Here is a 55,582-nt window from a genome sequence, read left to right as displayed (position 1 = left end):
GATATCGCCGGACTGCACGCCCAGCGCGTTGATCACCGCACAGTCTCTGGCGTCGAAGCCGACTTCCATGGAGTTGTAACCGATGTCACGTACCGTAGCCCGCACCAGGCGGTCGATGTCCACCACGGCGTTTGATCGCACTTCACCGGCCACCACCACGATGCCGGTCTTGATCAGTGTCTCGCAGGCGACCCGGGACTCCGGATCCTGGGCCAGCATGGCGTCGAGCACCGCATCGGAGACCTGATCAGCGACCTTGTCCGGGTGGCCTTCAGAGACCGATTCCGAGGTGAAGACTTGATAATCTTTCATTTAGCGTTCCTGACTTTCCGGGTAGCAGCCGACTGATTGACTGGATTGAAGGGGCGGGCGTGTTGGCGGTGTCGGCACGTTCACCGCGGCATCGCGCGGCTTCCGCACCGCAACTTCTGTGTCGCAAGAGGCGCAGATTCTAACTGATGTGACCCGCCCGCTGCCTCGGCGATGTTCATGTGGATGTGAGCGGTTTTAATGCAGGGGGTGATGAGGAAGTGTGCCGCAGGACCGCTGTCCCGGCCCCGACCCCGGCAGCTGCGGACACCCGCCGGTCAATAATTGCGATCCGGTCGGCGAGCCGCGACAATAGCGCCGCGCAGACAACCGCACAGACCCTGTGCGGACACCCGCACGCAAAGGCGTGCGAGCCAATGCTGAAAGTCCGACCATACGGGCAAAGCGCCATCACGGGGGTGACATGTCATCGAGAACAGAACGGGCGAACGCCATCAGAGCGCTCGCCATGGACGCCGTGGAGGCGGCGAATTCGGGCCATCCGGGCGCGCCCATGGGCCTGGCGGATGTCGCCGAAGTGCTGTGGCGGGAGGTGCTCCGGCACAATCCGGCGGATCCCGGGTGGGCGAATCGGGACCGCTTCGTGCTCTCCAATGGCCATTCCTCCATGCTGCTCTATGCGGTACTGCACCTGACCGGCTATGACGTCACCATCGAAGATATCAGGGCATTCCGACAGCTGCATTCCCGCACGCCCGGGCACCCTGAACGGGGTGAGTGCCCCGGGGTGGAAACCACCACGGGTCCCCTGGGCCAGGGCCTGGCCAATGCGGTGGGCATGGCCCTGGCCGAACGTCAGCTCGCCGGCACCTTCAACCGCGAGGGTTTTCCGGTGGTCGACCATCGCACCTGGGTGATCGCCGGCGACGGCTGCCTGATGGAGGGGATCTCCCACGAGGCAGCCTCCCTGGCAGGTACGCTGAAACTCGGCAAACTCGTGTGCCTGTACGACGACAATGGCATTTCCATCGATGGCGCCGTCGATGCCTGGTTCGGTGAGGACGTTGGCGCCCGCTTCGAAGCCTACGGCTGGCGTGTGATCCGGGGTGTGGACGGCCACGACGGCGAGGAGCTGGCCACGGCGCTGACCACCGCGGCGGCGGACGACGGCAGGCCCACCCTGGTCTGCGTGCGCACGGTGATCGGCTATGGTGCGCCCACCATGCAGGGCAGCGCGGCCGTCCACGGGGCCGCACTTGGCGCGAAAGAGATTGCGGCGGCGCGGACCGCCCTCAACTGGGGGAGTGCACCCTTCGAGATTCCCGACCACCTTTATGAGAGCTGGGACTGCCGCGCTCGCGGCGGCGAACTGCAGGACAGCTGGCAGGACCTCTTCGACCGCTACCGCCGGATGCATCCGGATCTCGCCGCCGAATTCGATCGACGCATGGCCGGCGACCTGCCCCCGGGCTGGAATGAGGCGCTGCACAAAGTTGCCGCCGATGCCCAGGCGCAGCGGGAAGCCCTGGAAACCCGGAAGTCGTCCCAGCGCTGTATCGGCGCCATTGCCGGGGCACTGCCGGAGATATTCGGTGGTTCCGCGGACCTCACCGGCTCCAACGGCACCCGCTGGGAGGGTGCCGGAGACCGCTACCTGAGCTACGGCGTGCGGGAATTCGGGATGTCGGCCATCACCAACGGCATGGCTCTGCACGGTGGCCTGCGGCCGTTCTCCGGGACCTTCCTGGTCTTCATGGAATACGCACGCAATGCGGTGCGCCTCGCGGCACTGATGAAGCTGCCCAATATCTTCGTCTACACCCATGACTCGGTTGCGGTGGGCGAAGATGGCCCCACCCACCAGCCTGTCGAGCAGCTGACGAATCTGCGCACCACTCCGGGGCTGTCCACCTGGCGCCCCTGCGATACCGTGGAATCCGCCTTCGCCTGGGAGGCCGCCGTGACGGCCCGGGACCAGCCGACGGCACTGATCTTCACCCGGCAGAAAACCCCGGTACCCGAGCGGGATGCACAGGCATTTCAGGACATTGCCCGGGGCGGATATGTTCTGCGCAGGGAAACCGGCAGCCTCGATGCCATCCTGATTGCGACCGGTTCGGAAGTGGCACTGGCGCTGACGGCGGCCGAGCGGCTGTCCGCGACCGACGGACCGGCCGGGCAGAAGCCCGGCGTGCGGGTGGTATCGATGCCGAGTGTGGATGTTTTTCTGCAGCAGGACGCCGCCTACCGGGAAGCCGTGTTACCTGCCACCTGCCGGGCCCGGGTGGCGGTGGAGGCCGGCCATCCGGACTACTGGCATCGCTTCGTTGGTCTCGATGGTGCGGTGGTGGGCATACCGACCTTCGGTCTGTCCGCGCCGGGTCCCCAGGCCATGGCCGAACTCGGCATGACGCCGGAAAACGTGGTCGCCACGGTCGAACGGGTCCTGGGGGGGCTGCGATGACAACCGCGAAACCACCGGGGAGCCGGAAATTGCCCAGGAAGGAGATGGCGGGCCTGGACATCCAGGGGCGCCGGCTGCTGATCCGGGAGGATCTCAACGTCCCCATCAAAAACGGCAAAGTCACCAGCGATGCCCGGATCCGGGCCGCTCTGCCCACCATCGAACAGGCACTGGCGGCGGGCGCCGGGGTGATCCTGATGTCCCACCTGGGTCGCCCGGAGGAAGGCCGCTTCGACCCGGAAGCCTCCCTGGCGCCGGTGGCCGAGACCCTTGGGGAGCTGCTGGGTCGCCCGGTTCCCCTGCTGGACGATCTCGCTGCCGCAGGACGGGTGGCACCCGGTGAGCTGGTGCTGCTAGAAAATGTCCGCTTTCTGGTCGGCGAGACCGGGAATTCCGACGAGCTGTCCCGCCGCCTGGCCGGGATCTGCGACATCTTCGTGATGGACGCCTTCGCAACCGCCCACCGGGCCCAGGCCTCCACCCACGGGGTGGCGCGGTTTGCTCCGGTGGCCTGTGCAGGCCCGCTGCTGTGCGCGGAACTCGAAGCGCTCGAGCAGGCCCTCAGTGAGCCCGCCCGCCCGCTCATCGCCATCGTCGGCGGTGCCAAAGTCTCCACCAAGCTCGAAGTGCTGGGCAGTCTTGCCGGACTCGCCGACCAGGTGATCGTCGGCGGCGGCATTGCCAATACCTTTATAGCTGCCGCGGGTTACAACATCGGCCGCTCCCTGGTGGAAGCGGATCTGGTCGACGCCGCCCGGGAGATCGCGACCCGGGTGGATGTACCCCTGCCGGTGGATGTCATGGTCGGTAAACGGATCGACGAGGCTGAGACCGCCGTTGTGCGTGCGGTGGATGCGGTCGAAGACGACGAAATGATCCTCGATATCGGGCCGGAGACCGCCCGTCGCTTTGCCGAGCGGCTGGCCGCCGCCGGGACAATTCTCTGGAACGGCCCGGTCGGCGTCTTCGAGATCGACCAGTTCGGCGAAGGCACCCGGGTACTGGCCGAGGCCATCGCCACAAGTTCGGCATTTTCCATTGCGGGTGGAGGGGATACTCTGGCTGCCATCGACAAGTACGGTGTGCGCGAAGGGCTGTCCTACATATCGACGGGGGGCGGCGCCTTCCTCGAGTTTGTGGAAGGAAAAACGCTGCCGGCGGTTGCCATACTTGCGGAGCGCGCGGCGCAGTAACGCCTGGGCAGGGAACTCCCGATCACCCCAGGCGGGCCGGGTCCGACCGATGCCGGGTCCGATCAACGCCGGGTCTGATCAACGCCGGGTCCGATCAACAAAGGAATACAGGAGAACGTTCATGCCACTCATCAGTATGCGTCAGCTGCTCGATCATGCCGCAGAGCACGATTACGGGGTGCCTGCTTTTAACGTCAACAATCTGGAACAGATGCGCGCCATCATGGAAGGCGCGGATGAAACCGATTCGCCGGTGATCGTGCAGGCCTCGGCGGGAGCGCGCAAATATGCCGGGCCGAATTTCCTCCGGCATCTGATTCTGGCGGCGATGGAAGAATTTCCCCACATTCCGGTGGTCATGCACCAGGACCACGGGGCCTCACCGGCGGTCTGTCAGCGTTCGATTCAGCTCGGCTTCTCGTCCGTGATGATGGACGGCTCCCTGCTGGAAGATCAGAAGACGCCGGCGAGCTATGAGTACAACGTCGAAGTGACCCGCCGGACGGTAGACATGGCCCATGCCTGCGGGGTTTCGGTAGAAGGCGAGCTCGGCTGTCTCGGTTCACTGGAAACGGGTGAGGCTGGTGAAGAAGATGGTGTCGGCGCCGCAGGCACCCTCACCCACGACATGCTCCTTACGGATCCGGAGCAGGCGGCAGACTTTGTGAAGCAGACGGCCGTGGACGCGCTGGCGATCGCGATCGGCACTTCCCATGGCGCCTACAAGTTCTCCCGGCCGCCGACAGGCGACATTCTCGACATCGACCGCATTAAAGAGATCCATCGGCGTATCCCGAACACCCATCTGGTGATGCACGGCTCGTCGTCGGTCCCCCAGGTGCTGCTCAAGCTGATCAACGATTACGGTGGCGAGATACCCGAGACCTACGGGGTGCCGCTGGAAGAAATTCAGGAAGGCATCCGCCACGGGGTGCGCAAAGTGAACATCGACACGGATCTGCGACTGGCGTCCACCGCAGCCATCCGGCGCTATCTGGCGGAAAACAAATCCGAATTCGATCCGCGCAAGTATCTGGGTGAGAGCCAGAAGGCCATGAAGGCCGTGGTGCTGGATCGCTATGCGGCTTTCGGTACTGCGGGTAATGCAGCGAAGATCCAGGTGCTGTCACTGGAGCGGATGTTCATGGACTACGCAGCCGGCAGGCTTGACCCGGTGGTGAACTGAGCGCCGGATAACGGGAGGACGGGTGACCTACCGGCGTGGTGCTGTCTCCTTCGAGCCCGAAACGCTCGCAGCCGGACTGTCGTCCTTCGCTCCCGCGGCCGCGATTACAGGCGACCCGGCGGCGGGCTACCGCCGTTACTATCATCTCGATTTTCTCAGCAACGGCCAGCCGGTACGTCATCACATCGGCGTAGTCCGCAGTGGCGCCCACCGGATTGTCGCCCAGCTTTTCTCCCAGACAGCAGCCCGGGGCACAGTGGTGGTCTGTCACGGCTACTACGACCACGTCGGACTCTATGGCCACCTGATCGGGTTTCTACTCGATGCCGGCTACGACGTGCTGACTTTCGATCAGCCAGGCCACGGGCTGTCGAGCGGCCCCCGCGCCACCATCGGCAGCTTCGACGAGTACGTGGCCGCACTCGCAGATACTCTGGCGGCGGCTGGTGATCGTCTCGTGCGGCCCTGGCACATCGTCGGCCAGAGCATGGGCGGAGCGGTCACGATGGAGTACCTGGTGCAGCACGGCACCCGGGACTTCGGGCGGGTCGCGCTGCTGGCCCCGCTGATCCGCCCGGCCAACTGGGGCAGATCCCGCATCGTCTACGAAATCGCCCGGCGCACCATCACCGAGCGTCCGCGGGTGCTCACACCCAATGCGGAAAACCCGGAATTTCTCGAGCTGCTCGCCGTCGATCCGCTGTCGCCCCGCACGCTGCCTGTTGCCTGGGTGACCGCGATGGTGGCCTGGATGACGCGCTTCGAGCGCTACGGCGAGTTGCCATTCCGGCCCCTGGTGGTACAGGGACATGCGGATCAGACCGTGGGCTGGAAGCGCAATCTGCGCACGCTGCGGCGGATGACCGAACCGGAAGTCCTGGAGATTCCAGCCGCCCGTCATCATCTGGTCAACGAATCCGAAGACATCCGGCGCCAGATGTTCGAGTGGCTGGCACCAAGATTCCTCGACTAACAGCGCGTCCGCAAGCCTCGAAGTCGCTCCGACACAGGACCGCGGGCACTCCCCGACGGCCAGCCAGACGAGCCATCACGAAGCTCGGAATGATTCATCAAGCGCGGGCGAGGACCTGCAATCTCGGGCCGTGTAGTGAGGCCGAGTGTGTCGATTTGACTCGTGTTCCTGCACGAGGCAAATCGGCATACGAGGGCACAGCGGAGCTGCCGAACGAGGCCCGGGATTGCAGGTCCTCGCCCGCGCCCTGATCAACCATTATCCGAACTTCCTGAACTCGGTGTCAGACAGGCTAGAACAGCACTCGCGTACGAATCGTTCCGGGCACCGTCTGAAGAACGGCGCGCACATCGGTGGAATAGTCCGCGTCGATATCGATCACCACGTAGCCGATTTCCGCATTGGTCTGCAGGTACTGGCCGGCGATGTTGGCATTGGCATCCGACAGTGCCTGGTTGATGGCGGAAAGCACACCGGGCACGTTGCGGTGAATGTGCAGCAGGCGGTGCTGACCGGGATGCTCCGGCAGTGCGACCTCCGGAAAATTCACCGCAGACACAGTGGTGCCGTTGTCGCTGTAGCGGATGAGCTTTTCGGCCACTTCCGTGCCGATGTTCTCCTGGGCCTCGAGCGTGCTGCCACCGACATGGGGGGTGAGGATCACGTTGCCCAGTCCGCGCAATGGCGATGCGAACGTCGGCCCGTTGGTCTTCGGCTCCTCGGGAAACACGTCCACCGCCGCACCAAGCAGCTGCCCCTCGCGCAACCGGCTGGCCAGTGCATCGAGATCCAGCACATTGCCCCGGGAGGCGTTGATCAGTACCGCGGTGCTTTTCAGCAACGTCAGCTCTTTCGCTCCAATCATATTGCGGGTGGCAGGTGTGGCCGGCACGTGCAGGGTCACCACATCAGCCTGGCGCAACAGGTCCTTGAGTGTGTCGACCTGGGTGGCGTTGCCGAGATTGAGCTTCTTCACCACGTCGTGGAAAACCACCCGCATGCCGAGGCCCTCTGCCAGCACGCCGAGCTGGGAACCGATGTTGCCGTAGCCGATCACACCCAGCGTCTTGCCCCGGGTTTCGAATGATGCGCGCGCCGACTTCTGCCAGTTGCCCTCGTGCATCTGGGCGCTTTTCTCAGGCACGCCGCGCAGCAGCAGGATGGCTTCGGCGAGCACCAGCTCCGCCACACTGCGGGTATTCGAATAGGGTGCGTTGAATACCGGAATCCCGGCACGTGTTGCTGCCGCCAGCGCTACCTGATTGGTGCCGATGCAGAAGCAGCCCACGGCCATCAGGCGTTCGGCCGCAGCGATGATCTCTTCGGTGAGCTGGGTGCGGGAGCGGATGCCGAGGATGTGTACATCCTTCAGTGCGGCGTCCAGTTCAGCACCCTGCAGTGCATGATCCAGTCTGGTCACGTTGTCGTAGCCGCCCGCGCTCAGGCTGTGCAGTGCGGAGGTGTGCACACCCTCCAGAAGCAGCACCCGGATTCTGGCTTTGTCGAAGGAAGTCTGTGCCACGGAATGAACTCTCCAGGGGGCGTGGGTGGGCGGTCAGGGCGTCGAAGGGCGCATATACTAGCGTCCCTTGCGACCGATGAAAGCGAAAATGACCGACGCGCTCGATGAATTGTTCTCAGACAGGCAGCTGAAACGGGATCCCGACACCCTCGCTCAGTGGGGGCGGGACTGGACCCGCAGTTTTACGGTCGCCCCTGCTGCGGTCGTGTTCGTCGAGTCCGTGGCAGACGTGCAGAACCTGGTGAAGCTGGCCCGGCAGGAAGGTTTTGCGCTGGTGCCCTCGGGTGGTCGAACCGGGCTGTCCGGTGGGGCGGTGGCGGGCAATGGCGAGGTGGTGGTGTCTTTCGACCGGATGAATCGCGTCCTCGAATTTGATGCGGCGGACCGTCTGGTGACTTGTCAGGCCGGTGTAGTCACCCAGGCTCTGCAGGAATTTGCCGACTCGCAAGGGCTCAGCTATCCGGTCGATTTCGCCTCCTCCGGTTCCAGTCAGATCGGTGGCAACATCGCGACCAACGCCGGCGGTATCAAGGTCATCCGCTACGGCCTCACCCGGGACTGGGTGGCGGGACTGAAGGTCGTGACCGGCAGTGGCGAAGTCCTCGAACTCAATCACGGACTGGTGAAGAATGCCACCGGCTACGACCTGCGCCACCTCTTTATCGGCTCCGAAGGTACCCTGGGCTTTATTGTCGAAGCGCAGATCCGCCTGGCACCCGCACCGGCTCCGCAGCGGGTGATGGTGCTGGGTGTGCCTGTGTTCGCGGATATTCTGAAGGTGCTGGCTGAATTCAACGCGGCACTGCGTCCATCCGCTTTCGAATTTTTTTCCGAGATGGCGCTGACCAAGGTGCGCGCGCATCGGGATCTGCCGCGACCGCTCAGTGAAGCAGTTCCGTTCTACGCACTGATCGAATTCGACGAAACCGAGCTTGCCGCTGCGGAGCAGGTATTTGAAAGAACGGTGGCGGCGGGCTGGGTGGTGGACGGCGTGCTCAGTCAGTCCGTTGCCCAGGCCGAGGCCCTGTGGCAGCTGCGGGAGGGTATCTCAGAAAGTATTTCGGGATACACACCGTACAAGAACGATCTTTCCGTGCGGGTCTCGCTGATGCCGCAGTTCATTGACGACATCGACGCGCTGGTGCGGGACAGCTATCCGGATTTCGAAGTGTGCTGGTACGGCCACATTGGCGATGGCAACCTGCACCTGAATATTCTCAAACCCGATCAACTCTCCGGTGCGGAGTTTTATGAGCGCTGTCATACCATCAGTCCGAAAATCTTCGAGCAGGTGCTGGCAAGGGATGGCTCGATCTCAGCCGAGCATGGCGTAGGGCTGCTGAAGAAAGACTTTCTCTCCTATAGCCGCAGCACACCGGAGATCGATCTGATGCACCAGCTCAAGGGTGTCTTTGATCCGGACGGGATCATGAATCCGGGGAAGCTTCTGCCGTGAACGTCTGATGCCAGCATGCGGCATTGCGCGTCCGTCACCATTGCGAGGCAGGGTGTCCCGCCAGGAAGCGGGGTGTCCCGCCAGGAAGCGGGGTGTCCCGCCAGGAAGCGGGGTGTCCGCTAGAAGGACACCACACCCTCCGGCCCCGCCATCAGCACCCGTGTTGCTGCCTGGGCTGCGAAGATGCCGCAGCAGACCACGCCGACGATGTTGTTTATGCGGTATTCGAGCGCGGGAGGATCGACGATCTGCAGACCGTGTACGTCGAGGATCAGGTTGCCATTGTCGGTCACATAGCCCTGACGCCACTCGGGCGAACCGCCGAGATCGCGCAACGCACGGGCGACCAGTCCCCGGGCCATGGGTATGACTTCGACAGGCAGGGGAAAGCGCCCCAGCACGTCGACCCGTTTGCTCTGATCGATGATGCAGACGAACTCCAGCGCCGCAGCTGCCACTATCTTTTCCCGGGTCAGTGCGCCCCCGGCACCCTTGATGAGCTGACGTTCGCTGTTGGCCTCGTCGGCGCCGTCCACATACACGGTCACCTCGTCCACGGAATTGAGATCGAGCACCTGGATGCCGTGTGCTTCGAGGCGCTTCGTACTGGCCTCGGAACTGGACACACAGGCATCGAACTTGCCGCGGATCGCGGCGAGTTCGTCGATGAACAGATTCGTGGTGGAACCGGTACCCACACCCACGATGCTGTGGCGGTTCAGCCGCGGTTCGATATGGGCGATGGCGGCCTGTGCGGCACTGCGTTTCTGGGCGTCTTGGTTCATACTCGCCGCCGACAGTAACCGATCGATGCCAAGTGGAAAAGTACGTAAAGAAGATTCTTTCTTCCCGGGTCTATGACGTCGCCGTGGAAACCCCCCTGCTGCCTGCCCGTCTGCTGACCCAGCGTCTTGGTAATCAGGTGTCGCTGAAGCGTGAAGACATGCAGCCCGTGTTCTCGTTCAAACTGCGGGGTGCCTACAACAAGATCGCCCAGTTGAGTGACGCGCAGAAGGCCCGGGGTGTGATTGCGGCCTCTGCCGGCAATCACGCCCAGGGCGTTGCCTATGCGGCCCGTGAGCTGGGTCTGAAGTCGATCATCGTGATGGGACACAACGCACCCAGCATCAAAGTCGACGCGGTGCGCGCACTGGGTGCAAAGGTGGTGCTGCACGGCGATACCTACGATGACGCAGCCGGTCATGCCCGCACGCTGGTGGCGGAAGAAGGCTACGTGTACGTGCACCCCTTCGACGATGTCGACGTGATCGCGGGCCAGGGCACCGTGGGCATGGAGATCCTCAATCAGCACCATGGTGCGCCGGATGTGATCTTTGTTCCGGTCGGCGGCGGTGGGCTGATTGCCGGCATAGCCGCCTATGTGAAGTACCTGTCTCCGGCTACCCGGGTGATCGGTGTCGAGGCAGAAGGCTCAGCCTGCATGTCGGCCGCACTCGCCGCCGGACGCCGGGTAACGCTGCCCTATGAGACCCTCGACCTCTTTGCCGATGGTGCCTCCGTCGCCCAGGTCGGAAAGGAGACTTTCCGCATCGCCAGAAAGTGCGTGGACAGTGTGATCACCGTGAACACGGATCAGATCTGTGCCGCGATCAAGGATCTCTTTGATGACACGAGGTCCATTGCTGAACCGGCGGGCGCGCTCGCCGTCGCCGGAATGAAAAAATACTGCGCTGCCCGATCGATTGAGAACAGGAAACTGGTAGCCGTCGTCAGTGGTGCCAACGTGAACTTTGATCGCCTGCGCCACATCTCAGAGCGTGCGGAGATCGGCGAGCAGCGCGAAGCGCTGCTTGGTGTCACCATCCCGGAGAAGAAAGGCAGTTTCAGAACGTTCTGTCGGGCCCTGGGCAAGAATACGGTTACGGAGTTCAACTACCGCTACGCGGGCGGTGACGATGCTCATGTCTATGTGGGTCTTCAGGTAGGCGCAAAGGATGCACGCAGGCGTCTGGTCAGCCAGCTGAAGGAAAGCGGCTACGCCGTGACCGACATGACCGACAACGAGACCGCCAAGCTCCACGTGCGCCACATGGTGGGCGGGCGTACGGGCACTTCCCGGAAAGAACTGCTGTATCGCTTCGAATTTCCGGAACGACCCGGCGCGCTGCTGCGCTTTCTGTCGGTGCTCGGCACGGAATGGAACATCACCATGTTTCATTATCGGAATCATGGCGCGGCCTGGGGTCGGGTGCTGGTGGGCTTCGAATCTTCCGGAGTAAAAGTCACCCAGGAGCGCAAACGTCTGTCTGCCAATCTCGAAGCCATCGGTTACCGGTACTGGGAAGAGACCGGGAATCCGGCCTATGAGCTTTTTCTGCGCTAGCGTGAAATGGCTTGCGAGCCTGCCCTGGTACGACCTGCCACCAGCCCGACAGCACCTCGATAGCTTCTGGTCGCACTTGCGACAGGCCCTGGTGGAACGCGGTATCGCCGGACTGCCGCAATCGCTCGACCGTACCCGTGCACCGTCCGACTTGTGGCGCCTGTCCGAATTGCTGCTGAGCCAATGTTGCGGATTGGATCTGTTCGCCGAGCACGGCCGTGATCTGAAGCCTTTCGCGACACCCGTATTTGCCGATCTCGATTGCCCGCCAGGCACCTACTTCAGTCACATCGTGCAGCGTTCGAATTTCCGGGGAAAACCCGAACGTGCGGCGGTCAACGCTCCGAGCTCACGCTCGGGTTGCGATGCGCTGCTCGAATGGTGTGAGACTCATGATCTGCCGGACGTCGACCTGATGATCAGCGGCTCCCATGCACACAGCCTCACCCTCCTTCGGCGCGGAGTCGTCGATCTGGCCGCAATAGATGCTCACAGCTATCCCCTGCTCGATACCCGTGGTGTGCGGATCATTGGGTCCAGCGCGCCATCTGCTGCGCCACCCTTTGTGATGCACACCGATTGCACAGCGCCGGTGGAACTTCTGCGCACTGCATTGGGCGAGACCATCAGGCATGCCGGTATGGGAATTGGTATTGGCGGGCTTCTGCCCGCCGATCGGACGACCTACGCCGCACAACAGGCCACCGCTGGCAGCCGCAACACCTCGGCACGCTGGTGCATGGCGCAGGGCGGCGAAGTGCGCTTCCTCGAGCAGAGCCCGCTGAAACTAGAGGTCATCCGATAGCTCGGTCTCGGAGAGGATGTAGCGCTCGAACTCCTCCTCGAACACCAGTTTGCGGGTATCCGTGATGTGATCGATGTAGAGGCGGCCGTCCAGATGGTCGAACTCGTGTTGAAACACCGTGGCTGGAAATCCGCGCAGCTCCAGCTGCTGTCGTTTCCCGTCGATGTCCAGGGCGTTGACGCGGATGTGCTGCGGTCGCTCCACGAAACCGCGCAGACCCGGCACCGACAGACAACCTTCCCAGTAGCCGGCAGTCGCCGGATCGATCAATTCGATGGTGGGATTCACGAACACCGTCAGTGGCAGCGCGGCGATTTCACCATAGCGGGAAGGGCCGCCGGACATCTCCACGATGGCGAGCCGCAGCGGCTCGTCGATCTGGGGCGCTGCCAGACCGATACCGCCATAGTCGTGCAGTGTGTCGATCATGTCTGCGACCAGGCGCTGCAGTTCCTCGGTGCCGAACTCATCCGGCGCGAGGGGCAGGGCAGCACGACGCAATGTCGGATGTCCCATGCGGATGATTTTTCTTACTGCCATTCTTCGGACCTCATAGCTTCAGACCTCAGAGTGCTGCAGCCTGGCGCGTCATATCACAGTTGTGAATGACTGCCAGCCCGCTTCGGTGATCACGCCATCCAGCGGTATGTCCCAGGGCTTGTGCTCGAGACGTGCCGGACTGCGCTGAACTTCATGGGCCAGACCGATAAGCCGTGGGCGCAGGGTCGCGGGCAGGCGACCGAGAAAGCGATCGTAAAACCCCAGCCCCATTCCGACCCGGTTGCCCTGGTCATCGAATGCAACCAGCGGCATGAAGAGCAGCGACAGACCCAGGGGGTGCATGAAAGGGGATCCCATCGGTGGTTCGCCGATACCGAACCGGTTACGCAGGAGACGGGCATCCGGCGTCAGCCGGTAAAAGTTCATGTGCGCCTGCCGGGCGGCGACCACGGGCACCGCCACCACTTTCGACATCGACCAGAGTCTCTGCAGCAGTGGCAGGGTGTCGAGTTCGCCATCTGCTGCGTTCGAAAGATAAGCACCCACTGCACCGCTGCCCAGCAGCAGTGTGGAACAGGCTGCAGCGCGACTCACCGCGAGGGCGTGTTCACTCTGTTCGAATCGATCGAGGTTGCGTCGTGCTGTGCGGAAACGTTGCCGGACATTCATCGCGGTTGGTTCTCATGCCCGCTGTCGTTTCAGGGCGCGTCCGCCGCTCATTGCGGGATACTCCTGATTCAGCGCAGCAGTGAAAGGTTGTCTCCCGAAATGCCGCTGTCCGGTTAGCCCTGAACCGTCTCGGCTCAAGGCGGAGGCCGAGTGTTGCATCTAAGGCTTCCCGGGTCACACACGAGGTGTGACGACGGACGTGCACACTGACACAAAACCAGGACTCCTTGGGTATCTATAACGGCTCAAGGACAACACCAGCTGGCGCACATCCCAGGAGACAGGATGGAGTATAGCGAAAACGACGCGGCTGACACCGCTTGACATGAGAAGTGGGTTACAGGTTCAGCTGTTTGTGATCTGCAAGTACTCGACCGAGACGCTCGGAAAGCCGGCTGACCTTGGAATCCACCAGTTGCTCTGTGGTATCCACCGCGCGCTTGTTGGACAGATACTCGTTGGTGATGTTGAGTGCCGCCATCACCGCAATGCGATCCATGCCGAACACTTTGCCGGACTGACGGATCGCTGCCATCTGCGCATCGAGATGGCGGGCGGCCGCGTTCAGCGCATCGACCTCTTCCCGCGGACAGGCAACCTGATATTCCTTACCCAGGATCTTCACACTGACGGTGGTGCTATCGCTCATGACTCCTGCTCCAGCGACTTCAGCCGCACAATCATCGATTCGACCCGGCTCTTCGCCAGCTCGTTCTTTTCGATCAGCTTGGCCCGCTCGGTAGTCCAGTTCTGCTGCTGGGCGCGCAGTGCCCGGTTTTCCCGGGACAGCACACCGCACAGCTCGATCAGCTCTTCGACCCGATTTTCCAGCGCAGCCCAGTCGTCGCCAGCCATGCCAATTACTTCTACAAAACGCAAGGGACGATAGTTTGCGGGGAAAATCACAGCATGTGAAGCCACTGAATCGACCGGCGACAGCGCTCGCATCAGGCACTGTTCCGATTGGATCTGCTGGGGTTGTCGGCGTCACAGGGGGTTGCCTGTGCCTCGCGCAGCCGCTCCGCGGTGCCCGCCCTCTGCGGACTTGCCGCCTGTTACCGGCGCCAGGCCGCCGGCAACAGGCGTCAATCCGCTGCCGGTTGGCTGCGCTACACGGCCCAGGTAACCCCCTGTGACGCCGACGCCTCCAGCTGTTTCAGTCGGGCCAGGTGCGCGGGCGAGCGCTGTCGCCGGCCGGTGATCTGGTAGCATGGGCGCCTTCCTTTAATTGGTTTTGTGCATCTTGTCTGATCTGACTGCGCTGGCGATGAATGCCATTGACGGGCCGGTGGCGTCGCTGTCGGTCAGTGAGCTGCATGGGGCCGTGATCGGCATTGCCGTGGGAGATCCGCAGGTGTTTCTGGTGCAGTCTCTGGTCGATCTGCTGGGTGCAGAGGCGCTTGCGGATCAGGAGACGGTGCAGGCGTTTGTCAATGAAGCGGTGGAGGCACTGCACCAGCAGGATTTCAGCTTTACGCCAATGCTGCCCGAGGATGAAGTGCCGCTGGTCGAGCGCCTCGAAGCGCTGGGTGAGTGGACGCAGAGCTTCCTGGCCGGGCTCAGCGCCGGCCTGGAAGGCCGGGACGATGTGTCCTTCGACAGCATGAACGAGCAGGCGAAGGAAATTGTCGCAGACTTCGCGGCGATTGCCGCTGTGGAGGTCGAAGACGATGCCGCCAGCGAGGACGCCGAGGCGGACTTCGTGGAGCTCGAAGAATTCGTAAAGGTTGGCGCGCTGCTGCTGATCAGTCTGCTGAACGATGTCGAACAGAATCCCGAAGAGTGAGTTCAAGCGCCGTCGCACGGCGCTGATGGGCCTGATGGAGCCGGATTCCATTGCGGTGATTCCGGGTGCCGGCCGCAAGCTGCGCAACCGGGACACGGAGTACCTGTTCCGCCAGGACAGCGATTTCCACTATCTGACCGGCTTCGGCGAGCCGGACGCCCTGCTCGTGCTGGCCCCGGGTCGCGCCCATGGGGAGGTGATCCTGTTCTGTCGTGAACGCCATCCCCGGGCAGAACTCTACGACGGCGAGCGCATGGGGCCCGAGCGCGCCGGAGACTGGCTGGAAGTAGACGACGGCTTTCCCATCAGCGATCTCGATGAAATTCTGCCGGGCATGCTCGAAGGCCGGGAGCGCATCTATATCACCCTGGGCGAATATCCGGACTTCGATGAGCGGCTCATGCGCTGGGTGAGCAGCATCCGGGCGCGGGAGTCTGGCGGTGCGATCCCGCCGGGCGAGTTCGTGGCCCTGAAGCATCTGCTGCACGAGCAGCGCCTGTACAAGTCCGCCGCTGAAATCCGGGTGATGCGGGAGGCGGCGCGGATCACCTGTCTGGCCCACGAGCGCGCCATGCGTAACTGCCGGCCGGGCATGAACGAAACCCAGCTGCAGGCCGAACTCATCTACGAGTTCATGCGCCACGGTGCACGCTCCGAGGCCTATCCCAGCATCGTTGGGGGCGGGGAAAACGGCTGTGTATTGCATTACGTGCGCAACGATGCGGTGCTGCGCAAGCCCGATCTGGTGCTGATCGATGCCGGCTGTGAGTTCGAGCATTACGCCGCCGATGTCACCCGCACCTTCCCGGTGAGCGGTCGCTACAGTCGCGCCCAGGCGGCCCTGTACGACATCGTCCTGGAAGCCAACCAGCAGGCCATCGCCGCCTGTCGACCGGGAGTACCCTTCAACGAACCCCACCAGGTGGCCACCCGGGTGATGGTCGACGGTCTGCTCGAACTCGGACTGCTGACCGGCGATGCGGCGCAGATTCTCGAATCCGAAGCCTATCGGCCGCTGTGTCCACACAACACCTCCCACTGGCTCGGCAGTGACGTCCACGATGTCGGCGACTATCGGGTCGACGGTGCCTGGCGGGAACTGGAACCCGGCATGGTGCTGACCATCGAGCCGGGCATCTACATACCCCGCAGCGAGGCGACCGCCCACCTCGCCAGCCGCTGGCAGGGCATCGGCATCCGCATCGAAGACAATGTGCTGATCACCTCCGCAGGCGCCGAGGTCCTCACGGCGGCCGCGCCGAAGGCCAGATCCGATATTGAAGATCTGATGGCAGCATCGGGATGAGTGTGGACCCCGAATACCAGGCGGCCATCGTCGGCGGCGGTCTGGTGGGCGCGGTGGCGGCCCTTTCGCTTGCGCGTCGCGGCTGGTCGGTTCTGCTGCTGGAGCGGTCCCGGCCGGTTCCGGCCGACGGCCGCTTTCTTATGGATGTGCGCAACGTCGCCCTGGCCCCGGCCTCCCAGGCCCTGCTGGCGGCGGTGGGTGTCTGGGCCGAGCTGCAGCCCGCCCCCTATGTACGCATGGAGGTCTGGGAAGAACGGGGCACCGAGGCCATGTCTTTCAGCGCCGCGGAAGTCGGACGCCGGGAACTGGGCTGGATAGTGGAGAACGGCCGCGCGCTGGCCGCCCTGTGGCGGGCACTCGATGTCGAACCCGGCATCCGGCTGGTACTCGGCGAGCGGCTCGAAGCGATCGAGGAGACCGCCGCCGGGATCCGGCTCTGTACCGACGGCGGAACCTACGACGCCCGCCTGCTCATCGGCGTGGATGGTGCCCGATCCACCGTGCGGGAACTCAGCGGTACCCGGCTGGCGACCTTCCCGACCGGCCACGAAGCGCTGGCGACCCTGGTGCGCACCGAGTCACCCCATGAGGGTGTGGCGCTGCAGCGTTTCCTCCTCGATGGCCCCCTCGCCCTGCTGCCCAGCCGCGAGCCAAGTATCAGCTCGGTGGTCTGGTCCCAGTCACCGGACCAGGCAGGGCGCCGTCTCGCCCTGCCGGAGCCGGACTTCTGCACTGAGATCGGCCGCGCCATCGAACATCGTCTGGGCGCCATCGAAGCGGTGGCCGAGCGCCACACCTTCCCCCTCGCCCAGCAGCTGGTCGACGATTTCAACCCGACTCCCCGGGTTCTGCTGCTGGGAGATGCCGCCCGGGTCGTGCACCCCCTGGCCGGCCTGGGCGCGAATATCGGCTTCGAGGATGTCCGCGAGCTGCTGGACGGGGTCGACACCCTGCCCCGGGGCACTGACCCGGGGGCTGCCGGACTCTGGCGCGCCTTCGCCCGGCAGCGGCGCGCCCGCGCCCGGTTCATGCTGAGGCTGATGAGCGGCTTCAAACAGGTCTACGCCGCCGACAGCCCCGCGGCACAGCTGCTGCGCAATGTCGGTGTCGGCTGGCTGAATCGGGCGGCACCCCTGAAACAGCAGTTCATCCGCGAGGCGCTGGGGAGACTCTGATTTAATAGCCAGGCCCCGGCGCTCCCCCGGTCCGCCGGGTCGAAGCTTCCTGAATCTCCACGACAGGCAAACATGAAAAATCGCACAGCCCTCTATGACTCCCACGTCGCCGCCGGCGGCAGGATGGTGGATTTCGCCGGCTGGGAAATGCCCCTGCACTACGGTTCCCAGATCGCCGAGCACCAGGCGGTGCGGGAGCGCTCGGGAATGTTCGACGTCTCCCACATGACGGTGATCGATGTGCAGGGTGCGCGCGCGCTGGATTTCCTGCGCCGGCTGGTTGCCAATGATGTCGGTCGTCTGGAAAGCCCGGGTCGGGCGCTCTATGGCGCCCTGCTCAATCCGGGTGGCGGAGTGGTCGACGATCTCATCGTCTATCGGCGCGCGACCGACTACCGGCTGGTGGTGAATGCGGGTACCCGGGACAAGGTGCTGAAGTGGCTCAATGATCACAACGACGAAGGGGTGGGCTTGTTCGAACGGGATCTTGCCATGGTCGCCCTGCAGGGGCCGGACGCGGTGGGGTTGAGCGGTGAACTCACGGGTGCGGGCGGCATCGATGCGCTGAAGCCCTTCACCTTCCTCGAAGCCGGCGAGCAGATGATTGCGCGCACCGGCTACACGGGTGAGGACGGTGTGGAGGTCATCCTGCCTGGCGCTGCCGCGAAGGCGCTGTGGCAGGCGGCTCTGGCTGCGGGTGTCACACCGGCGGGACTTGCCTGCAGAGACACCCTGCGTCTGGAAGCGGGCCTGAATCTCTATGGTCAGGACATGGATGAGACCACTTCAGCGCTGATTTCCAACCTGGGCTGGACCATTGCCTGGCAGCCGGAGGAGCGGGAATTCATTGGCCGCGCAGCGCTGGCGGCGGAAAAAGCGGCGGGTGTTGCGCAGAAACTCACCGGTCTGGTGATGGAGGGCAAAGGCGTTCTCCGTCACGGCCAGCAGGCCTTCACGAGCGCGGGGGAAGGCACGGTCACCAGTGGTATATTTTCGCCGACGTTGGGGTACAGTATCGCGCTGGCACGCCTGCCCGCAGCCGCGACAGGCAGCGCCGAGGTCGACATCCGCGGGCGTCGGCAGCCGGTGCGCATCGTCAGGCCACCGTTCGTCCGCCACGGCAAACGCGTCTACAAGTAGCCGGTAAATACTTTTGTCAAAGCAGCCGCAGGCAATAGCGGTTAGAAAACCTGCCGGTCCATCCGACCGGTAACAGTGATCATCGAGGGGAAGGTGAAAACATGAGTGAGATTCCAGCAGAGCTGAAATATGCCACCAGCCACGAATGGGCCCGTCTCGAAGACGACGGCACGGTGACCATCGGCATTTCAGATCATGCCCAGGAAGCACTCGGCGACATCGTCTATGTGGAACTGCCCGAGGTGGGCCAGCAGATCTCCGTGCAGTCCGAAGCCGGGGTGGTCGAATCCGTGAAGGCCGCCTCCGACATCTATGCGCCGATCACCGGCACCGTCGTCGCCATCAACGAAGCCCTCGAGGACACCCCGGAGATGGTCAACCAGGATCCCTACGGAGACGGCTGGTTCTTCCGCATGGAACCGGACGATGTCACCGAGCTGGAAGAACTGCTCGACAGTGAAGGCTACAGCGAGGTCTGCGAAGCGGACGAACACTGATGCCCTTCATTCCCCACACGGCGGAAGAAGTTGAATCCATGCTCTCGACCATAGGGGTTGAGAGCATCGACCAGCTCTTCGATGAAATCCCTGCCGGTCTCCGGTCCGGCCGGCTCGCGCGCGTGCCCGCCGGCATCAGTGAGATGGCCATGCTGCGCAAGCTGGGCGAGCGGGCGGCGGCAGATCGTCCTGGACTGTGCTTTCTCGGCGCCGGCAGCTACGACCACCACATCCCGGCCGCGGTCTGGGATCTGACCAGCCGGGGCGAGTTCATGACCGCCTACACGCCCTATCAGGCGGAGGCGAGCCAGGGCACCCTGCAGCTCATCTACGAATTCCAGTCCATGATGACGGCGCTCACCGGGCTCGATGTCTCCAACGCCTCGGTCTACGACGGCGCTTCGGGACTCGCCGAGGCGGTGCTGATGGCCATCCGGGCCAACCGCAAGTCGCCGTCCCGCAGGGTGCTGGTGGCGGCCACCGTGCACCCCCACTACCGCGCGACCCTGGCGAGCATCGTGGCGAGTCAGGGCATCGAGCTCGTGGAAGTGCCGATGACGGCGGCGGGTGTGATCGATCCTGCCGCCCTGGCTGCCCAGGGCGATGCCGCCGCCGTGGTGGTGCAGCAGCCGAACTTCTTCGGTCTGCTCGAGGATGTGGATGCCCTCACCGACGCCGCAGCCGCCCTCGGTGCACTGACCATCGGGGTGGTGAATCCCTTAAGCCTGGCGCTGCTGCAGCCGCCGGGTCAGTGGGGTGCGCAAGGTGCAGACATCGCCTGCGGCGACGGCCAGCCTTTCGGCATTCCCATGGCATCCGGGGGACCCTCCTTCGGCTTCATATGCGCGAAGCAGGCCCTGGTGCGGCAGATGCCGGGGCGCATCATCGGCCGGACGAGCGATCTCGAAGGACGCACCGGGTTTACCCTGACCCTGCAGGCCCGGGAGCAGCACATACGCCGGGGCAAGGCCACGTCGAACATCTGCACCAACCAGGGGCTGCTGGTGACCGCTGCCACCATTCATATGAGCCTGATGGGCAGTGCCGGACTGCTGGCCGTGGCCGAAGCCTGCCATGCCAACACCCGCGCCCTGATCGCAGCACTCACCCGGATTCCCGGGGTGAACGAGCCGTTCACCGGACCTTACTTCCACGAACGGGTATTGCAGCTGCCGGTAGAGGCTGCGGGTGTGGTGGAAAAACTGTTGTCCCGGGGTGTGCTCGGCGGTCTGGCGCTCGGCCCCTGTTACCCCGGGATGGAGAACGCGCTGCTCATCTGCGCCACCGAGCAGCGCACGGCGGACGACATCGAGGTCTATGCGGGTGCCCTGGCGGAGTGTCTGTCATGAGCGGTATCAAACCACCACCGGTGAAGACCATATTCGATCTGGGTGTCACGGGGCGTACGGCGCGGGCGCAGCAGATAGCGTCTGCAGGAGCAGACGTCGCTGCAGGAACATCCACCGCCGCAGAATCCACCGGCGACATCCCGGCCGCCCTGCGCCGCAAAACCCCGCCGCGCCTGCCGGAAGTCTCCGAACTGCAGGCGGTGCGCCATTACACCAATCTTTCGCGCAAGAACTTTTCCATCGACACCCAGTTCTACCCCCTCGGCTCCTGCACCATGAAGTACAACCCGAGAGGCGCGCACAAAGCGGCGAGCCTGCCGGGCTTCCTCGGCAGGCATCCGCTGGCGCCGGAATCGGTGAGCCAGGGCTTCCTCGCCTGCATGTTCGAGCTGCAGGAAATTCTCGGGGATGTCACCGGTATGAAGGGTGTGTCGCTGACTCCGATGGCGGGCGCCCAGGGTGAATTCGCCGGGGTCGCCATGATCCGCGCCTATCACCAGGCCCGGGGCGATCTGGCACGCAACGAGATCATCGTGCCGAACGCGGCCCACGGCACCAATCCGGCCACGGCGGTGATGTGCGGCTACAAGGTTACCGAGGTGCCGGTGGATCGCTCCGGCGACGTGGACCTGGAGGCGCTGAAAGCCGCCGTCGGTCCCCAGACCGCCGGCCTCATGATGACCAACCCCTCTACCTGCGGAGTGTTCGAACGCCGGGTGGAGGCCATTGCGAAGACCGTTCACGATGCGGGCGGTCTGCTCTATTACGATGGTGCAAACCTCAATGCCATTCTCGGCAAGGTGAAGCCGGGTGACATGGGCTTCGATGTGCTGCACATGAATCTGCACAAGACCTTCGCCACCCCCCATGGTGGCGGCGGTCCGGGCGCGGGCCCGGTGGGTGTCGGCTCGCGCCTGCTGCCCTTCCTGCCGCTGCCCATCGTGGGTAAAGAAGGGGAGCGTTTCCGCTGGCTCGGCGCAGCCGACCTGCCCCAGAGCATCGGCCGACTCTCCGGCTTCATGGGCAACACGGGTATCCTGCTGCGGGCGCTGGCTTACGCGCTGATGCTCGGTCGCGATGGCATGCATCGGGTGGGTGAGTACTCCACCCTCAATGCCAACTATCTCGCCCGTCGGCTTGCCGCCGCCGGCTTTGAGCTGGCTTATCCGGACCGGCGTGCGACCCACGAGTTCATCCTGACCTTCAAGAAGGAAGCGAAGACGCTGAATGTCTCCGCGATGGACATCGCCAAACGTCTGCTCGACTACGGTTACCACAGCCCCACCACCTATTTTCCGCTGCTGGTGCCCGAGTGTTTCCTGATCGAGCCGACGGAAACCGAGACCAAGGCGGAACTCGACGGCTTCGCGGATGCGCTGATTGCCATTCTCGAAGAAGCGCGTACTGCACCCGAACTGGTGACCGGCGCACCCCACAGTCTGCCGGTGCGGCGGCTCGATGATGTGAAGGCGGCGCGGGAGCTGGATCTGGCCTGGCAGCCGGGCTGAGGCCGGTATCGGTCGCGCTGCCCCTACCTGATCTGCGGCCCTGCGAACTGCACCTTGATGCCGTCGGGATCGAAGAAAAACACGATGCCGATCTCAGAGCTGCCGCCGATCGGTCCCAGCTGTCTGAAACCCAGCGCATTCATCGTCGCGACCGTCGCGGTCAGATCCTTCACATAGAAATTGATCCGGTCGATACCCAGGTGATTGACCGGTGGCGCGTAGGGTGGTGCGTCATCAAAGGGACGCAGCCACCGCCGCAACTGGATCGTCGCACCGTCCGTACCTGCACCGAGGCTGATGTCTTCGCCTTCGAATTCGATTGATCCCTCAAAACCGTGTGCGGCGGCGAAGGCGCCGGAACCTGCCTGGGAGCGGGGCTTCGTTTCGGTAAATCCGAGCAGCCGATAAAACTCCCGCGAGCGTTCGAGATCCGTCACGTTCATGTTGGTGTTGGCGAGCCGCACGAGATTGGCGCCAGGCGTCCGCTTCCCGGCCCCGGGCGCCTCCATCAGTTTGAGAAAAGCGCCGTCCTGGTCTTTGAAAAAAACAAACCGCTCACCGTCGGGTGCGGTAGTCGGCGGTGAAACAAACGCCACATGCTTCGACCTGAGAGAGTCGAATGCGTCATCGAGGTCGGTGGTCGAATAGGTGGCATAGGCCATGCCGATGTGATTCAGCCTGTCGTAGGGAGGCTCGCTGCGATAGGAATCGCCGCGGAACTGTACCGTGTCGACGAAGGGCGGCGTGGGCGGGTTTGTCAGGCTGTGCAGTGACACATGGATCAGGTAGTTGTCCTCGAAGCCCAGAGAGCGTGCGAAGGTCGTGCTCGTCTCCGGTCCGGCCGGATAGATCTCACCGATGAAGCCGAGCGTTGCGTAGAAGGCGCGCTGGCGTTCCATGTCACTGGTGTTGAGCCCGAAATAGCCCTGACGCAGAAGTCCCAGATCGGCCCGGGTGAGTTGGGTGATGCGCACGCCGAGTGAGGCGTCGGACTCGCCGGAAACGCTTATTGCGATGCGGTTCTCCTGCGCCAGGGTCAGCGGTATGACGACCTCTCCATCGCCCTGGAGCTGCTGCGGTGCGCCGATGTTCTGGTCGTTGATGCTGATCCGCGCGTTATCGATGCCGCGCATCTGAAGTACCAGCCTGGCGTTACCGTCGATGGCCTTGAATGTAGCAGAGTGGTTTGTCGGCTTGCCGCGTGCGCAGGTGTAGGTACTCGGTCCGAAACGCGTGAGGTTGGCTTCATGCATAAGAGGGTTTTTCTCGCGCTCTCTTACAGCGAAGTTGATGAAAGCAGACTTAATCAGTTCGTCTGCCGAGATGGGTGAATACTCCTCAACCGCAGACCTTCTTCAACTCCTCCACAGACTCGATCGGCAGCGAGCAGGACATCCCTTCACACCGATAGGCCACCGTCCGGTTGCGCAGATCGGCGCTGGTCAGGCGCGGCAGGTAGGCGGGCAGGGTGCGGTTGTCTTCGTAGGCGATGGCGAAACTCGAACGCCAGGGTTTGTAGCCGCTGCGGGTTACCGCGAGCCAGGGAGCGAGCTGGTCGGCGGGCCCGCGGATGATGATCTGCTCCGGTCCGCGCAGTTCCAGTTCCAGTGCCGAGATCAGTGAGCAGTGCCCGGCGGGAAACTGGGTCATCTTGCCCTTGGCCCAGTCCAGGGTCGCCGCCGCCGTCTCCAGATAACGGGTCTCGCCGAACAGATGCCCGAGCTCCATCAGCACCTGGGCCATGACGCCGTTGCCGGGTGGCTGGGCGTCGTCCAGGGTCGGCTTGGGCCGGTAGATGAGGCGTTCGTGCGTGTGTGCGGTAAAGAAGAAGCCGCCCTGTTCGGTGTCGTAGAACTGCTCGATCACCGCATCCGCCAGGGCACGGGCGAAGGCGGCGTCCGTCTCCCGCCAGCGGGCGCCGAGCAGGGTGAGCAGACCGTTGAGCAGGTTGGCGTAATCGTCCAGATAACCGGGATGACGCGCCCGGCCCTGCTGCCAGGTGGCGGACAGGCGCTGGCCGTCCCACAGGCTGGTGCGGATGAAGTCCGCGCACTCGCAGGCCCGATCGATCCACGAAGGCTCATCGAGCACCATCCCAGCCCGGGCGAGACCGCGGATGGTCAGACCGTTCCAGCTGGTGAGGATCTTGTCGTCGAGGCCCGGTCGCGGTCGCAGATCCCGCTCGGCCAGCATCTTGCTCCGGGCGCTGGCGAGCGCGGCGTCGGCTTCGGCCCTGGGGAGTGACAGTCGCTCGACCACCGAGCGCCAGGCATCGTGGCGATGCAGGTTCCAGCGCCCTTCGAAGTTGGCCGGTTTGTCGACTCCGTAGAGGGTCTCCACGATCAGATACTCGGTCTCATCGAGCAGCCGTTTCAGCTGGTCGCGCCGCCAGAGATAGAAGAGCCCCTCTCCCCCTTCCGAATCCGCATCGAGTGCCGCGTAGAAACCACCGCCGGTGTGCCGCATCTCTCGCAGCAGCCACTCGGTGGTTTCCCGCACGGCCTGGCTGAACAGCTCATCGGGACCGATGCGCAGCGCATCGGCATAGAGCGCGAGCAGCTGGGCATTGTCGTAGAGCATTTTTTCGAAGTGGGGAATCATCCATTTGCGATCGGTGGCGTAGCGGAAGAAACCGCCGCCGACGTGATCGTAGATACCACCCCGGGCCATACGGGTCAGGGACGTCATCACCATGTCCAGACATTCCCGGTTGCGGTCGGCAAACGCCCAGTGGCGCAGCAGCCGGTCCACCGTGCTCGGCATCGGAAACTTGGGCGCGGTGCCGAAGCCGCCTTCGGCGCTGTCGTACTGCTGTTTGAGACTTTCCAGCGCAGCGTCGATCAGCACCCGGTCCGCCTTGCTGCGTTCGTCGCTGGTCAGGGATTCGTAGCCTTCGATTGCGGCACTGCCACCGCTGTGTTCGATCTCGTCCAGCACCTTTTTCAGGCGCTCGCTCTGTTCGTTGAGCTCCTCGCGCCGGGTCGTGTAGGTCTCGCTGATGCGCATGAGCAGATCCACGAAACCGGGCAGCTGGTGGCGCGGCGTCTTCGGAAAATAGGTGCCGCCGAAGAAGGGCATCAGGGTTTCCGGGTCGAGGAACATGGTCAGCGGCCAGCCGCCCGTCTGCTGGGTGAGCACCTGGTGGGCGAGCTGGTAGACCTTGTCCAGGTCCGGTCGCTCTTCCCGATCGACCTTGATGTTCACGAAGTGCTCGTTCATCACCCGTGCCGTGGCCGCATCCTCGAAGGATTCGTGGGCCATCACATGGCACCAGTGGCAGCTCGAGTAGCCGACGGACAGGAGAATGGGTTTACCGCTGTGCCGGGCCAGCGCCAGGGCGGCTGCGTCCCAGGGCTGCCAGTCCACCGGGTTATCGGCGTGCTGGCGCAGGTAGGGGCTGGTTTCTCCGCCAAGTCGGTTGCTCACCGGCCGTGCGTCCGCTGCGCGGGTGTCCACAGGGCGGGTGTCCACAGGGCGGGTGTCCACAGGGTGTGTGTCCGCAAGGCGGGTGCCCGCAAGGCGGGTGCCTTTAAGGTGCGGGTCCTCAGGCTGTTGACCACGAAAAATCCCTCAAGACTTCTGATCGATGAAGTCGCTATCCTGCCATCGAGGGGCGCTGGTTGGTAATTTTTCCCCCATTAGGGTTCAATCATCGCGATTCAATCTAATCGGGAACCCTGTTGTCGTGGTCGATGCAGACGGCTTTCGTCCCAATGTCGGCATAGTTCTGACCAATGATCAGGGCCGAGTGCTGTGGGCGCGCCGGGTAGGCGGCCACGATGCCTGGCAGTTTCCCCAGGGCGGTATCAAAGCGAAGGAATCCGTCGAAGATGCGCTGTACCGGGAGCTGTTCGAAGAGGTCGGGCTGGAGCGCGACCACGTCGAAGTACTGGCCTGTACCAGCGGCTGGCTGCGCTACCGCATTCCGCAGCACATGCGCAGATACAACTCCACCCCCGGTTTTCAGGGCCAGAAGCAGAAGTGGTTTCTGCTGCGCATTCTTGGCGAGGATCGACTGGTGGACGTGGAAAGAGCAGACAAGCCGGAATTCGATCACTGGTGCTGGGTCAGTTACTGGTATCCGGTCAGCCAGGTGGTGGATTTCAAGCGCGACGTCTACCGGCGGGCGCTGAAGGAACTTGCCCCCCATCTACCGGCGGGTGATGAGCTGCCCGCATTGCAACACCGCCAGTATTGACCGGCTCCGGTTAACAGGATGCTCAGCATTTTGCGCAGAATCGTGGAAGACGTCGCCAGAGCGTCGACGTTCAACGAAGCGCTGAGCCTGCTCGTACACGACATCCGCAAGGCGCTCGGCACGGAGGTCTGCTCGGTCTACCTGATGGAACCCCAGGGCGAGCAGCTGATGTGCGCGGCTAATGAAGGTTTCAACAAAGTGTCTGCCGGTCAACTCCGGCTCGGCCGCAAGTCGAGCCTGGTGGGGCTCGTGGCGGAACGGTCAGAACCCATCAACCTCGACAACGCCACCCTGCACCCTCGCTTTCATCTGGTGCCTGAACTCGGTGAGGAATCCTTCAATGCCTTTCTCGGTGTGCCGGTCGTGCATCACCGGCGCGTGCTCGGTGTGCTGGTGGTACAGCAGCGCGAACGCCGCAAATTCGATGAAAGCGAAGAGGCGTTCCTGGTCACCCTGTCCGCACAGCTCGCCACCATCATCGCCCACGCGGAAGCCACCGGTGACATGGCCAAGCTCTTCCATGGCAGCATCGAACCGGCCCTGGAGCGGGCGGATGCGATGTTCCGGGGCGTGGGCGGTACTCCGGGTGTCTGTCTGGGTACCGCGGTAGTCGTGCACCCCGAGGCAAGCCTGGAGTCGGTGGGCGAGAAGATGGTCGAGGATGTGACCCTCGAACTGCAGATTTTCGATCGGGCGGTGGAATCGGTCCGCAACGACATGACGCGGATCATGGAGCAGTTTTCTGCCAGCCTGCCGCCGGAAGAACTGGCGCTGTTCGACGTTTATCTGCACATGCTCGACGATAATGCGCTTTCCGGTGATATCCGCAACCGGATCCGCAAAGGTTCCTGGGCCCAGGGCGCGCTCAAACAGGTGATCCACGAACACCTGCGCCGTTTCGAAGAGATGGAAGACGCCTACCTGCGCGAGCGGGGGGCGGACGTGAAGGATCTGGGCCTGCGGGTGCTGGCCTATCTGCAGGACATCCGCTCGAAGAAGACCTACTTTCCCGACGACACCGTGCTGGTGGGAGATGAGGTCACCCCCGGCATGCTGGCCAACATCCCGGCGGGTAAGCTCAAAGGTATAGTGTCCGTGCGCGGCAGTGTGAATTCTCACGTTGCCATTCTGGCCCAGGCCCTCGACATACCCGCGGTCATGGGTGCGGTCGACCTGCCGATCCTCCACATCGACAGCCAGCGGATGATCGTGGATGGCTTCTACGGCGAGGTGTACTGCAACCCGTCACCGGGTCTCATCGAGCACTACCGGACCTTTGCCGATGGCGAACGCGCATTCGCCACCGAGCTGGAAGATCTCAAGGACCTGCACGGGGTCACCCTGGATGGTGCGCGCATCGGGCTCTGGGTGAATATCGGACTGACCGGCGACATTTCCCGCTCGCTGGATCGGGGCGCGGAAGGCATAGGCCTGTTCCGCACCGAGATACCCTTCATGACCAAGGAGCGCTTCCCGAGTGAGGAAGAGCAGCGGGTCATCTACCGGGAGCACATGGTGGCCTTCGAACCGCGACCGGTGACCATGCGCACTCTGGACATCGGCGGTGACAAGGCGCTTTCCTACTTCCCGATTGTCGAAGACAATCCCTTTCTCGGCTGGCGCGGCATCCGCATCACCCTCGATCATCCGGAGATTTTCATGGTGCAGGCGCGCGCCATGATCAAGGCCAACGCAGGGCTCAAGGGCGAGTTGCGCATCATGCTGCCCATGATCTCGAGCATCAGCGAGGTGAGTGAAGCCAGAGGACTGATCGAGCGCGCCTACGCAGAAGTCATCGAAGAAGGCATTGATGTGAAGCCGCCCCTGGTGGGTGTGATGGTGGAGGTGCCCGCCGCCGTCTACCAGGCGAATCGGCTGGCCAGCATGGTGGATTTTCTCGCGGTGGGCTCCAATGATCTCACCCAGTACATGCTCGCCGTCGACCGCAACAACCCGAGAGTGGCGAGCCTCTATCAGGACACGCACCCTGCCGTGCTGCACGCACTGCGCGAGGTGGCCCGTGCTGCGCACAAGGAACAGAAATATGTGGGCATCTGCGGGGAGCTGGCCGGCACGCCGGTAGGCGCTGTGCTGCTGCTGGCCATGGGCTATCACGTGCTGTCGATGAACGCGACCAACCTGCCGAAGGTGAAGTGGGTGATCCGCAACATCCGCCGCTCGGACGCGCGGCGCATGCTCGCCCGGGTACTGAAAATGGATACGGCCCAGGAAATTCAGTATTTCATGCGCAAGCAGCTCGCCGAAGCCGGACTGGCCCGGGTGATGCCTGGCCATCACCGTTAGCAGCCTGCCAGCGTACCTCTGCACAAGTAGCAACGGCGCGGCGACGTGCCCTGAATGCCTTGACTCACTCCCGCTCAGCGGCCGGCCGGCCAGTCTGCAAACGGTATGAGGTGCGCGCTCCCGGCACGCCCCGGGCAGCGTAGCTCTGCTCGGTAAAACGGATTTCATCCCCTTCGAAGATCACCGCGGTACTCGCCCGGGTGCCATAGTCATCACCGCGGATAAAGCAGGGCGCGACACGCCTTTCGAGTTCGATGGGTCTGCCCCGGTGCGGCAGTTCGCTGTCGGGTGGCTGGCTTTCGTCGCCCAGCAGCCGGATGAGCGCATCGTCGCAGGCGTCCGCCTCGAGGAGGCGGGTCAGGGCAGCCGTGCCCCCGACCACTTTCGGCCAGGTGGCACCGAGTTCTGCATTGGTGAGGCCATACACACCGGCACCGAGGTCCTCGGTGAATCCCCTGTTGCAGGTGTAGACGAGACTGCGGCCATCGAACAGCAGCAGATTGAATCCCCGGTAATCGTGTCCGTGTACCTGACGGGCAAAATCGTGCGCACTGTCGCTGCCTTTCAGAAAGGCTTCCACCAGCTCCCCTCTTGACCTCAACTCCCGGTCCGCTGCGGTACCTGCGGGTCCTTCCTCGGCGAAGTTGGTGACGGTGGCGAAACGGCCCTGGCGGGTAACACCCAGCCAGGTGCCGCCGGCGGTCAGATCCCGGCCGGCGAGCAGATGAGGCGAATCTTCCCAGTGGTGTGCGCCAAGGGCGGGTCGGGCGTAGAATTCATCGCGGTTCGCTGCAACGACCAGGGGCCGGTGAGAACCCGGCTGATAAGCGAACAGAACGAGACACATAGAATCACACCACAGGCCGGTGGTCGAAGCCGCCGTACTGGCGGACCGCGTCGGCGGGCGAGTGTAGCAAATCCGTCCCGAGGCAGGGTATCAGCGATGCTGGCAGCCTGAGCGACAACCAGCCGATGGACAGCAGGGGATTCGCAACAGACGCCACCCAACAACGAGTAAGGGATCTGAATGCATTATCCGTCCATCGACCCGGTGATTTTCTCTTTCGGGCCCCTGTCTGTGCGCTGGTATGGCGTGGCCTACCTCTGCGCCTTTGCCGCCTGCTGGTACCTGGGCAACCGCCGGGCTGCGCAACCCGGCAGCGGCTGGACGGCTCAGGCGGTTTCCGACGTGGTGTTCTATGGCGCCGTGGGTGCGGTACTCGGCGGACGGGTGGGCTATGTGTTCTTTTACGGATTTGATCAGTTTCTGCGGGATCCGCTGTGGCTGCTGCGCATCTGGGATGGCGGCATGTCGTTCCACGGCGGTCTCATCGGCGGCATGCTGGCACTGTGGTGGTTTGGCCGTCACACCCGGCGCAGTTTTCTGCAGGTGAGCGACTTTGTGGTACCCCTGGTGCCGCTGGGGCTGGGGCTGGGCCGGCTCGGTAATTTCGCCAATACCGAACTGCCCGGACGGATGACCGACTCGATCTTCGGCGTGATCTATCCCTGTGCGGCCGATGCCATCCGCAACATCAACCCGCTCTGCACAGGTGCCTGGGAATCCTTTGCCCGCCATCCCTCGCCCCTCTATCAGGCGTTTGCGGAAGGCCTGGTGCTGTTCGCGGTGGTCTGGCTGTATTCCCGGCAGAAACGTCCGCTGGGGGCGGTGTCCGGTGTATTTCTTGCGAGCTACGGCGTGCTGCGGCTCTGCACCGAGTACTTCCGGCAGCCGGACAGCCATCTGGGTTTCATTGCCCTGGATTTTCTGACGATGGGGCAGCTGCTCTCGATCCCGATGATCATCGTTGGTATTCTGCTGTTCCTCTACGGCAGGCGCCTGCAAACGGCTGCTGCCTGAGGATTCCGGCACCAGCAGCAAGCCTCTTCAACCGGCCGACAGCATGAAACAGTACCTCGATCTGATGCGCCATGTGCGCAGCAGCGGCACCTACAAATCCGACCGCACGGGAACCGGGACGTACAGCGTATTCGGCCATCAGATGCGCTTCGATCTGCAGGCGGGGTTCCCGCTGGTCACGACCAAGAAAGTGGCAATGCGCCTGATCATTCACGAACTGCTGTGGTTCCTGCAGGGTGCAACCAACATCCGCTATCTGCTCGACAATAACGTGCATATCTGGGATGAGTGGGCGGACGAAAACGGCGATCTCGGCCCGGTGTACGGGTCCCAGTGGCGCAGCTGGCCGACGCCGGAAGGTGGCACCATCGACCAGATCGCGAAAGTCGTGCACTCGATCCGTACCAATCCGGATTCCCGTCGCCACATTGTGAGTGCCTGGAACGTTGCGGAGGTGGACTCCATGGCGCTGCCACCCTGCCACACGCTGTTCCAGTTCTATGTTGCGGACGGTCGCCTGTCCTGCCAGCTCTATCAGCGCAGCGCGGACATCTTCCTGGGCGTGCCCTTCAACATCGCCTCCTACGCCCTGCTCACCCAGATGGTGGCCCAGGTCTGTGACCTCGAGCCGGGCGACTTTGTGCACACCTTCGGCGATGCCCATCTGTACTCGAATCATCTGCAGCAGGCGGACGAACAGCTCACCCGCCTGCCCATGCCGCTGCCCCGGGTGCGTCTGAATCCGCAGGTCAAAGACATCTTTGCTTTCAGTATCGACGACATCGAACTCATCGACTACCGCAGCCACGGTGCTATCAAGGCGCCCATTGCGGTATAGGGAGATTCTGATCCGGTACCCCGGTACTTCCTGTCGATGAAGATTTCCCTGATCTGGGCGATGGCGGCCAACGGCGTAATCGGCGCAGGCGGCAAGCTGCCCTGGCGGCTGCCGAAGGATCTGCAGTTCTTCATGGCGGTGACCCTGGGGAAACCCGTGATCATGGGCCGCAGGACCTTCGAGACACTCAGAGCCCCGCTGCCCGGGCGAACCAACATCGTTCTCACCCGGGCGGCCGATTACAGACCGGCGGGCGCGCCGGACCAGGTCAAGGTCGTGACAAACTTCGCCCAGGCGCTGCGAATCGCCGATGCCCAGTGCCGCCTCGATGGCAGCAGCGAGATCATGGTGGCGGGTGGCGCGGACGTGTATCGCCTCGGACTCGCGGTGGCCACCCGTCTCTACGTTACCCGGGTGGACGCGAGCCCCGCAGGTGACACAGTCTTTCCCGAAGTGGACTGGTCGCGCTGGCGCGAAACCAGTACCGAGAAATTTCCGGCAGACGAGCGCCACAGCGCATCTTTCACGATCTCCATCTACGACCGGGCAGACGTCAGTTCTGCGCCAGCAGCTGACTGATGCGCCTGCCATCACAAGGCAGTTCACGCCAGCTCGAGCGGGGCAGTGGTTGTGCGCCGGCCGGTTTCAGCGCGAGGATCTCCGGCACGCCGCTGTCCAGCAGCAGCAGCGCGTCGATGCGCGCGTGCATCTGCTGGAACTGAGCGATCTGGGCACCTGCGCGATCGAGATCACAGCTGCCGCGATCGAGATCCCGGAGCAGCTGTGCGACGAAGTCTGCTGCGAGGGCGCTGACACGGAACAGGCGCAGACGGCCCTGCCAGTCGAGCATTTCCAGCATCAGGGCCGAACCGCATTCATGGCAGTGTGCGATGGCGTCGGTAAAGCCGAGGTGATCATCGAGGACCCGATCTATGACCAGCGGATACCGTCCGGGTTGAAGATGCTGACAGACATTCATAATTTCAAAGGTGCACTGGATGCGCCGGCTGATTGAGCTTGATACTTAATCAGAGGTTCCCTAGTGTCCAGCCGGACCTGAGGTCAGACTGATTCTGTCCGGTACGGGTTGATGAGCATACGCGAACCGGGCAGCAGGAGTCCGGTCAGCGCTGGTGGGAGAATGAATCCGATGCACAATTGCCGAAACCTGGGCGGCGGGCTGCTGCTGATCCTGCTGACGGTCGGTCTGCCCGGCTGTAAGAGCGGACCGACCGTAACTTCCGTGCCGGGAGATGGGGCAGGGCTCCGGCAGTCCGGAAATCTGGTGATCGACGGTGTTCCGGAAATTCCCCAGACCCTGGTGACGCGTCTGCAGCAGTATCAGAATACACGCGCCGCCTACCTGAGCGGCTGGGTGGACGATGAACTGCTGATCACCACCCGCTTCGGAGACACTTATCAGCTCCATCAGGTTGCCAGCCCCCAGGGTGCCCGCAGTCAGATCACCTTCTTCGACGAGCCGGTATCCCAGGCGTTCCTGCCAACCGGAAGTTCCCACGGGTTCGTGTATGCGCGCGACGTTGGCGGCAGCGAGTTCTACCAGCTGTTCTACCACGACTGGAAGAATGCCGAGTCGCGGCTGCTCACCGATGGCAGAAGCCGTTACAGCGCGGTCGTGTGGTCGAATGCCGCAGACCGGTTTGCCTACAGCACCACCGAGCGTAATGGCGAAAACTGGGACATCCACATACAGGACCTGGAAGGCAATCGCTCAGTGCTGCTGGAAACGGATTCTGGTGCCTGGTCGGCGGCGGATTTCGCCCCGGACGATGATCGGATGCTGGTTGTGCAGTACCTTTCGATCAACGAGTCGCGTGCCTATGAACTGAACATGGACACCGGCGCGTTGCGCCCGCTGCTCGACCCTTCGATTCGGGCGGCGATTGGTGAGCTGCGTTACAGCGGTGATGGCAGAGGCGTTTACTTCACGTCCGATGTCGGCGCGGAATTCATGCGACTGCACTATCTGGATCTGGATAGCGGTGCGCTGAGCGTGCTGACTTCCGACACGCCCTGGGACGTGGAAGGCCTGGATATCTCTGCGGACGGTCGCTATCTGGCTTTCAGTCTCAATGAGGCGGGAGCCTCACGGCTGCGCATCCTGCGGCTGCCCGGGCGTACGCCGGTGGCGCTGCCATCACTGCCGGTAGGGGTGCTGAGCGGGATGCTGTTTTCCCCGGACAGTAAGCGGCTGGCGCTGGCAATAGACCAGGCCCGGGCACCCTCTGATCTGTTTACCATCGACATCGCGCAGCGCCGCCTGACTCGCTGGACAGAAAGCGAAGTCGGCGGGCTGGATCGGACCTCCTTCATCGAACCCGAACTGATCGAGTACCCAACTTTCGATCGCGACGGCGCACAGCCGCGCAGCATTCCCGCTTTCGTGTACCGGCCGCCAGGTTCCGGCCCGCACCCGGTGCTGATCAGCATCCATGGTGGACCCGAAGGACAGTATCGACCGGGATTCTCGTCCTTCAGCCAGTACCTGGCTTCCGAGCTGGGTGTGGCTGTGATCGCGCCGAACGTACGGGGCTCTGCGGGCTACGGCAAGTCCTACCTGCAACTCGACAACGGGCGACTGCGCGAGGACCCGGTAAAGGACATCGGCGCCCTGCTCGACTGGATTGCCGCCGAGCCGACATTCGATGCGGATCGCGTGGCGGTGACGGGTGGCTCCTATGGGGGCTACATGGTGCTGGCATCGCTGGTGCATTACGGCGATCGGCTCGCAGCGGGGGTGGAGTCCGTGGGCATCAGCAACTTCGTCACTTTCCTCACCAACACCCAGGACTACCGTCGCGACCTGCGCCGGGCCGAGTACGGCGATGAGCGGGATCCGGATATGCGGGCATTCCTCGAGTCGATCTCGCCGCTGAATCAGGTCGCTTCGATCACCCGTCCTCTGCTGATCTTTCAGGGTGCGAATGACCCGCGGGTGCCGGCGAGCGAGAGCGAGCAGATTGCTGCGGCGCTCAAATCGGAAGGCACACCGGTCTGGTATGTGGTGGCCCTCGACGAGGGGCATGGTTTCCGGCGCAAGATCAATCGGGATTACCAGAATGCGGCCACTGTGCAGTTTCTCGAGCGGTATCTGATCCGATGAATACATCTGCCGATCAGAAGCGCGTGCGTGTCGCCATTCTTGTCAACCCGATGTCAGGGCGGGACGTCCGCAGGCTTGCCGCGCGCGCCACCAACATGACCCACGAGGCGAAGCGTGACATCGTCGCCCGTATCGCCGCAGGTGCTCACGCCATGGGTGCAACCGATCTGTACGTCGCGAAGGAACCGTTCAATATTGCGGCGGCGGCGCTGGAATATCTCGGTCTGTCGGTGCGCTGTCATGTACTGGATAACAGAGTCACCAACACGGCAGCGGATACCGAGGCGAATCTGCTGGGCTTTCTGCGGGCCGGCTGCCGTGTGATCGTTTCGCTCGGTGGTGACGGCACCAATCGGGCGATCGTGCGCGGTCTGCGCAAGGCGGCCGGGGATCCGGAACTTGCCCGGGCAGCGGAGGATGTACATCTCATTGCCCTGTCTACGGGCACCAACAATGTCTTTCCGGTACTCGCCGAGCCGACCATCGCCGGCATGGTGGCCGGACTGCAGGCTTCAGGCGCTCTCGATGCAGCGGATGTGCGGCGGCGCTGCAAGGTGCTGCATGTCAGCGGCAGGCGCGCATCGGATACGGCACATGAGTTACCCGATGTGGGTCTCATCGATGCGGTGCTGCTGCGCCGGGATCATGTGGGCAATCTGCTGCCGTTCGACGCGGATCGGATCGAGCGCATTCTGCTGACCAGAGCGCTGCCCACAGCCATCGGCATGTCGCCCATCGGTGGCCTTCTGCACCCTGTCCGGGAGGCCGACGACGGTGGACTGCTGGTGGAACTGGATCACCGCAACCCGCCGGGTGCCGATTCGGCCGTTTTTCCAGCGCCACTTTCTCCGGGATTGTTCCGCAATGTCTGTGTCCGCAGTGTCACGCCCATTGCTTTCAACGTTGCGGTGCCATTTGCGGGGCCCGGTGTACTGGCACTGGATGGAGACCGGGATCACAAGCTGACCGACGGACACGCACTGCGCGTGGAAATCCGCCGCGACGGACCCTGGATGATCGATGTGGATGCCGCGATGCACTGGGCGGTGGGCCAAGGTATGATCGCCACACTTTCAGTCGATGCGGGCCACGCATGATCATCAAACCGAAAATCCGCGGGTTCATCTGCACCACTGCACATCCGGACGGCTGTGCTGCCAGTGTCAATGAGCAGATCGCCCGGGTGCAGAGCCTCGGTCCTGTGAAGGCCACGATGCCCAATGTGCTCGTGCTCGGTGCCTCAGGAGGCTACGGTCTTGCTTCGAGAATTACCGCCGCATTCGGCTGTGGTGCTGCGACCCTCGGCGTGTCCTTCGAAAAACCACCGATTGAAGACAAGACCGCCTCCGCAGGCTGGTACAACAATATCGCCTTCGACGCGGCGGCGCGCCAGGCCGGCCTCTACGCCAGCTCCCTGGACGGAGATGCGTTTTCCGACGACATGAAGGCACGGGTGATCGAACGCATCCGGGCAGACATGGGCAGTATCGACCTGCTCGTCTACTCACTCGCCTCGCCAGTGCGTCAGCATCCCCGAACCGGCGTGCTGCATCGTTCGGCGATCAAACCGCTGGGTGAACCGGTACACATCAAGACCCTCAATGTGGAGAGGGGCGTGGTCCATGAAGTGGATCTGGAGCCGGCAGATGAGGAAGAGGCCGCCAACACCGTGGCGGTGATGGGTGGCGAAGACTGGGAGTTCTGGGTCGAAGCACTGCAGAGCGCCGGAGTGCTCAGCCAGGGATTCCGTACCGTTGCTTTCACCTACATCGGCAGTGATCTGACCTGGCCCATCTACTGGGATGGCACTCTGGGCAAAGCGAAAGAAGATCTCGACCGGGCCGCCCGGGCCATCACGAAGAAACTCGCTGCTTTGCAGGGTTCAGGCCGGGTGGCGACCCTCAAGGCGATCGTCTCCCAGGCCTCCGCGGCGATTCCGGCCGTGCCGCTGTATGCCTCACTGCTGTTCCGGGTGATGAAGGATGCAGGCCGACACGAGAGCATCATCGAGCACGTCTACCGGCTGTTCGCCACCCAGCTCGCTGACGGGGCGTCGTTGAATCTGGACGAAGCAGGCCGCATTCGTCTGGACGACTGGGAACTGGCGCCGGAAATTCAGGATGAAGTACGCAGCCGGTGGTCCCGGGTCAGCACGGAAAACCTCAGCGAGCTCGCCGATCTGGAAGGATTCCGCAGTGATTTTCTGAAAATCTTCGGCTTCGGTATCGACGGGGTGGACTACGAGGCCGATCAGGATCCGACCATGGGACGTTCGGTCTGACCCCAGGGCACTCCGGCCGCTGCCCGATGACTGAGTGGTTGGCCTGCGGTTGCCGGTTTTTTTCTCTTTCCATGCAACCGTTCCTGGCCGCGCGGCTATCTGCTGGATAACCGTCAGAGTCAGGAGTACATCTTGGAAGAACTCGTACCCATCGTCGCGCTGCTCAGTGTCGCCCTCGTGCTGTGCTGTGTCTTCTTCTTCCGCTACCGCTCCCGCGCGGACGTGCAGCAGACTGTGCGCGCGGCCATCGAGCAGGGACAACCCCTTTCGCCCGAGATGCTCGAAGCGCTGGGTACCGATTTCGGTGGCCAGAGAGATCTGCGGAAAGGGGTGGTGCTGATCGCCGTTGCCCTGGGTATTTCAGGGATGGCCCTGGGTCTTGCGGAGGCCGACCTGCTCGGCATCGCGGCGATCCCGGCGTTCATCGGTCTGGGTTATCTGCTGCTGTGGCGCCTGACGTCGGCGCAGAAGCGCTGAAAGACTTCCAGGCCGGCGCGACGCCCGGCGATGAGTCGCTGGTGGCCGCGGTGCTGGCGCTGGGGGATGGCGCGGCTTTCGCTGTCCTGATGCGCCGTCATCAGCGCCAGATCTATCACCTGCTGTTGCGTCTGTGCCGTAATCACGCAGCTGCGGAAGACCTCTGCCAGGAGACGTTCCTGCGGGCCTGGTCGAAACTCGAGCACTACGAAGGCCGGGGATCCTTTGCCGGGTGGTTGAGCCGCATTGCCTACAACCTGTTTCTCCAGCACCTGAGGCGGTGGCCGCCGGAGAAGGCCATGGAGTCTCTGGATGTATCCGCTGCGTCATCCCAGGCCGCCGGCGCACTCACCACACCGGATCATGGCGACCTGCTGCCCGAACTGGATCGCCTGCTGGGCGCGGTATCAGACGAGGAGCGCACCCTGCTGGTGTTGAGTTATGCGGGGGGATTGAGCGCCACGGAAATCGCGGCCATGCTCGACAGGGCGCCCGGAACGGTGAAATCCCAGATACACAGGGCCAAAGAAAAGATACGCGAGAAGTTCGCGATAGAGGTTGGGGTATGAAACACGACGATCCCCTGGATGACCTGCTGCAGCGTGCATTTGCCACCGAGCGGGCGGCCTTGGATATGCCGGATGTGGCCGGCACAGTGCTGCAGCGCATGCGCCGCCGGGCGCGGCTGCGGGCACTGGTGCTGGGCAGCGTGGGTCTGATCTGTGTTGCGGTGCTGGAAATGAGCAATCTGTCTCTGGGGTCGATCCTGACATTCTGGGGCCGGGAATTGACCGTGCTGCTGCACGGCGACGCCATCCTGAGTGTGACCCTGGTACTGCTGGGACTCGCCGCGATCGTGGCAACGGACGCGGAATTCGCCTGATCCACGCCGCCCGGCTCTATACACTGGTGGGGCGTTCGGCCCACACCCCCTCTGGGAGACTACGCCTCCACACCCCGAACGGTTGATTCTATTAATGACGGGTGGATGCACATCGGCAGAGCGCGCGCGCCAGAGGATTCCGGGATCTCGGCTACCTTGGATTTGCCCTGCTCGGTCTGGCCCTGGCGTTTGAGCGAGGGCGTCCTGATCCCATGTTCCTGGCTGCCGCAGCAGCGGCATGGTTGCTCTTCGCCCGACTCGCCCCGCGCTGGGGGGTGGAAGAATCGACACTGTGTCAGTTCGACTGCCTGTTCGTGCCTCTGGCCAGTGTGCTGGCCGAAGTCGATTTCTGGAGCGGAGTAGTCCTGACCTGTGTGCTGCTGACGGGGGTGGCCGCCCATGGCGGTCCACGGCTGCTGTTCAAGGGTGGATTTCTCGCCGCTGCATCCTGGCTGATCTCAGGCGGCTTCGCAGTGCCCATCGCCATGCCGGACCCATTCATCTGGCGGGTCTGGGTGTCGATCGTCCTGCTGTATGCCTTTTCCATCGGCATCGCGCTGGTGAGCTATCGCCAGGCACGGCGCCTGCAGGCGCGCAGGGCCGTCGCGGTGCGTGAATCCGAGTCGCTGAAGGATGCCAACTCCCGTCTGGCGAGGTATCTCCCTGCCTCGGTGGGGCGCCTGCTGCTGTCTACCCCGACCCTGCGTCAGACACCCGTACACCGCTGGGTCACCGTGGCCTTTATCGACGTGGTCGGATTCACTGCGCTGGTGGCGGACCGACCCCTGGCGGAGGTTGCAGATGTGGTCAACGACTACCTGGCCAGTCTCGCCGATCTGGTGGCCGATCGGGGCGGTGAACTCGGCAAGTTTCTCGGCGACGGGGTGCTCGTCTATTTTGAGGAAAGCGGTTCCGCGGAGCTGTCGCGGAGCCGGGATGCCGTCCGCTGCGCGCAGCTGTGTGTGGAGGCGAATCGAACCCTGCTTGCGCTGGCCGAACGCTGGAGGCAGCGTGGCCTGCTGGTGTCCCTGCATACCCGCACCGGCATCGCCAGCGGCTACTGTGCAGTGGGGGACTGGGGCGGCGAGGATCGGCTGGATTTCACCCTGATCGGTTCGGTGGTCAATCTGGCCAGCCGCCTGCAGGCGGACGCCCCGCCCGGCGGCATTCTCCTGTCTGAAAATGCTGCCCTGCTGATCTGCCAGGACCCGGTGCTGGCCCGGCGGGTTGAACCGCTGCCCGTCAGAAACCTGCGCGGTCTGGGACTGTGCCGGCCGTTTCGCCTGGTTGACGGGCGCCCGGCGTCTGCTAAGGTGCCCGCGACCTGAAATCACCCCGGGACGCTCCACATTTCATGAGCAACGTTTTCCTCGATGCCTGTGCAGCCAGGCCCACGCCGTATACGCCCATCTGGCTGAACCGCCAGGCGGGTCGCTACATGCCCGAATACCATGCCGTAAAGGGCAAGCTGCCGAGCCTCGAGTTCTTCAAGAATCCGGAGAAAGCCGCCCAGGCAACTCTGGACGCACAGCGCATCCTCGGGGTGGATGCGGCCATCATGTTCGCCGACCTGTTACCGATCATGGAGCCCATGGGCCTGAATCTCGACTACAAGGCCGGTGAGGGCCCGGTGTTTGCCAACCCGGTGCGAAGCGCCAGGGACATCGAGGATCTGCGAGTGCAACCGGCGCTGGAAGCCACCCCTTACATCGCGCAGACCGTGAAGAACATTCTCAGCGGACTGCCGAAAGACATAGCGCTCATCGGCTTTGCCGGTGCGCCGTTTACCCTGGCTTCCTATGCAATTGAAGGTCGCGGCTCACGCAACTACGTACACGTGAAGAAGATGATGTACGAAGCGCCCGGGCAGTGGCATCAGCTGCTCGACAAGCTGACCACTCAGCTGGTGAGCTATCTGCAGCTGCAGATCGACAGCGGTGTGCAGGCAGTGCAGCTGTTCGATACCTGGGTGGGCGCCCTGTCCGTTGCGGACTTCAGCGAGTATGTGCTGCCCCATCTCGAGCGCATGATCACAGCCCTGAAATCCACGGTAAATGCAGTGCCCGTCATCTACTTCGGTACGGGTAACGGTCATCTGCTGGAAGCCACCACCGCAGCCGGGCCCGATGTGCTTGCCTTCGACTGGCGCGTGCCCCTGCTGCAGACCTGGCAGCAGCTGGGGGTTAAAGCCGTGCAGGGGAATCTGGATCCCATTGTGCTGTGCGCTGATCGCGCCACGGTGGTGCGTCAGGCCCGTGCGATTCTCGACGAAGTTGCCGGCAGACCGGGACACATCTTCAATCTCGGCCATGGCATCATTCCCGAGACGCCGGTAGACAACGTGAAAGCGCTGGTGGATTGCGTGCACGAGTATTCGGCGCGTGCCGCGCATGTCTGAACACTGAGCGCCGCTTGTTCGGCATCCTCAGAATCCTTTTTCACCTGGCGTTCTGGCTGCCCCTCGGAGTCTGCACCTGGCTTGCCCTGGTGCCCGACCTGCCGGACAACCCGGTGTTCAGATTGAGTGACATCGTCCTGCATGCCGGGGCTTTCATCTACCTGACCTTTGCCCTGGTGCTGGTGCTGGAAACGGGTCCGCGCAGCGCCGGGAAAACGCCCCATCTGCAGGTCGCCGGCTGGATGCTGGTGTATGGCTGCGCGCTGGAGGTGGCTCAGCATTTCCTGCCGGTGCGCGTGGCTGAATTCAAGGACCTGCTGGTGGACGCCATCGGCATCGCGATTGGACTTGTGTGTGCGCATCTGTTGTCGCAGCGGGTAAGGGACACGGCGACGCGTCTGCTCAGTCTGTTCTGAGTCGAAGCGGGCAGTCAGTCGATGCGGCTGTCCAGCACGGTCTGACAACGCCAGACGATCTGCAGGCTCTCGCCGGAGTCAAGCAGACTGTAGATCTCCAGCCCGGTTTCCGAGTGAGTCGCGCCCTGCAGTTCGTAGCGTACGTCGAAGTACATGTGCGCCATGTGAACCACCGGCGTCCCCGGACGCGATGCGAAGGAAAAGGTCTCGTAGCGGGTGACCGAGAAGTCCAGCAGGGTAGCCGATTCGGAAAAGTCCCGATAACTCGCAACCACCGCGTCGCGGCCGACAATGGGTGTCTCGAGATCCGGTGGCAGCATGACGGTATCCGGATGGTAGAAGGCGGCAAGCGCGTCCGGATCGCCGTGCTGCCAGGTGGCGTTGAGGGCATCCAGAAATTTTCCGATCCGTTCATTCATGTGCTGCTGCCTGGCATGCAGCCGGCTCAGGTTGCAAACAGCTGACCATCGATGTCCTTGAACGCTTTGAATTCCAGCGCGTTGCCACTGGGATCCAGAAAAAACATGGTGGCCTGTTCGCCGGGTTCACCTGCGAAACGTATATAGGGCTCGATGATGAATTCGGTCTTCGCGGCACGCAGTCGATCGGCGAGCTGCTGCCAGTCCGCCATGGTCAGCACCACACCGAAATGAGGCACGGGTACATCGTGGCCATCCACAGGATTCGAGCCGGATGGGCGGGCGACATCGCTTACATGACACACCAGCTGATGGCCGCGGAAGTTGAAGTCGACCCAGTGATCGGCGCTGCGGCCTTCGGCGCAACCCAGAAGATCACCGTAAAAGGACCGTGCAGCGACAAGATCGTGCACGGGAATTGCGAGATGAAAGGGTGTCAGAGCTGCACTCATTGCGGGGGTCTGTTTTCGAGGATCTTTTTGATGAGATCGAGGTGGCTGCCGACAAACAGGTCGGAGACCACGCGCTCTTTGATGATGCCGTCGGAGCCGATGAGAAATGTAACCCGGCGCACACCGAAACCCAGAGGGCCGTCGACACCGTAGCTGCGGATGATTTTCTTGTCCTGATCGCAGAGCAGCGGAAAGGGCAGGCCGTATGTGGTGGCGAAGCGACGGTGGCTTTCCGCGCCCTGGGGGCTGATGCCCAGTATGGAAACATCGGCCGCGTTGAGATCTTCGAAGCGATCCCGGAAGGCGCAGGCCTCCGCGGTGCAGATGGGTGTGAAGTCCGCCGGATAGAAGTAGACCACCACGGCACCGCGCTGCAGCAGATCGCTGAGGCTATGGCTCACGTCCTCCTGGTCACGGGCCGTGAAGTCCGGTGCTCGGTCGCCTGTGCCCAGCATGGTGGGTAGCCTCGCCTGCTCTGGAAGGTTTGTGGTTGTACCCTATTCCCGTTGGCGCAACAATGGCCGGGCTCCGGGACAGGGCTGTAACTGCCGCGGGGTATGGAATCACCTGTGAATTGAGCGCTATGAAGAAACTGTACGTGGGAAATCTTCCCTGGAGCGTCGACGACGCGGAACTGCGCACGATGTTCGAAGCCATGGGAGCGGTGCACTCCGCGACTGTGATTGCGGACCGTGAAACCGGCAGGTCACGCGGCTTCGGCTTTGTCGAGATGGATGACGATGCGGCCGGAAAGGCGATCGCCGAGATGAACAACAAAGAGGTCGGCGGGCGTCCGTTGCGGGTCAGCGAGGCGAACGACAAACGGCGTTGATTCGGGTGACTCACCCGATCGCTGAAGGCCCGTTCGCTCGATGCGCGGTGGTCAGATCCGCGACCCGGGCCTGGCAGCAGTCGATGAGGTCCCGGGAAGCGATTCCCAGTTCCAGTCCGCGTCGCCCTGCGCTGATGTAGAGGGTGTCGAGTAACAGCGCCCGGCTGTCGATGAAGGTCGGGAGCTGTCGCTTCTGCCCGATGGGACTGATACCGCCGATCACATAACCTGTCAGGCGCTCGGCCGTGATGGCCGGTGCCAGGGTGGCGCTTTTTGTTCCGCAGATACGGCCCAGCGCCTTCAGGTCGAGGGATTCGGCGACCGGTATGACCGCGACGCCGTGGTTGCCACCCTCCCATTCGAAGATCAGCGTTTTGAACACCACGGTCGGGTCCAGGCGGAGTGCGGCAGCCGCGGCCACACCCAGATTGCTCGTCTCGTCCACCTGGTAGCGCAGTACCTGATAGGGGATACCCGCCGCGTCCAGCGCACGAATGGCGGGGGTCATGAGGGATCGGAATCCGGCAGGTACGCATCCACGCTGTGACGCCGGGGTCCGCCGGGCAAGGTCAGAACCATCAGCGCAACCCGCTTGTTGCCACCTTCTGTGGCCTGCTCATCCACCGCCCTGAATCCCATGCGCTGATGGAACGACAGGGAACCGGGATTGGGCGGTTCGACATTGACCTCACAGGTGATCAGACCCTGGTTGCGACGGTGCTCGATGAGTGCCTGATAGAGGCGCTTGCCGATCCCCTGGCCGCGTACCCGGGGATCAACCACCACCCGATCCACGTAGGCAAAGCTGGGATAGCGGTCCCGGAAGTAGAGGAAGTTCGGACTGCCGTAATCGGCCTGCTCGTTGAGCGCGAGCAGAAATCCCGCCGGGCTTCCTGGCGCCGCGGATTCCCGGGCCACCAGCAGGACTTCGGCCTGCCGGTGCAGCTTTTCGAGCAGATTCCGATCGATCCGGTTCACCGCGGGCACGGCCGCGGTGTTCATGGTCAGCAGCGCGTCGTAGTCGTCCGGGTGCGCGGTCCCGATCTGCAGCGCCTTGTGTTTCATCTGTTACCTGATCTTGAGATCGCCCGGCGCGTTCACTGCGCGGCGCGAACTTCGAGCGATTCGCCAAGAAAGCCTTCAATCGGCAGGCCGCCGAAGTTGATTCCGTTGGCCCGGGCGATGGCATCTTCGAGGGAGAGCCCACGGTGACGGTAGAGATAAGCGGCATAGAGGTGACTGGCGCGCCAGGCCACCGTGCAGTGGAGGAGTACCTTCCCCTCTGCCGTGGCCAGAACGTCTGCGAAGCGTTCCAGGGTTGCCGGCGCGTATGGCGTGTCCGGTCCTCCGGAGGGCAGATGGACGTAGTCCATACTGAGGTCCGCCAGGGTGGCGGCCTCATCGAAAGGCAGCGCACTCATCTCCGGCTCGGTGCGCAGATTGATCACCGTGGTTACCCCTTCCTTACGCAGGCGCGCGAAGCCCTCGGGAGTGGGCTGGCCCGATATGTAGAGGCGCTCGTCCGCCCTGGCCAGCACGGTGTTGAATCCGGTTGCGTCCAGCAGTACGGCCGGTCCGTCTGCCCGCGCCTGCGGGAAAGCCAGCAGGGAGAACGATATGAGGGCAGCTGCGGTGGCAATATTCATCAGACGGTCCAGACGCTATGGATCGGTGGATAGTACCGGATGGTCGGGATGCATGTGGAACTCGAAGGCGCAGCCGGTACTCAGTTCGAAACGCCAGGCGATCAGCGTGCCCTTGTGGTCACGCCTGGGCGCTATGGCTGTGAATTGCGGTCGCCCGTCGAAGGCCACCGGCACACGGGCGGTGAGATCGCGCCAGCAGCGGTCGTCCTCCGGGGCTGTGCCCCGGGGTCTTGGCGGGTGCCGGTAGACGACGCCGGAGCGGTGATCGATGACGGCCACCTGACCATGTTTGGTTTCGATTTCGAGATGTCCACTGTGCTGAGAGTCTGTTCCGCTCTGCTGTGGGCCCGATCGCCAGCAGACCAGCCGCACGGATGCCGGATGCTGATCGATGAACTCATCGAAGGCGCGCTCGACGGGCGCCCCGGGCTCGGTGTCTGCCACAATCAGCGGACGAGGCGGCCGCCGAATGCCACACGACCTCGTGCAGAGGGCAGATACACCACGTGCACATGATCGGTGTCGCGACCCAGTTTGCGGGCGACCACGCTGCACACCGCGGCCGCCTCGATGGCGAGCGCTTCGGTGTCGCCGATGTCGGCCTTGAGCACTTCCACCATCACCGGATTCAGGTCCTGGTCCAGGACGACATCGTTCTCCGCGTAGTACCGGCGCGGCTGACGGCGGACTTTGACCCAGGTTCCCGAGGGTTGTGATCCGAACAGCGCACCCAGGTCATCGGCGATTTCCTGGAGCTTCACCGCATCCGGCAGATCTGTCAGACCACTGGCCGGGTCTGCTTCGAGAATTTCGATCGTCACGATGGGCATGAGACCTCACTCCCTGCTGCAGGGTGGTGCCCGGTGCCGCCGCGCGGCCCCCTAGACCAGTGGGTAGTACTCGCGCCGGACAAAGTCTATGGTGGCGAAGGGCCAGCACCTGCTCAACCACGCCTGCACCGTTACAAACAATTCGGGCGTCATGCCTGCAGTATGTTCCTTTTCCCGCATCCACAGATACACCTCGGCGTCGGCGCTGGATGAGGGTTTGATATACACGCAGCCGATCACCTCGTCAGTAGCGGGCGCCAACACGCTGTAGGCGAAGGCGATCCGCGCATCGAATTCGGTCTCGTGACGGATCAGATCGGCCCGGTTTTCTTCGAGGGTGAAGCCGATCCTGGGCCAGCCATTGGGGCTGTGTGCCCGCAGTCGCTGCCGGGTTGCCATCACTGCTTCGTAGTCGGATCGGGTCAGATCTTCCGTCAGCTTACGGAGCCGGAAGTCCGGGTGTTCGAGTCCTTCAGGCACGGCAAAGGATTCGGGCACCAGCGCCGTAGCGCGGGCAGAAGCGGCTGGGCTGGCGGGGTTGCCCGTGCGGGTGGTCAGTTGTAAGTCTTGAGAACGCAATGTTTCGCGAAGCTGGCTGCGTCGTTGGCAGTCCAGTCGCCCTTTGGTGTGTCCACCATTTTTTTGCACCAGGCATCGCTGCCGACTTCCGGGGTGCAGGCTGGCAGCGTAAGCGCCAGCAGTGCAGCGAAGAGTGGACGGACGGTCATGGCGTGTGCTCCCGGATCGATTCATTCTGTCGGGATAATGCCGCATGGTTCCATTCGAGTCACCCGGGATGACACCGTCGTTACCCGGACCCCGGGATGGCATACCATGTCGGGGCTGGAGGGAAATTCAAGGGCGGGGCGATATGCAGGACTGGGATTCGACACGGATTCCTGCAGCGGGCAACGGGCTGCTCGATCGGCGCCTGTTTCTCCGGGCAACCACGTCACTGTTCGGCGGCGGCCTGCTGCTGAGCGCACAGGCGGCGGGCGCTCCGCGGGCGGCGTGGAGTGTGGCCCCCGGGGCACCCCTTTCCGGCTACGGCAAACCTTCGGCGCATGAACACCGTGTCCAGCGTGTGGGTATAGGGTCACAACCAGGCACCACCGGCAGTGGCGCGTCGCGCACTCCGCTGGAGCGCCTCGAAGGCACGGTGACACCCAGCGGACTGCATTTCGAGAGACACCACAGCGGTGTGCCCGCTATTGATCCCGAGCAGCACAGTCTGGTTATCCATGGTCTCGTGCGTCGTCCTCTGCGCTTCAGCATGGCGTCGCTCACCCGCTATGCGATGCAGTCCCGGCTGCAGTTCTTCGAATGTTCGGGTAACAGCGGGATCCAGGTGTCGAAAGTGCCCGCAACCCTGACCTGCGGCGAGATTCATGGACTGGTTTCCCAGAGTGACTGGGCCGGTGTGCCGCTGAACGCCCTGCTCGAGGAAGCGGGCGTGCTCCCCCAGGCGCGCTGGCTGATCGCGGAAGGGGCGGATGCCGCCCGCCTGAGCCGCAGCGTGCCCCTCGCAAAGGCCTTCGACGATGCACTCATCGCCCTTTATCAGAACGGTGAACGGCTGCGACCGGAAAACGGCTACCCGGTGCGCCTGTTCCTGCCGGGCTATGAAGGCAACATGAGCGTGAAATGGCTGCAGCGCATCGAAGTCACTGCCGCACCGGCAATGACGCGCTATGAAACCTCGAAATATTCGGATCTCGGACCGGATGGGAAAGCGGCTCTGTTCACTTTCCCGATGGGGGTGAAATCCGTGATCACCAGCCCTGCACCGGGACTTCACATGGGAGAACCCGGCGTCTATCAGATCAGCGGACTGGCCTGGTCCGGGGCGGGCAGGGTGCGCACTGTGGAGGTTTCAGCTGATGGTGGACGCAGCTGGGCTCCGGCCCATCTGGACGAACCCCCCCTGCCCCAGGCGCTGTGTCGATTCCGCTGCGCCTGGCGCTGGAACGGCGCACCCTGTCAGCTGCTTTCCCGGGCAACGGACGAAACCGGTGCGGTGCAGCCAACCCGCGCGGCCCTGGTCGAGTCCCGGGCACCTGGCGCCATCTATCATTTCAATGGCATTCAGGCCTGGCAGATCGATGCAGCGGGAGAGATCCACAATGCCTTTGTATAGGGCGCAGAGGTTTTCTGGATTTTTTGCGGTGCGCGTACAACTGTGGCGCGCGCTGGGCAGTGCGTCAGGCCGCCGCGTTGCAATCTACGTTCAGCTGGTCACCCTGCTTCTGCTTACCAGCCCGGGCTGGGGCGAGCGGCTGAATCCGGACCTCGGTGAGCCGCTCACCGCGGCGGAGATCGGCGCCCTGGCAAAGACCATCCTGCCCGACGGCACGGGTCTGCCCGCGGGTTCGGGTAGCGCCGCCGCTGGCGGCGAACTCTATGCCGTACATTGTCAGGCCTGTCACGGAGCTGACGGGACAGGCGGCATCAACGACCGCCTCGCCGGTGGCCAGGGGTCGCTCGCCGGACCGGCACCACTGCTCACCGTCGGCAGCTACTGGCCCTACGCGACCACCCTGTTCGACTACGTGCGTCGTGCGATGCCTTACCAGAGTCCGGGCTCCCTGAGTGACGATCAGGTTTACGCGCTCACTGCCTATGTGCTTTTTCTCAATGGCATCGTCGCTGAGAATCATGAGCTGAACGCCCGCTCACTACCCGCAGTCCCCATGCCGAATGCCGGTGGTTTCCACTCAAGCTACACAGAACATCCGCAACCGTCGGATCCAGGGTGAATCCATGCACGTTGTCATAGCCACACTCAGTCACGAGACGAACACCTTCTCGCCGGTACTCACAGATCTCGATCGCTTCTCCGGTGGCCGCGGCGTGCCCCTGGAAGGAGAGGAGGCGATCCGAACCTATCGGGGCACCGCCAGCTGTGTCGGCGGTTATCTGCAGGCGGCTGCCGAAGTCGGCGCCCGGGTGACCATTCCGGTGGTGGCGGCAGCCCCGCCTTCGGGTCCTGTGGAAGACGACGCCTTCGAGTATGCGTGCGCGAAGATACTGGCGGCGGTGGCCGGTGGCTGCGACGCGCTGATGCTGGATCTGCATGGTGCCATGGTCACGCGCACCTATGAAGACGGCGAGGGCGAACTGCTCAGGCGGATCCGGGAGATCGCACCCAGCCTGCCGATTGCCGTTGCGCTGGACATGCACGCCAATCTGTATCCGGCCATCGTCGAGCACGCCACGCTCATAACAGGCTATCACACGTATCCCCACATCGACATGGATGGCACGGCCCTCAGAGGCGGTCGAGCCATACTCGATTGCGTGACAGGAAAAGTGCGCCCCACCATGGTCTGGGGTAATGCACCCATGCTGCCGCATGTGATGCGCCAGGGTACCGACGACTTCCCCAATCGGGAACTGCAGCAGCGGGTGATCGAAATGGAAGCCCAGGGCGGTATCGCGGTGAGTCTGTTTACAGGTTTTCCCCACGCCGACATTTACAACGCCGGACTGTCGGTGGTGGTGGTGACAGACGCCGACCGGGCGCTGGCTGAAAGCTGGCGCGATGAACTGCTCGACCAGGCGTGGCAGGACAGAGCCGCCTTCGTCTATAAGGTCGACCCGCTCGAGGAGTCGGTGGCCCGGGCAAAACAGCTTGGTGAGTCCGGGGCGTCCGATGGCCCCGTGCTGCTGCTGGATCACTACGACAACACGGCATCGGGCGGCACCATGGATACCACAGAAGTACTGGCGGAAATTCTCAGGCAGGGCCTGGAAGACGTTGCCGTATTCGGAATCTTCGATCCGGCAGCCGTTGCGCAGATGGAAGCGGCCGGTATCGGCAACGAAATCAGCCTGGATCTTGGCGGCAAGCTGAAGATGCCGGCACTCAAGGTACAGAGCAGACCACTGCGGGTGACGGGCACGGTAAAACTGTTGAGCGAAGGGCGTTTCCCGGCCACCGTTGCGATGTCCCGGGGTCTGACCATGAACATGGGCAGGACGGCCGTGCTGCGTATCGGATCGGTCGATGTGGTGGTCATTTCCCGGCACATCGAACCCTTCGATCCGGGCTGTTTCCGCTCCCTGGGCATCGAGCCGCGCTCCCGGCGTTTTCTGATGCTGAAATCCCGCATCCACTACCGGGTTGGATTTGCTCCCCTGGTCCGGGAGACAGTGGAATGCGCCGGGGTCGGGGTGTGCACCTCAGACTACTCCCAGCTCACATTCAGCAGAGTGCGCCGGCCCATCTATCCTCTGGACGGCGTCAACACCCGGGACCCGGTTTAAACGGACTGCAGCATCAGTTCGCTGCGGTCCAGAGCGTCCACAGCCCGATCAGGATGAAGCCTGCCCCGGCGACATAGGACAGGTACTTCGGATCGATCTGGTCCGCTACGAAACTGCCCGCGGCGACACCGACCGCGGTGGTGGCGATCAGCGCGGCGGAAGCGGCCAGAAACACCGTGAGCAGACTGACCCCTTCGCGGCTGGCAAAGAGCAGCGTGGCGAGCTGAGTTTTGTCCCCCAGCTCAGCGAGGAAAACGGTGCCGAAGACGGTGAGGAAGATTTTCCAGTCCATTGTGTGCCCGCAGGTTTCAGGGTCTGATTTCGATGAGTGTTCCGAGATCCACCAGTTGCCAGAGCTCATCCATGGCGGCATTGGTGACCGCGATGCAGCCATCGGTCCAGTCGTAGCCATAGCTGCTCGAAGTTCGGATCAGACGGCCGTTCGGGGTGCCGTGGATCATGATCTGTCCGCCGGGCTCGTAGCCGCGCTCCTCGGCGGCCAGGCGATCCCGCTCGTTCGGATAGGAAACCCGCAGGGAGCGGTAGAAGGCGCTGTCCGGGTTCTTGAAGTCGATGAGATAGATGCCTTCCGGGGTACGCTTGTCCCCTTCCTGGAGTTTGTGCCCCCGGGGATTGAGACCGAGGGAAATCGGATACTGGCGAATCGGCCTGCCGGCGCTGAAGAGAGTCAGGAGGCGCTCGGATTTGTCCACCAGGATGCGGGACGCGCGCAGCCCCGCAACACCGTCTGCTGCGGTCCCAGGGCTGTCTGCCGCGGCAGTCGGGAGTGCCAATGCGGCGCTGTCGGCCTGAACACTCGGCATGCCTGCGCCGAGCCAAAACACCACGGCACAGAGTGCTGTGACGAACGGATGCGGTCCTGGCTGTCTGTTCGACGTCATGGTTTCCGATTCTGTCCTGCCGGACCCAGGTATGCAATTCGCGGCTGGCGGGTACATGAGTCCCCGTTGCGGCGCCGCGGCAGAAGGCGCAGGCCTTGTGCTGATCACGATGCGGCCTGGTAGCGGCGGTCGATATCTCCCGCGGCAGGCGAAATATGCACGCGATTACGGCCCGCCTGTTTTGCCTCGTAGAGCTGTTCGTCGGCGCTGTGCAGCAGCTGATCCAGCGGAGTGCGGCTGCTCTCGCAGGTTGCCCCACCGATACTGACAGTGACCTGAATCGATACATCGGCGGCGTCGATCGCCGTGGCGCGGATCGCCTGCACGACCCGCTCGGCCAGGAGTGCGGCACCCTGTCCGGCGGTATGGGGCAGGAGCAGTGCGAATTCTTCGCCACCGACCCGGCCGAGCAGATCTGAGTCGCGAATGGTCCGGCGTATGACTTCGGTGATCTCCACCAGCACCCGATCGCCACCGGCGTGGCCATAACGGTCGTTGACCTGTTTGAAGTGGTCGAAGTCGATGACCAGCAGACTGGTCGGGTAGCCGTGTCGAGCGGCCAGCGACAGCTGCTGTTCGCTGAGTTCGAGAAAGCGTCGCCGGTTGAGGGCGCCGGTCAGCGAATCGATCTCGGACAGGACGCGCAGCTGCTCGTTGGCTGTGCGCAGACGACAGGTGAGGGAGATGTACTGATAGCTGCCCACGGGCGCGATCACAGCCGGTGCGAAAATCGCGATGAACAGGCCCATGCCGAGCTGGAAGGCGCCGGTAAAAAACCAGGTAATGGCCAGCGTGATCGCCACCGAGGCGGCGATCGAGATCAGCGTCACCAGTAAGACGCGCTGGAAGATCCAGGTTCTCGGGGCATCCATGCTTGCAGTCCGCGGGCTCGTCCGCCGTGCGAGCTTTCATGCTAGTGCATGGCGGGGCGATGAACTGAGCACCCGGTCACAGGGTGCCGGCAGTCACCGCGTGCCGGCGCGTCTGGGCGTCCGCCGTCAGAGGTCGGTGACTGCGCCCAGACTCGCTGAGCTCACCAGCTTCGCGTATTTCGCCAGCGCGCCGCGGGTGGTGTAGGGCGCAGGTGGCTGCCAGCGGGCCCGCCGTCGCGCGATTTCCGCGTCGTCCACCTGCAGACGGATTTCCCGTGCTTCGGCATCCACGGTGATGGTGTCGCCGTCTTCGATCAGGGCAATGGGTCCGCCTTCGAAAGCTTCGGGCGTGATATGGCCGATCACGAAGCCGTGGGAACCGCCGCTGAAACGTCCGTCGGTGATCAGTGCCACGTCTTTGGAGAGCCCGCGGCCATTGATGGCGCTGGTCGGTGAGAGCATTTCACGCATGCCGGGTCCACCCCGTGGACCTTCATAGCGCACCACGACCACATCACCCTTGACGATCACCCCAGCCATGATCGCGCTCATGGCGGCCTCCTCGCCCTGGAAGCACTTGGCTTTGCCTGTGAACACCAGCCCTTCGTGCCCGGTGATCTTCGCGACTGCGCCTTCGGGGGCCAGATTGCCGTGCAGAATGACCAGATGGGAGTCCTTCTTAACCGGATTGCTGAAGGGCCGGATGATCTGCTGACCGGCGGGATAGTCGGCCACCTCCGCGAGATTCTCCCGCAGGGTATTTCCGGTCACCGTCATACAGTCCCCATGCAGCAGACCTTCGTCGAGCAGTCGCTTCATCAGTGGCTGGATGCCGCCGATCGCGATCAGTTCACTCATCGCGTACTGTCCGGCCGGACGCATGTCGGCGAGCACGGGTACCCGGGCGCCGATGCGGCTGAAGTCTGCCAGTGACAGGGGCACATTGGCGGCATGCGCGATGGCCAGCAGATGCAGCACGGCATTGGTTGAACCTTCGAGGGCGATCACCGTGGTGATCGCGTTTTCGAAGGCTTCCCGGCAGAGGATGTCGCTCGGGCGCAGACCGCGCTCGATCAGATTGAACACCGCGGCACCCGCACGATAACTGTCGTCGCGCTTGGCCTGGGATACGGCTTCCTGTGCGGAGCTGTTGGGCAGAGACAGACCGAGGGCTTCGATGGCGGAGGCCATGGTATTGGCCGTGTACATGCCGCCGCAGGAGCCGGGTCCGGGGATGGCCGTGCGCTCGACTTCCTTGAGCGCGATGTCCGAAACATTGCCGGCGGCATGTCCGCCGACCGCTTCGAACACGGAAATGATGTCGCGGCGCTCAGCACCCGGCTGAATGGTGCCGCCGTAGACAAACACACTCGGCCGGTCGAGCCGCGCCATGGCGATGGCGCAGGCGGGCATGTTCTTGTCGCACCCGCCGATGGCGACGAATCCATCAAAGCCCTGGGCGCCGACCACCGTTTCGATCGAATCTGCGATAACCTCCCGGGATACCAGCGAGTAGCGCATGCCCGGACTGCCCATGGAGATGCCGTCGGAGACGGTGATCGTATTGAACAGCACGCTCTTGCCGCCCGCTTCGTCTGCGCCCATGCCGGCCGCGTCCGCCAGCGTGTTGATGTGCATGTTGCAGGGCGTGACCATGCTGAAGGTCGAAGCGATGCCGATCTGGGGCTTGCTGAAATCCGCATCGGTAAATCCCACTGCGTGGAGCATGGCCCGGCTGGGAGCGTGGGTGACACCATCGACGATGGTGGACGAATAAGGTCGCTTGCTGGTCATGCCTTGGTTCCAAGTTGTTTGATCATCACTTTTGAATTGCGTTGAAAGTTGTAGAGGGCCTGTTTCGGTGCCGGCAGGTCTTCAATGGGTGCATCCACGAAGGCGTTATCCAGAAACCAGTCCCGGGTCTGGGTGGTCAGTACAAACAGGCGTCCGGCACCCATGGTGCGCGCGGTCTTCTCGGCGGCTTCCAGCAGACTCAGGCCCACACTCGGGTCGGCGTCGCGGTAAGAAGGATGCACGGCCACACAGGCCAGTTCCACTGCATCACCGTAGGGATAAAGCGCACAGCAGCCGATCACCGTATTGTCGATGGCGGCAACGAGGAAATGTTCGATCTCCGCTTCGAGTCGATCCCTGGAGCGTCGCACCAGCACACCGGACTCCTCCAGCGGCCGGATCATTTCCACGATGCTGGCAACATCCGCCGTGGTTGCAGGACGGATGAACTCACTGCCGGTTTCCCGGATCTGAGTGCCGGCACCCTGGGCTGTGAAGAGCTCCCGGAGCAGCGCGCCGTCTTCGCTGTAGCTGACCAGCTGACAGCTCTTCAGGCCGCCGCGGCACGCCCGGACCATGGATTGCAGATACTGTGACTGCTGCGGATCGCCGTTGGCCTCGGCGATGCTCTGCAGCTGGGACGGGCTCATCTGGGAGATGCGGTCGCCATCGCCGTCCGTGAGCGCGCCGCTGTCATTGAACACGATGAGTTTGTCTGCACCGATGGCCAGGGCCACGTCTGCCGCCAGCTCGTCCGAGGCCAGATTGAAGACCTGACCCGACGACGAATACCCCATGGGCGACATGAGCACCAGTGCACCGCTGCCGAGAGCCCCGTGAATCCGGGTGGCGTGCACCTTGCGGGTGCAGCCGGTGAGCTGGTGGTCGACCCCGTCGATGATGCCCAGGGGGCGGGCGGTGACGAAGTTGCCGCTGACCACACTGATTTCCGTTTCCCGCAGGGGACTGGTGGGCAGGCCAGTGGAGAACAAGGCCTCCACCCGGGTTCGCAGCTCGCCGAAAATACGCAGCAGAATGGACAGGTCTTCTTCTCTCGTCACCCGGCGGCCATTGTGGAATACCCCGTCCGGCAGGCGATTGGCGATCTGGGAGCGGGCACCGTGGACGATGACCAGGCGGGCACCCAGGACGTGCACCAGGGCCAGATCGTGCACGATGTTGACAAAGTTCGGGTGATCGAGGGCTTCACCCTCCAGCAGGACCACGAAGGTCTTGTTGCGGTGCATGCTGATGTAGGGTGTTGAATCCCGGAACCATCGGGTGTAGCCGCTCGTGTCCAAGGGTGCAGACTCTTGCCGGGAGAAGGGCCGCGGATTTTACACCACATGTCCGGCACTGTGGCCGGGTGTGTGATGGCTGTCATGTTTGCCGACGAGAAGTCGGTTGAAATTGCCTCTGGCATGCCGTTAACTGCTCGTCTGGATGCTAAAGTTTGGCTAAATCAGGGACTTACGTGGCCAATCCTGTCTCACCACGCGAACCGCAGAAGGCGGCACCCAGCACGCGCGGATCTTCCGCCGCGGCTGTGCCGGCTGCGGCTTCGCCCAAATTCCCCGAACCTTCGATGCTGGAAGTCGCGCGCGATGTCGCGCGCGATCACGCGCACGAGCCACTGACCGGTGACGCAGACCCGGTGCCGGAGGCGTCTGCCGATATGACAGCGGACGACGCGGCGATTGCCGCAGGGATACCGGCCGATGGTGCGCAGCCGCGGGAGTCCTCCCTGTCGGAGCGACTGATCGACCAGCCGGATCTGCTTGCAGAGCGTCTGCTAGACCTCCCTTCGCTGCTCGATGACCTGGTGCGGGAAGAATTCATCAGCCAGCGTCAGGCGGAAGACATTCTCATCGCCCCCCGTACCAAGAAAGAACTGCTGCAGCATCCGATGGAGATCGTGGCGGATCGGGAATACGAGAATCGCAACAAGCCCGGCCACAAACTCGACCTCGATACCCTGACGCTGTGGTTGTCGGCCAAGTCGCGCCAGCCCTATGCCCGCATCGATCCGTTGAAGGTCAACGTGAATGCGGTGACCGAAGTGATGTCCTACGCCTTTGCTCAGCGCCACAACATCCTGGTGCTCGAGGTCAACGACGACGAAGTGGTGATCGCCAGTGCCCAGCCCTTCATGCATCAGTGGGAGGGCATGCTCACCCAGACCCTGCGGGGCCGGCGCATCAAGCGCAAGGTGGCGAATCCCCGGGACCTGAATAAATACATGCTCGAGTTCTACACCATGGCGCGGTCCGTCTCCCGCGCTGAGGAAGCGGGATTCGAGGTCTCCGGTATCGCCAACCTCGAGCAGATGCTCGAACTCGGCACGCTCAAATCGCCGGACGCCAACGATGCGCACATCGTCAACATCGTGGACTGGCTGCTCAACTATGCCTTCGAGCAGCGGGCCAGTGATATCCATATCGAACCGCGCCGCGAGAAAGGTCTGATCCGTTTCCGCATCGATGGCGTGCTGCATCACGTCTATGAACTGCCGGGTGCGGTGAATGCGGCGGTGACCAGCCGATTGAAGATCCTTGGCCGCATGGATGTCGCGGAAAAACGTCGCCCCCAGGATGGCCGAATCAAGACCAAGTCCCAGGAAGGGGACGAAGTCGAACTGCGCCTGT

General features: G+C 63.2%; 60 protein-coding genes and 1 other RNA gene (2 of these 61 cut by a window edge). 34 read left to right on the top strand and 27 right to left on the bottom strand.

Going from position 1 to position 55,582, the window contains the following annotated elements; genetic code table 11:
- A protein-coding gene (gene metK, locus R3E82_22530; protein ID MEZ5553672.1) for a methionine adenosyltransferase crosses the window boundary here: on the bottom strand, nt 1–312 show its 5' end (the start). The gene continues 843 nt to the left of window position 1, outside the view; 312 of the gene's 1,155 nt are visible here — the first part of the coding sequence; it begins with the start codon at nt 310–312; its stop codon lies off the left edge, out of view.
- Nucleotides 313–733: 421 nt separating this feature from the next.
- Between metK and tkt the strand changes: the two genes are divergently transcribed.
- From tkt to R3E82_22510, 4 genes are all read left to right on the top strand, one after another.
- Nucleotides 734–2,734, top strand: a complete 2,001-nt coding sequence (gene tkt / locus R3E82_22525; protein MEZ5553671.1) for a transketolase — start codon at nt 734–736, stop codon at nt 2,732–2,734.
- Between the two features lie 29 nt (nt 2,735–2,763).
- Nucleotides 2,764–3,927: a phosphoglycerate kinase gene (locus R3E82_22520; GenBank protein MEZ5553670.1), complete on the top strand. Its 1,164-nt coding sequence runs from the start codon at nt 2,764–2,766 to the stop codon at nt 3,925–3,927.
- A 121-nt stretch (nt 3,928–4,048) separates the two neighbouring features.
- Nucleotides 4,049–5,113, top strand: coding sequence for a class II fructose-bisphosphate aldolase (fba, locus tag R3E82_22515; protein ID MEZ5553669.1), 1,065 nt, complete (start codon nt 4,049–4,051; stop codon nt 5,111–5,113).
- A gap of 22 nt (nt 5,114–5,135) precedes the next feature.
- Nucleotides 5,136–6,086: an alpha/beta hydrolase gene (locus tag R3E82_22510; GenBank protein MEZ5553668.1), complete on the top strand. Its 951-nt coding sequence runs from the start codon at nt 5,136–5,138 to the stop codon at nt 6,084–6,086.
- A 292-nt stretch (nt 6,087–6,378) separates the two neighbouring features.
- On the opposite strand, the gene serA is transcribed toward R3E82_22510, so the two are convergent.
- The gene (gene serA, locus R3E82_22505; GenBank protein MEZ5553667.1) at nt 6,379–7,608 is read right to left on the bottom strand and encodes a phosphoglycerate dehydrogenase; all 1,230 of its coding nucleotides are present in this window, start codon (nt 7,606–7,608) and stop codon (nt 6,379–6,381) included.
- A gap of 88 nt (nt 7,609–7,696) precedes the next feature.
- Between serA and R3E82_22500 the strand changes: the two genes are divergently transcribed.
- Complete coding sequence (locus R3E82_22500) at nt 7,697–9,064, top strand: FAD-binding oxidoreductase (protein ID MEZ5553666.1); 1,368 nt, start codon at nt 7,697–7,699, stop codon at nt 9,062–9,064.
- 119 nt (nt 9,065–9,183) lie between these two features.
- Here R3E82_22500 and rpiA read toward each other — a convergent pair whose 3' ends face one another.
- Nucleotides 9,184–9,849 (bottom strand): ribose-5-phosphate isomerase RpiA, encoded by a 666-nt coding sequence (rpiA, locus tag R3E82_22495; protein ID MEZ5553665.1) that lies wholly within the window; start codon nt 9,847–9,849, stop codon nt 9,184–9,186.
- A 32-nt stretch (nt 9,850–9,881) separates the two neighbouring features.
- On the opposite strand from rpiA, the gene ilvA reads away from it, so the two are divergent.
- Nucleotides 9,882–11,408: a threonine ammonia-lyase, biosynthetic gene (gene ilvA / locus R3E82_22490; GenBank protein MEZ5553664.1), complete on the top strand. Its 1,527-nt coding sequence runs from the start codon at nt 9,882–9,884 to the stop codon at nt 11,406–11,408.
- Nucleotides 11,389–12,213 (top strand): hypothetical protein, encoded by an 825-nt coding sequence (locus R3E82_22485; protein ID MEZ5553663.1) that lies wholly within the window; start codon nt 11,389–11,391, stop codon nt 12,211–12,213. The genes ilvA and R3E82_22485 overlap by 20 nt, the downstream gene beginning before the upstream one ends.
- Here R3E82_22485 and def read toward each other — a convergent pair.
- The 5 genes from def to R3E82_22460 all read right to left on the bottom strand — a co-directional run bounded on the left by def (nt 12,196) and on the right by R3E82_22460 (nt 14,238).
- Nucleotides 12,196–12,753: a peptide deformylase gene (gene def / locus R3E82_22480; protein MEZ5553662.1), complete on the bottom strand. Its 558-nt coding sequence runs from the start codon at nt 12,751–12,753 to the stop codon at nt 12,196–12,198. The genes R3E82_22485 and def overlap by 18 nt on opposite strands.
- A 48-nt stretch (nt 12,754–12,801) precedes the next feature.
- A complete protein-coding gene (locus R3E82_22475; GenBank protein ID MEZ5553661.1) occupies nt 12,802–13,383 on the bottom strand; it encodes a 5-formyltetrahydrofolate cyclo-ligase in 582 nt (193 codons plus the stop codon).
- Between the two features lie 87 nt (nt 13,384–13,470).
- A non-coding RNA gene (ssrS, locus tag R3E82_22470) (6S RNA) lies at nt 13,471–13,666 on the bottom strand.
- Nucleotides 13,667–13,720: 54 nt separating this feature from the next.
- Nucleotides 13,721–14,032, bottom strand: a complete 312-nt coding sequence (locus tag R3E82_22465; protein MEZ5553660.1) for a cell division protein ZapA — start codon at nt 14,030–14,032, stop codon at nt 13,721–13,723.
- Nucleotides 14,029–14,238 carry a TIGR02449 family protein gene (locus R3E82_22460; protein ID MEZ5553659.1) on the bottom strand — a complete coding sequence of 70 codons (210 nt, stop codon included), beginning with the start codon at nt 14,236–14,238 and terminating at the stop codon, nt 14,029–14,031. Before R3E82_22460 ends, R3E82_22465 begins: the two co-directional genes overlap by 4 nt.
- 388 nt (nt 14,239–14,626) lie before the next feature.
- On the opposite strand from R3E82_22460, the gene R3E82_22455 reads away from it, so the two are divergent.
- The 7 genes from R3E82_22455 (at nt 14,627) to gcvPB (ending at nt 22,144) form a co-directional block, all read left to right on the top strand.
- On the top strand, nt 14,627–15,169 hold the full coding sequence (locus R3E82_22455; GenBank protein ID MEZ5553658.1) for a UPF0149 family protein: 543 nt from the start codon (nt 14,627–14,629) through the stop codon (nt 15,167–15,169).
- Complete coding sequence (gene pepP / locus R3E82_22450; GenBank protein ID MEZ5553657.1) at nt 15,144–16,475, top strand: Xaa-Pro aminopeptidase; 1,332 nt, start codon at nt 15,144–15,146, stop codon at nt 16,473–16,475. The genes R3E82_22455 and pepP overlap by 26 nt, the downstream gene beginning before the upstream one ends.
- The gene (locus tag R3E82_22445; protein MEZ5553656.1) at nt 16,472–17,650 is read left to right on the top strand and encodes an FAD-dependent oxidoreductase; all 1,179 of its coding nucleotides are present in this window, start codon (nt 16,472–16,474) and stop codon (nt 17,648–17,650) included. The genes pepP and R3E82_22445 overlap by 4 nt, the downstream gene beginning before the upstream one ends.
- Before the next feature lie 72 nt (nt 17,651–17,722).
- On the top strand, nt 17,723–18,790 hold the full coding sequence (gene gcvT, locus R3E82_22440; GenBank protein ID MEZ5553655.1) for a glycine cleavage system aminomethyltransferase GcvT: 1,068 nt from the start codon (nt 17,723–17,725) through the stop codon (nt 18,788–18,790).
- A gap of 101 nt (nt 18,791–18,891) precedes the next feature.
- Nucleotides 18,892–19,287, top strand: a complete 396-nt coding sequence (gene gcvH, locus R3E82_22435) for a glycine cleavage system protein GcvH (protein ID MEZ5553654.1) — start codon at nt 18,892–18,894, stop codon at nt 19,285–19,287.
- Entirely contained in the window at nt 19,287–20,636 is a 1,350-nt protein-coding gene (gene gcvPA / locus R3E82_22430; protein MEZ5553653.1) for an aminomethyl-transferring glycine dehydrogenase subunit GcvPA, read from the top strand. The genes gcvH and gcvPA overlap by 1 nt, the downstream gene beginning before the upstream one ends.
- Entirely contained in the window at nt 20,633–22,144 is a 1,512-nt protein-coding gene (gcvPB, locus tag R3E82_22425; protein MEZ5553652.1) for an aminomethyl-transferring glycine dehydrogenase subunit GcvPB, read from the top strand. The genes gcvPA and gcvPB overlap by 4 nt, the downstream gene beginning before the upstream one ends.
- 23 nt (nt 22,145–22,167) lie before the next feature.
- Here gcvPB and R3E82_22420 read toward each other — a convergent pair whose 3' ends face one another.
- Both R3E82_22420 and R3E82_22415 read right to left on the bottom strand, forming a co-directional pair.
- Nucleotides 22,168–23,397 (bottom strand): VOC family protein, encoded by a 1,230-nt coding sequence (locus tag R3E82_22420; GenBank protein ID MEZ5553651.1) that lies wholly within the window; start codon nt 23,395–23,397, stop codon nt 22,168–22,170.
- 85 nt (nt 23,398–23,482) lie between these two features.
- Entirely contained in the window at nt 23,483–25,630 is a 2,148-nt protein-coding gene (locus tag R3E82_22415; protein ID MEZ5553650.1) for a thioredoxin domain-containing protein, read from the bottom strand.
- Between the two features lie 199 nt (nt 25,631–25,829).
- Here R3E82_22415 and R3E82_22410 point away from each other — a divergent pair, with 199 nt between their 5' ends.
- Together R3E82_22410 and ptsP are read left to right on the top strand one after the other, a co-directional pair.
- Nucleotides 25,830–26,342: an RNA pyrophosphohydrolase gene (locus tag R3E82_22410; protein ID MEZ5553649.1), complete on the top strand. Its 513-nt coding sequence runs from the start codon at nt 25,830–25,832 to the stop codon at nt 26,340–26,342.
- A gap of 18 nt (nt 26,343–26,360) precedes the next feature.
- Nucleotides 26,361–28,646 carry a phosphoenolpyruvate--protein phosphotransferase gene (ptsP, locus tag R3E82_22405; GenBank protein MEZ5553648.1) on the top strand — a complete coding sequence of 762 codons (2,286 nt, stop codon included), beginning with the start codon at nt 26,361–26,363 and terminating at the stop codon, nt 28,644–28,646.
- A gap of 64 nt (nt 28,647–28,710) precedes the next feature.
- Here ptsP and R3E82_22400 read toward each other — a convergent pair whose 3' ends face one another.
- Nucleotides 28,711–29,493, bottom strand: a complete 783-nt coding sequence (locus R3E82_22400; GenBank protein ID MEZ5553647.1) for an NRDE family protein — start codon at nt 29,491–29,493, stop codon at nt 28,711–28,713.
- Nucleotides 29,494–29,673: 180 nt separating this feature from the next.
- Between R3E82_22400 and lgt the strand changes: the two genes are divergently transcribed.
- The 3 genes from lgt to R3E82_22385 are packed head-to-tail and all read left to right on the top strand — an operon-like array spanning nt 29,674 to nt 31,924.
- Complete coding sequence (lgt, locus tag R3E82_22395) at nt 29,674–30,507, top strand: prolipoprotein diacylglyceryl transferase (GenBank protein MEZ5553646.1); 834 nt, start codon at nt 29,674–29,676, stop codon at nt 30,505–30,507.
- A 43-nt stretch (nt 30,508–30,550) separates the two neighbouring features.
- Nucleotides 30,551–31,345: a thymidylate synthase gene (locus R3E82_22390; protein ID MEZ5553645.1), complete on the top strand. Its 795-nt coding sequence runs from the start codon at nt 30,551–30,553 to the stop codon at nt 31,343–31,345.
- Between the two features lie 36 nt (nt 31,346–31,381).
- On the top strand, nt 31,382–31,924 hold the full coding sequence (locus R3E82_22385) for a dihydrofolate reductase (GenBank protein ID MEZ5553644.1): 543 nt from the start codon (nt 31,382–31,384) through the stop codon (nt 31,922–31,924).
- Here R3E82_22385 and R3E82_22380 read toward each other — a convergent pair.
- Nucleotides 31,899–32,204: a hypothetical protein gene (locus R3E82_22380; GenBank protein ID MEZ5553643.1), complete on the bottom strand. Its 306-nt coding sequence runs from the start codon at nt 32,202–32,204 to the stop codon at nt 31,899–31,901. The genes R3E82_22385 and R3E82_22380 overlap by 26 nt on opposite strands.
- An 18-nt stretch (nt 32,205–32,222) precedes the next feature.
- Between R3E82_22380 and R3E82_22375 the strand changes: the two genes are divergently transcribed.
- The 10 genes from R3E82_22375 to R3E82_22330 all read left to right on the top strand — a co-directional run bounded on the left by R3E82_22375 (nt 32,223) and on the right by R3E82_22330 (nt 40,924).
- Nucleotides 32,223–32,360, top strand: coding sequence for a hypothetical protein (locus R3E82_22375; protein MEZ5553642.1), 138 nt, complete (start codon nt 32,223–32,225; stop codon nt 32,358–32,360).
- Between the two features lie 135 nt (nt 32,361–32,495).
- Nucleotides 32,496–34,469, top strand: coding sequence for a S9 family peptidase (locus R3E82_22370; protein ID MEZ5553641.1), 1,974 nt, complete (start codon nt 32,496–32,498; stop codon nt 34,467–34,469).
- Entirely contained in the window at nt 34,466–35,566 is a 1,101-nt protein-coding gene (locus R3E82_22365; protein ID MEZ5553640.1) for a diacylglycerol kinase family protein, read from the top strand. Before R3E82_22370 ends, R3E82_22365 begins: the two co-directional genes overlap by 4 nt.
- Nucleotides 35,563–36,750 (top strand): trans-2-enoyl-CoA reductase family protein, encoded by a 1,188-nt coding sequence (locus R3E82_22360; protein ID MEZ5553639.1) that lies wholly within the window; start codon nt 35,563–35,565, stop codon nt 36,748–36,750. The genes R3E82_22365 and R3E82_22360 overlap by 4 nt, the downstream gene beginning before the upstream one ends.
- Nucleotides 36,751–36,882: 132 nt before the next feature.
- Complete coding sequence (locus R3E82_22355; GenBank protein ID MEZ5553638.1) at nt 36,883–37,227, top strand: DUF6249 domain-containing protein; 345 nt, start codon at nt 36,883–36,885, stop codon at nt 37,225–37,227.
- Nucleotides 37,197–37,796 carry a sigma-70 family RNA polymerase sigma factor gene (locus R3E82_22350; protein ID MEZ5553637.1) on the top strand — a complete coding sequence of 200 codons (600 nt, stop codon included), beginning with the start codon at nt 37,197–37,199 and terminating at the stop codon, nt 37,794–37,796. The genes R3E82_22355 and R3E82_22350 overlap by 31 nt, the downstream gene beginning before the upstream one ends.
- Complete coding sequence (locus R3E82_22345) at nt 37,793–38,110, top strand: hypothetical protein (GenBank protein ID MEZ5553636.1); 318 nt, start codon at nt 37,793–37,795, stop codon at nt 38,108–38,110. Before R3E82_22350 ends, R3E82_22345 begins: the two co-directional genes overlap by 4 nt.
- Nucleotides 38,111–38,211: 101 nt before the next feature.
- Entirely contained in the window at nt 38,212–39,438 is a 1,227-nt protein-coding gene (locus R3E82_22340; GenBank protein MEZ5553635.1) for an adenylate/guanylate cyclase domain-containing protein, read from the top strand.
- Between the two features lie 26 nt (nt 39,439–39,464).
- On the top strand, nt 39,465–40,508 hold the full coding sequence (hemE, locus tag R3E82_22335; GenBank protein ID MEZ5553634.1) for a uroporphyrinogen decarboxylase: 1,044 nt from the start codon (nt 39,465–39,467) through the stop codon (nt 40,506–40,508).
- Between the two features lie 14 nt (nt 40,509–40,522).
- The gene (locus tag R3E82_22330) at nt 40,523–40,924 is read left to right on the top strand and encodes a VanZ family protein (protein MEZ5553633.1); all 402 of its coding nucleotides are present in this window, start codon (nt 40,523–40,525) and stop codon (nt 40,922–40,924) included.
- A 14-nt stretch (nt 40,925–40,938) separates the two neighbouring features.
- On the opposite strand, the gene R3E82_22325 is transcribed toward R3E82_22330, so the two are convergent.
- From R3E82_22325 to R3E82_22315, 3 genes are read right to left on the bottom strand one after another with little or no spacing between them, the layout of a single operon-like run.
- A complete protein-coding gene (locus R3E82_22325; protein ID MEZ5553632.1) occupies nt 40,939–41,343 on the bottom strand; it encodes a nuclear transport factor 2 family protein in 405 nt (134 codons plus the stop codon).
- Nucleotides 41,344–41,369: 26 nt separating this feature from the next.
- The gene (locus R3E82_22320; GenBank protein MEZ5553631.1) at nt 41,370–41,795 is read right to left on the bottom strand and encodes a VOC family protein; all 426 of its coding nucleotides are present in this window, start codon (nt 41,793–41,795) and stop codon (nt 41,370–41,372) included.
- Complete coding sequence (locus R3E82_22315) at nt 41,792–42,250, bottom strand: peroxiredoxin (protein MEZ5553630.1); 459 nt, start codon at nt 42,248–42,250, stop codon at nt 41,792–41,794. Before R3E82_22315 ends, R3E82_22320 begins: the two co-directional genes overlap by 4 nt.
- 128 nt (nt 42,251–42,378) lie before the next feature.
- Between R3E82_22315 and R3E82_22310 the strand changes: the two genes are divergently transcribed.
- On the top strand, nt 42,379–42,627 hold the full coding sequence (locus R3E82_22310) for an RNA-binding protein (GenBank protein ID MEZ5553629.1): 249 nt from the start codon (nt 42,379–42,381) through the stop codon (nt 42,625–42,627).
- Between the two features lie 10 nt (nt 42,628–42,637).
- On the opposite strand, the gene ybaK is transcribed toward R3E82_22310, so the two are convergent.
- From ybaK to R3E82_22275, 7 genes are all read right to left on the bottom strand, one after another.
- Nucleotides 42,638–43,135, bottom strand: coding sequence for a Cys-tRNA(Pro) deacylase (gene ybaK / locus R3E82_22305; protein ID MEZ5553628.1), 498 nt, complete (start codon nt 43,133–43,135; stop codon nt 42,638–42,640).
- Entirely contained in the window at nt 43,132–43,692 is a 561-nt protein-coding gene (locus tag R3E82_22300) for a GNAT family N-acetyltransferase (GenBank protein MEZ5553627.1), read from the bottom strand. Before R3E82_22300 ends, ybaK begins: the two co-directional genes overlap by 4 nt.
- Before the next feature lie 32 nt (nt 43,693–43,724).
- Nucleotides 43,725–44,273 carry a protein tyrosine phosphatase family protein gene (locus R3E82_22295; protein MEZ5553626.1) on the bottom strand — a complete coding sequence of 183 codons (549 nt, stop codon included), beginning with the start codon at nt 44,271–44,273 and terminating at the stop codon, nt 43,725–43,727.
- 15 nt (nt 44,274–44,288) lie between these two features.
- Nucleotides 44,289–44,717, bottom strand: coding sequence for a hypothetical protein (locus R3E82_22290; GenBank protein MEZ5553625.1), 429 nt, complete (start codon nt 44,715–44,717; stop codon nt 44,289–44,291).
- A gap of 2 nt (nt 44,718–44,719) precedes the next feature.
- Nucleotides 44,720–45,103, bottom strand: a complete 384-nt coding sequence (locus tag R3E82_22285) for a hypothetical protein (protein ID MEZ5553624.1) — start codon at nt 45,101–45,103, stop codon at nt 44,720–44,722.
- A gap of 51 nt (nt 45,104–45,154) precedes the next feature.
- The gene (locus R3E82_22280) at nt 45,155–45,583 is read right to left on the bottom strand and encodes a hypothetical protein (GenBank protein MEZ5553623.1); all 429 of its coding nucleotides are present in this window, start codon (nt 45,581–45,583) and stop codon (nt 45,155–45,157) included.
- A 74-nt stretch (nt 45,584–45,657) separates the two neighbouring features.
- A complete protein-coding gene (locus R3E82_22275; protein MEZ5553622.1) occupies nt 45,658–45,831 on the bottom strand; it encodes a DUF3012 domain-containing protein in 174 nt (57 codons plus the stop codon).
- 143 nt (nt 45,832–45,974) lie between these two features.
- Between R3E82_22275 and soxC the strand changes: the two genes are divergently transcribed.
- The 3 genes from soxC to R3E82_22260 are packed head-to-tail and all read left to right on the top strand — an operon-like array spanning nt 45,975 to nt 49,369.
- Entirely contained in the window at nt 45,975–47,240 is a 1,266-nt protein-coding gene (soxC, locus tag R3E82_22270; GenBank protein ID MEZ5553621.1) for a sulfite dehydrogenase, read from the top strand.
- A 28-nt stretch (nt 47,241–47,268) separates the two neighbouring features.
- A complete protein-coding gene (locus tag R3E82_22265) occupies nt 47,269–47,859 on the top strand; it encodes a cytochrome c (protein ID MEZ5553620.1) in 591 nt (196 codons plus the stop codon).
- Between the two features lie 4 nt (nt 47,860–47,863).
- Nucleotides 47,864–49,369, top strand: coding sequence for a M81 family metallopeptidase (locus tag R3E82_22260; protein ID MEZ5553619.1), 1,506 nt, complete (start codon nt 47,864–47,866; stop codon nt 49,367–49,369).
- Nucleotides 49,370–49,382: 13 nt separating this feature from the next.
- Here R3E82_22260 and R3E82_22255 read toward each other — a convergent pair whose 3' ends face one another.
- The 5 genes from R3E82_22255 to argA all read right to left on the bottom strand — a co-directional run bounded on the left by R3E82_22255 (nt 49,383) and on the right by argA (nt 54,238).
- Nucleotides 49,383–49,661, bottom strand: coding sequence for a TMEM165/GDT1 family protein (locus tag R3E82_22255; protein ID MEZ5553618.1), 279 nt, complete (start codon nt 49,659–49,661; stop codon nt 49,383–49,385).
- 16 nt (nt 49,662–49,677) lie between these two features.
- On the bottom strand, nt 49,678–50,193 hold the full coding sequence (locus R3E82_22250) for a L,D-transpeptidase family protein (protein MEZ5553617.1): 516 nt from the start codon (nt 50,191–50,193) through the stop codon (nt 49,678–49,680).
- A 182-nt stretch (nt 50,194–50,375) separates the two neighbouring features.
- Entirely contained in the window at nt 50,376–51,143 is a 768-nt protein-coding gene (locus tag R3E82_22245; protein MEZ5553616.1) for a GGDEF domain-containing protein, read from the bottom strand.
- Nucleotides 51,144–51,269: 126 nt separating this feature from the next.
- Nucleotides 51,270–52,937, bottom strand: a complete 1,668-nt coding sequence (ilvD, locus tag R3E82_22240) for a dihydroxy-acid dehydratase (protein MEZ5553615.1) — start codon at nt 52,935–52,937, stop codon at nt 51,270–51,272.
- Complete coding sequence (gene argA, locus R3E82_22235) at nt 52,934–54,238, bottom strand: amino-acid N-acetyltransferase (protein ID MEZ5553614.1); 1,305 nt, start codon at nt 54,236–54,238, stop codon at nt 52,934–52,936. Before argA ends, ilvD begins: the two co-directional genes overlap by 4 nt.
- 284 nt (nt 54,239–54,522) lie before the next feature.
- Here argA and R3E82_22230 point away from each other — a divergent pair, with 284 nt between their 5' ends.
- On the top strand, nt 54,523–55,582 hold the 5' portion of the coding sequence (locus tag R3E82_22230) for a GspE/PulE family protein (GenBank protein ID MEZ5553613.1). 893 nt of this gene lie beyond the right edge of the window; only the first 1,060 of its 1,953 coding nucleotides appear in the window; the start codon lies at nt 54,523–54,525; the stop codon falls past the right edge of the window.

It is taken from the genome of Pseudomonadales bacterium (assembly GCA_041395945.1).
Classification (GTDB): Bacteria; Pseudomonadota; Gammaproteobacteria; order Pseudomonadales; family Azotimanducaceae; genus SZUA-309.
Note: the sequence above shows the minus strand (reverse complement) of the source record. Positions and strands in the feature narration are given on the sequence as shown.

Coding starts and splice junctions, on each gene's coding strand:
- gcvT (MEZ5553655.1), top strand. CDS start 17,723: ATGAAAAATCGCACAGCCCTCTATGACTCCCACGTCGCCGCCGGCGGC.
- R3E82_22320 (MEZ5553631.1), bottom strand. CDS start 41,795: ATGAGTGCAGCTCTGACACCCTTTCATCTCGCAATTCCCGTGCACGAT.
- pepP (MEZ5553657.1), top strand. CDS start 15,144: ATGTCGAACAGAATCCCGAAGAGTGAGTTCAAGCGCCGTCGCACGGCG.
- R3E82_22400 (MEZ5553647.1), bottom strand. CDS start 29,493: ATGTGTCTCGTTCTGTTCGCTTATCAGCCGGGTTCTCACCGGCCCCTG.
- ilvD (MEZ5553615.1), bottom strand. CDS start 52,937: ATGACCAGCAAGCGACCTTATTCGTCCACCATCGTCGATGGTGTCACC.
- R3E82_22360 (MEZ5553639.1), top strand. CDS start 35,563: ATGATCATCAAACCGAAAATCCGCGGGTTCATCTGCACCACTGCACAT.
- hemE (MEZ5553634.1), top strand. CDS start 39,465: ATGAGCAACGTTTTCCTCGATGCCTGTGCAGCCAGGCCCACGCCGTAT.
- soxC (MEZ5553621.1), top strand. CDS start 45,975: ATGCAGGACTGGGATTCGACACGGATTCCTGCAGCGGGCAACGGGCTG.
- def (MEZ5553662.1), bottom strand. CDS start 12,753: ATGGCAGTAAGAAAAATCATCCGCATGGGACATCCGACATTGCGTCGT.
- R3E82_22250 (MEZ5553617.1), bottom strand. CDS start 50,193: ATGCCGAGTGTTCAGGCCGACAGCGCCGCATTGGCACTCCCGACTGCC.
- gcvPA (MEZ5553653.1), top strand. CDS start 19,287: ATGCCCTTCATTCCCCACACGGCGGAAGAAGTTGAATCCATGCTCTCG.
- R3E82_22370 (MEZ5553641.1), top strand. CDS start 32,496: ATGCACAATTGCCGAAACCTGGGCGGCGGGCTGCTGCTGATCCTGCTG.
- R3E82_22310 (MEZ5553629.1), top strand. CDS start 42,379: ATGAAGAAACTGTACGTGGGAAATCTTCCCTGGAGCGTCGACGACGCG.
- R3E82_22465 (MEZ5553660.1), bottom strand. CDS start 14,032: ATGAGCGATAGCACCACCGTCAGTGTGAAGATCCTGGGTAAGGAATAT.
- rpiA (MEZ5553665.1), bottom strand. CDS start 9,849: ATGAACCAAGACGCCCAGAAACGCAGTGCCGCACAGGCCGCCATCGCC.
- R3E82_22500 (MEZ5553666.1), top strand. CDS start 7,697: ATGACCGACGCGCTCGATGAATTGTTCTCAGACAGGCAGCTGAAACGG.
- R3E82_22475 (MEZ5553661.1), bottom strand. CDS start 13,383: ATGAATGTCCGGCAACGTTTCCGCACAGCACGACGCAACCTCGATCGA.
- R3E82_22365 (MEZ5553640.1), top strand. CDS start 34,466: ATGAATACATCTGCCGATCAGAAGCGCGTGCGTGTCGCCATTCTTGTC.
- fba (MEZ5553669.1), top strand. CDS start 4,049: ATGCCACTCATCAGTATGCGTCAGCTGCTCGATCATGCCGCAGAGCAC.
- R3E82_22325 (MEZ5553632.1), bottom strand. CDS start 41,343: ATGAATGAACGGATCGGAAAATTTCTGGATGCCCTCAACGCCACCTGG.
- R3E82_22255 (MEZ5553618.1), bottom strand. CDS start 49,661: ATGGACTGGAAAATCTTCCTCACCGTCTTCGGCACCGTTTTCCTCGCT.
- R3E82_22285 (MEZ5553624.1), bottom strand. CDS start 45,103: ATGCCCATCGTGACGATCGAAATTCTCGAAGCAGACCCGGCCAGTGGT.
- ybaK (MEZ5553628.1), bottom strand. CDS start 43,135: ATGACCCCCGCCATTCGTGCGCTGGACGCGGCGGGTATCCCCTATCAG.
- R3E82_22445 (MEZ5553656.1), top strand. CDS start 16,472: ATGAGTGTGGACCCCGAATACCAGGCGGCCATCGTCGGCGGCGGTCTG.
- R3E82_22485 (MEZ5553663.1), top strand. CDS start 11,389: ATGAGCTTTTTCTGCGCTAGCGTGAAATGGCTTGCGAGCCTGCCCTGG.
- R3E82_22245 (MEZ5553616.1), bottom strand. CDS start 51,143: ATGGATGCCCCGAGAACCTGGATCTTCCAGCGCGTCTTACTGGTGACG.
- R3E82_22315 (MEZ5553630.1), bottom strand. CDS start 42,250: ATGCTGGGCACAGGCGACCGAGCACCGGACTTCACGGCCCGTGACCAG.
- R3E82_22460 (MEZ5553659.1), bottom strand. CDS start 14,238: ATGGCTGGCGACGACTGGGCTGCGCTGGAAAATCGGGTCGAAGAGCTG.
- R3E82_22420 (MEZ5553651.1), bottom strand. CDS start 23,397: ATGCATGAAGCCAACCTCACGCGTTTCGGACCGAGTACCTACACCTGC.
- R3E82_22260 (MEZ5553619.1), top strand. CDS start 47,864: ATGCACGTTGTCATAGCCACACTCAGTCACGAGACGAACACCTTCTCG.
- R3E82_22375 (MEZ5553642.1), top strand. CDS start 32,223: ATGGCAGTGTGCGATGGCGTCGGTAAAGCCGAGGTGATCATCGAGGAC.
- R3E82_22390 (MEZ5553645.1), top strand. CDS start 30,551: ATGAAACAGTACCTCGATCTGATGCGCCATGTGCGCAGCAGCGGCACC.
- tkt (MEZ5553671.1), top strand. CDS start 734: ATGTCATCGAGAACAGAACGGGCGAACGCCATCAGAGCGCTCGCCATG.
- gcvH (MEZ5553654.1), top strand. CDS start 18,892: ATGAGTGAGATTCCAGCAGAGCTGAAATATGCCACCAGCCACGAATGG.
- R3E82_22380 (MEZ5553643.1), bottom strand. CDS start 32,204: ATGCTGGAAATGCTCGACTGGCAGGGCCGTCTGCGCCTGTTCCGTGTC.
- R3E82_22295 (MEZ5553626.1), bottom strand. CDS start 44,273: ATGAATATTGCCACCGCAGCTGCCCTCATATCGTTCTCCCTGCTGGCT.
- R3E82_22385 (MEZ5553644.1), top strand. CDS start 31,382: ATGAAGATTTCCCTGATCTGGGCGATGGCGGCCAACGGCGTAATCGGC.
- gcvPB (MEZ5553652.1), top strand. CDS start 20,633: ATGAGCGGTATCAAACCACCACCGGTGAAGACCATATTCGATCTGGGT.
- R3E82_22275 (MEZ5553622.1), bottom strand. CDS start 45,831: ATGACCGTCCGTCCACTCTTCGCTGCACTGCTGGCGCTTACGCTGCCA.
- R3E82_22300 (MEZ5553627.1), bottom strand. CDS start 43,692: ATGAAACACAAGGCGCTGCAGATCGGGACCGCGCACCCGGACGACTAC.
- ptsP (MEZ5553648.1), top strand. CDS start 26,361: ATGCTCAGCATTTTGCGCAGAATCGTGGAAGACGTCGCCAGAGCGTCG.
- R3E82_22345 (MEZ5553636.1), top strand. CDS start 37,793: ATGAAACACGACGATCCCCTGGATGACCTGCTGCAGCGTGCATTTGCC.
- lgt (MEZ5553646.1), top strand. CDS start 29,674: ATGCATTATCCGTCCATCGACCCGGTGATTTTCTCTTTCGGGCCCCTG.